Origin of the sequence: Trinickia violacea, assembly GCF_005280735.1 — a bacterium.
Taxonomy (GTDB): domain Bacteria; phylum Pseudomonadota; class Gammaproteobacteria; order Burkholderiales; family Burkholderiaceae; genus Trinickia_A; species Trinickia_A violacea.
This window is the reverse complement of sequence record NZ_CP040079.1, coordinates 57672-105350: the sequence shown is the minus strand read 5'-3', so window position 1 is coordinate 105350 and position 47679 is coordinate 57672. Positions and strand designations below refer to the sequence as shown.

42 protein-coding genes (1 of these 42 cut by a window edge) are annotated in these 47679 nt (G+C 61.2%); 3 read left to right on the top strand and 39 right to left on the bottom strand.

The features are described from left to right. Window positions 1–305: 305 nt before the first annotated feature. Complete coding sequence (locus FAZ95_RS39125; protein WP_137337899.1) at window positions 306–728, bottom strand: antirestriction protein; 423 nt, start codon at window positions 726–728, stop codon at window positions 306–308. A 226-nt stretch (window positions 729–954) separates the two neighbouring features. Between FAZ95_RS39125 and FAZ95_RS39120 the strand changes: the two genes are divergently transcribed. After that, window positions 955–2964: a ParB/RepB/Spo0J family partition protein gene (locus tag FAZ95_RS39120; protein ID WP_137337898.1), complete on the top strand. Its 2010-nt coding sequence runs from the start codon at window positions 955–957 to the stop codon at window positions 2962–2964. Between the two features lie 720 nt (window positions 2965–3684). Beyond that, window positions 3685–4332 (top strand): DNA methyltransferase, encoded by a 648-nt coding sequence (locus FAZ95_RS39115; protein ID WP_137337897.1) that lies wholly within the window; start codon window positions 3685–3687, stop codon window positions 4330–4332. Between the two features lie 72 nt (window positions 4333–4404). On the opposite strand, the gene FAZ95_RS39110 is transcribed toward FAZ95_RS39115, so the two are convergent. Further along, complete coding sequence (locus FAZ95_RS39110; protein WP_137337896.1) at window positions 4405–4650, bottom strand: hypothetical protein; 246 nt, start codon at window positions 4648–4650, stop codon at window positions 4405–4407. Between the two features lie 53 nt (window positions 4651–4703). Next, window positions 4704–5072, bottom strand: coding sequence for a conjugal transfer protein TraD (locus tag FAZ95_RS39105; protein ID WP_137337895.1), 369 nt, complete (start codon window positions 5070–5072; stop codon window positions 4704–4706). Between the two features lie 385 nt (window positions 5073–5457). Between FAZ95_RS39105 and FAZ95_RS39100 the strand changes: the two genes are divergently transcribed. Further along, on the top strand, window positions 5458–8352 hold the full coding sequence (locus FAZ95_RS39100; RefSeq protein WP_137337894.1) for an AAA family ATPase: 2895 nt from the start codon (window positions 5458–5460) through the stop codon (window positions 8350–8352). Between the two features lie 188 nt (window positions 8353–8540). On the opposite strand, the gene FAZ95_RS39095 is transcribed toward FAZ95_RS39100, so the two are convergent. The 36 genes from FAZ95_RS39095 to FAZ95_RS38915 form a co-directional block, all read right to left on the bottom strand. Beyond that, complete coding sequence (locus tag FAZ95_RS39095; RefSeq protein ID WP_137337893.1) at window positions 8541–10127, bottom strand: OmpA family protein; 1587 nt, start codon at window positions 10125–10127, stop codon at window positions 8541–8543. A gap of 486 nt (window positions 10128–10613) precedes the next feature. Next, the gene (locus FAZ95_RS39090; RefSeq protein WP_254700420.1) at window positions 10614–11561 is read right to left on the bottom strand and encodes a hypothetical protein; all 948 of its coding nucleotides are present in this window, start codon (window positions 11559–11561) and stop codon (window positions 10614–10616) included. A 394-nt stretch (window positions 11562–11955) separates the two neighbouring features. Continuing rightward, window positions 11956–12258: a hypothetical protein gene (locus tag FAZ95_RS39085; protein ID WP_137337891.1), complete on the bottom strand. Its 303-nt coding sequence runs from the start codon at window positions 12256–12258 to the stop codon at window positions 11956–11958. A 660-nt stretch (window positions 12259–12918) separates the two neighbouring features. Continuing rightward, a complete protein-coding gene (locus FAZ95_RS39080) occupies window positions 12919–13698 on the bottom strand; it encodes a RepA family replication protein (RefSeq protein ID WP_137337890.1) in 780 nt (259 codons plus the stop codon). 280 nt (window positions 13699–13978) lie between these two features. Then, window positions 13979–15229, bottom strand: coding sequence for a DUF1173 domain-containing protein (locus FAZ95_RS39075; RefSeq protein WP_137337889.1), 1251 nt, complete (start codon window positions 15227–15229; stop codon window positions 13979–13981). Continuing rightward, on the bottom strand, window positions 15222–16820 hold the full coding sequence (locus tag FAZ95_RS39070) for a type IV secretion system DNA-binding domain-containing protein (RefSeq protein WP_137337888.1): 1599 nt from the start codon (window positions 16818–16820) through the stop codon (window positions 15222–15224). Before FAZ95_RS39070 ends, FAZ95_RS39075 begins: the two co-directional genes overlap by 8 nt. Before the next feature lie 3 nt (window positions 16821–16823). After that, entirely contained in the window at window positions 16824–18449 is a 1626-nt protein-coding gene (locus FAZ95_RS39065; protein WP_137337887.1) for a coiled-coil domain-containing protein, read from the bottom strand. Window positions 18450–18573: 124 nt separating this feature from the next. Continuing rightward, window positions 18574–18762 carry a hypothetical protein gene (locus tag FAZ95_RS39815; protein ID WP_137337886.1) on the bottom strand — a complete coding sequence of 63 codons (189 nt, stop codon included), beginning with the start codon at window positions 18760–18762 and terminating at the stop codon, window positions 18574–18576. A gap of 20 nt (window positions 18763–18782) precedes the next feature. Then, window positions 18783–19097 carry a TrbM/KikA/MpfK family conjugal transfer protein gene (locus FAZ95_RS39055; RefSeq protein ID WP_254700419.1) on the bottom strand — a complete coding sequence of 105 codons (315 nt, stop codon included), beginning with the start codon at window positions 19095–19097 and terminating at the stop codon, window positions 18783–18785. Continuing rightward, the gene (locus FAZ95_RS39050; RefSeq protein ID WP_217497500.1) at window positions 19094–19642 is read right to left on the bottom strand and encodes a phosphohydrolase; all 549 of its coding nucleotides are present in this window, start codon (window positions 19640–19642) and stop codon (window positions 19094–19096) included. The genes FAZ95_RS39055 and FAZ95_RS39050 overlap by 4 nt, the downstream gene beginning before the upstream one ends. Window positions 19643–19665: 23 nt before the next feature. Continuing rightward, window positions 19666–19998, bottom strand: coding sequence for a hypothetical protein (locus FAZ95_RS39045; RefSeq protein WP_137337885.1), 333 nt, complete (start codon window positions 19996–19998; stop codon window positions 19666–19668). Next, entirely contained in the window at window positions 19995–20834 is an 840-nt protein-coding gene (locus FAZ95_RS39040) for a lytic transglycosylase domain-containing protein (protein WP_137337884.1), read from the bottom strand. Before FAZ95_RS39040 ends, FAZ95_RS39045 begins: the two co-directional genes overlap by 4 nt. Continuing rightward, the gene (virB11, locus tag FAZ95_RS39035) at window positions 20821–21831 is read right to left on the bottom strand and encodes a P-type DNA transfer ATPase VirB11 (protein WP_137337883.1); all 1011 of its coding nucleotides are present in this window, start codon (window positions 21829–21831) and stop codon (window positions 20821–20823) included. The genes FAZ95_RS39040 and virB11 overlap by 14 nt, the downstream gene beginning before the upstream one ends. Further along, window positions 21832–23058 (bottom strand): TraB/TrbI/VirB10 family type IV secretion system protein, encoded by a 1227-nt coding sequence (locus FAZ95_RS39030; protein ID WP_137337882.1) that lies wholly within the window; start codon window positions 23056–23058, stop codon window positions 21832–21834. Beyond that, complete coding sequence (locus FAZ95_RS39025) at window positions 23055–23846, bottom strand: TrbG/VirB9 family P-type conjugative transfer protein (protein WP_137337881.1); 792 nt, start codon at window positions 23844–23846, stop codon at window positions 23055–23057. The genes FAZ95_RS39030 and FAZ95_RS39025 overlap by 4 nt, the downstream gene beginning before the upstream one ends. Before the next feature lie 33 nt (window positions 23847–23879). Continuing rightward, complete coding sequence (locus tag FAZ95_RS39020) at window positions 23880–24593, bottom strand: VirB8 family type IV secretion system protein (RefSeq protein ID WP_254700418.1); 714 nt, start codon at window positions 24591–24593, stop codon at window positions 23880–23882. 5 nt (window positions 24594–24598) lie between these two features. Next, window positions 24599–25627 carry a type IV secretion system protein gene (locus FAZ95_RS39015; RefSeq protein ID WP_137337879.1) on the bottom strand — a complete coding sequence of 343 codons (1029 nt, stop codon included), beginning with the start codon at window positions 25625–25627 and terminating at the stop codon, window positions 24599–24601. Window positions 25628–25765: 138 nt separating this feature from the next. Next, window positions 25766–26458: a TrbJ/VirB5 family protein gene (locus tag FAZ95_RS39010; protein ID WP_137337878.1), complete on the bottom strand. Its 693-nt coding sequence runs from the start codon at window positions 26456–26458 to the stop codon at window positions 25766–25768. Beyond that, window positions 26455–28983 (bottom strand): VirB4 family type IV secretion/conjugal transfer ATPase, encoded by a 2529-nt coding sequence (locus FAZ95_RS39005; protein WP_137337877.1) that lies wholly within the window; start codon window positions 28981–28983, stop codon window positions 26455–26457. The genes FAZ95_RS39010 and FAZ95_RS39005 overlap by 4 nt, the downstream gene beginning before the upstream one ends. Further along, complete coding sequence (locus tag FAZ95_RS39000; protein ID WP_137337876.1) at window positions 28970–29254, bottom strand: VirB3 family type IV secretion system protein; 285 nt, start codon at window positions 29252–29254, stop codon at window positions 28970–28972. Before FAZ95_RS39000 ends, FAZ95_RS39005 begins: the two co-directional genes overlap by 14 nt. Window positions 29255–29263: 9 nt before the next feature. After that, complete coding sequence (locus tag FAZ95_RS38995) at window positions 29264–29488, bottom strand: hypothetical protein (protein WP_137337875.1); 225 nt, start codon at window positions 29486–29488, stop codon at window positions 29264–29266. Between the two features lie 31 nt (window positions 29489–29519). After that, the gene (locus FAZ95_RS38990) at window positions 29520–30161 is read right to left on the bottom strand and encodes a phospholipase D family nuclease (RefSeq protein WP_217497499.1); all 642 of its coding nucleotides are present in this window, start codon (window positions 30159–30161) and stop codon (window positions 29520–29522) included. 8 nt (window positions 30162–30169) lie between these two features. Further along, window positions 30170–30385: a hypothetical protein gene (locus tag FAZ95_RS38985; RefSeq protein WP_137337874.1), complete on the bottom strand. Its 216-nt coding sequence runs from the start codon at window positions 30383–30385 to the stop codon at window positions 30170–30172. A gap of 55 nt (window positions 30386–30440) precedes the next feature. After that, complete coding sequence (locus FAZ95_RS38980; RefSeq protein WP_137337873.1) at window positions 30441–31397, bottom strand: OmpA family protein; 957 nt, start codon at window positions 31395–31397, stop codon at window positions 30441–30443. Between the two features lie 21 nt (window positions 31398–31418). After that, the gene (locus FAZ95_RS38975; RefSeq protein ID WP_137337872.1) at window positions 31419–33701 is read right to left on the bottom strand and encodes a beta strand repeat-containing protein; all 2283 of its coding nucleotides are present in this window, start codon (window positions 33699–33701) and stop codon (window positions 31419–31421) included. 156 nt (window positions 33702–33857) lie between these two features. After that, window positions 33858–35117 (bottom strand): DUF3443 family protein, encoded by a 1260-nt coding sequence (locus tag FAZ95_RS38970; RefSeq protein ID WP_137337871.1) that lies wholly within the window; start codon window positions 35115–35117, stop codon window positions 33858–33860. 104 nt (window positions 35118–35221) lie between these two features. Beyond that, a complete protein-coding gene (locus FAZ95_RS38965) occupies window positions 35222–35473 on the bottom strand; it encodes a hypothetical protein (protein WP_137337870.1) in 252 nt (83 codons plus the stop codon). Window positions 35474–35676: 203 nt separating this feature from the next. Continuing rightward, window positions 35677–36531, bottom strand: coding sequence for a hypothetical protein (locus FAZ95_RS38960; RefSeq protein ID WP_254700417.1), 855 nt, complete (start codon window positions 36529–36531; stop codon window positions 35677–35679). Window positions 36532–36881: 350 nt separating this feature from the next. Then, the gene (locus tag FAZ95_RS38955) at window positions 36882–38285 is read right to left on the bottom strand and encodes an autoinducer binding domain-containing protein (protein ID WP_137337869.1); all 1404 of its coding nucleotides are present in this window, start codon (window positions 38283–38285) and stop codon (window positions 36882–36884) included. Window positions 38286–39338: 1053 nt separating this feature from the next. After that, window positions 39339–40967 (bottom strand): long-chain fatty acid--CoA ligase, encoded by a 1629-nt coding sequence (locus tag FAZ95_RS38950; protein ID WP_137337868.1) that lies wholly within the window; start codon window positions 40965–40967, stop codon window positions 39339–39341. 7 nt (window positions 40968–40974) lie between these two features. Beyond that, on the bottom strand, window positions 40975–41559 hold the full coding sequence (locus FAZ95_RS38945) for a PaaI family thioesterase (protein WP_254700416.1): 585 nt from the start codon (window positions 41557–41559) through the stop codon (window positions 40975–40977). Further along, window positions 41556–42707 carry a radical SAM family protein gene (locus tag FAZ95_RS38940; protein ID WP_137337867.1) on the bottom strand — a complete coding sequence of 384 codons (1152 nt, stop codon included), beginning with the start codon at window positions 42705–42707 and terminating at the stop codon, window positions 41556–41558. Before FAZ95_RS38940 ends, FAZ95_RS38945 begins: the two co-directional genes overlap by 4 nt. 1 nt (window position 42708) lies before the next feature. Beyond that, window positions 42709–43470: a Phenylacetic acid catabolic protein gene (locus tag FAZ95_RS38935; protein WP_254700415.1), complete on the bottom strand. Its 762-nt coding sequence runs from the start codon at window positions 43468–43470 to the stop codon at window positions 42709–42711. A gap of 233 nt (window positions 43471–43703) precedes the next feature. Then, window positions 43704–44987, bottom strand: coding sequence for an MFS transporter (locus FAZ95_RS38925; RefSeq protein WP_137337864.1), 1284 nt, complete (start codon window positions 44985–44987; stop codon window positions 43704–43706). 41 nt (window positions 44988–45028) lie between these two features. After that, the gene (locus FAZ95_RS38920; protein WP_175425907.1) at window positions 45029–47527 is read right to left on the bottom strand and encodes a lantibiotic dehydratase; all 2499 of its coding nucleotides are present in this window, start codon (window positions 47525–47527) and stop codon (window positions 45029–45031) included. Next, window positions 47524–47679 carry the final stretch of a hypothetical protein gene (locus tag FAZ95_RS38915; protein WP_137337862.1) on the bottom strand. It continues 690 nt past the right edge of the window, so 156 of the gene's 846 nt are visible here — the last part of the coding sequence; the start codon falls outside the window, past its right edge; its stop codon occupies window positions 47524–47526. Before FAZ95_RS38915 ends, FAZ95_RS38920 begins: the two co-directional genes overlap by 4 nt.

The following is a 47679-nucleotide window of genomic DNA, read 5'->3' as shown; positions in this document are numbered from 1 at the left end:
TTCCAATCCTCTTTGTTCAATGCGGGGGGGTGCCATGCTAGCCAGCCCCCACGGCTTACGCCGCGGGGGAGACACCGCAGCCTACGGCTGCTGGACGACCCCATCCGTGGTTTGCGAAGGCTCAGCCGTCGCGTCCCTGCGCTTCGCTCCGGGTCGCCGCTCTCCCCACGCCTCGCGGCGCGGGTCCCCGTGCGGCTCGCTCCGGGCGCGACGGCGCGCGCGACATGGCAGTGGCCCGCCTTGCTCCCCTTAGCTTGCAGGAAGGGGGTTCTCCCGGCTTGGCGACCGGGAGTCTCCGTATTCAGTTAATCAATTGCCCGGAATATCTGGGCCGCATCTTTATGCGTCAAGGCAAATTCCCGCAGTAAATGAAAACGCTCGATAATAGCATCGTCGCTTGTTAGTTCGGCAAGATGACAGAGCGCAAACAGCGTGACGACAATACCAAATGATTCGGCTGGCAGGTCACCAATAAAGCTGTTCAGATTCCACTCGACATGAAAATTGCCGTGATGATCAGGGGCCGCAAAGAATCCACCGTTCGATAGATCGAAGAACGTCCACGAACCCCCGTTATAGTCCACCGACAGGCGACGAGCCCAGTCAAACATCATGCCCTCGCCCTGCAGGAAGTATCGGCCCAGATGACGCGGGAAAAAACCTTCGCGCTGCCGGTCAGGAACCACTGAGGACGTTACTGCGACTGCGACTGCATTGACTTCATTCATCGGAGTTCTCCGGTAAGGGCCATCGCGAAATGCGAGGCATAGCGTTATTATAGGGCTTTAAGACCTTAAATAGAGAGAGCGGACGATTGATTTTGTATACCGCGCTTGAGTTTCGATAAAAATATTTTCGGCGGTCTATTTAAATTAAACATCATTAGGTCCAAAAGACCGATTATAATGTCGTCATGCCTCGCATTTCGCGATGGCCCTTACCGGAGACGATCCGATGAAAACCCAAGTCATTCACGCACAATCCGATACCCAATTCGCTGACAGCGCTTTGCCGGAAATTACCCTCGGCGGTAACGCGCCGATCGAATACGTTCCGCTGTCGCGGCTGTGCCTGTCTCCTCACAACGTACGTACGAAGGCCCCGACCGGTATCGAAGGGCTGGCCGAGAACATCGCCGCTGCTGGCCTCATGCAAAACCTCGTCGTGCATCCCATGAAGGACAAGCGCGGCAAAACGCCGGAGCTCGGCGTATGTGCCGGTCAGCGGCGCTTGCGCGCGCTCGAAATGCTTCGCGAGCAGGGCCGCATCGACGCGGATTACGCCGTGCCGGTCAAGATCGTCAGTGATGCCGAGGCCGTCGCCGTGTCGCTGATCGAGAACCAACAGCGCGAGCCGATGCATCCGGCCGACGCGAGCGTCGCATTCCGGCTCCTTTCCGAGGAAGGGCGCAGCGTCGAGGCGATTGCCGTGCTCTTTGCCATCGCGCCGCTGGCCGTGCGTCGTGCCCTTAAGCTGGCGAGCGTGTCACCGAAACTGCTTGCCGTGTATCGCGAGGACGGCATGACCTATGAACAGGTCGCTGCGCTGTCGCTGACCGACGATCACGCCGTGCAGGAGCGGCTCTGGTTCGACGCGCCACAGCCCTTTATGCGCAACCCGTCGAATCTGCGCGAGGCGATCACGCAAACCGAGATCGACGCGAAGGCCAGCCCGCTCGTCGCGTTCGTGACGCTCGACGCCTACGAGATGGCGGGCGGTGAGGTGCGCCGGGACCTGTTTAGCGATGCGCAGAACGCGGGCTATGTGGCCGATACCGAACTACTGTACCGACTCGTTGCCGAGCGCCTGACGGGCATCGCCCGGGAGGTGAGCGCGGAGGGATGGGCATGGGTCGAAACACGCACGAAGCGCGATTACGACGAAATAGCGCGCTATGGTCGCCTCTTCCCCGAGCGCCGAGAATTCACGAAGAAGGAAAAAACCGAACACCGGAGGCTGAAAAAAGCGCAGGAAGAGGCCGACCACGCGCTTAATGCTTACTACGACGGCGATGAGCCCGAGGACGACACGCGTCGCGATCAACTCGAAGAGTCTGCCGCCCACGCGGAGCAAGCCGTCGAAGATTTCGAGGCGCGGCTGCTGTCGTGGAGCGACGAACAGAAGGCGCACGCGGGTGCGTTCATCATGGTTGGCCACGGCGGGCAATTGCTGATCGAGCGCGGACTTGTCCGGCGCGAGGACCGCGCCGCAATGAAGCGCGACCGGATACCCGGTGCCGATGAAATCGCAGGCGGGCACCCGGAGAAGCCGCTGCACGGCAAGGACCTGTGTGCGCGCCTCACGGCCCACCGCACCGCCGCCGTGCAGGTTGAACTCGCGCGCAATCCTCACGTGGCCGTGGCGCTGCTGCTCGCGCGCATTGTCCCGCTCGTGTTTCGTGACCTGTACCTCTACAGCCAGCAACACGCTCTGATCCTCAACGCGACCTGCTCGCATGACAAGCTCGCGAAGGTGGACGACATGGCGGCCAGCCCCGCATGGCTTGAAATCAGCGCCGAGCGGGCGAAATGGGCGGCGATGTTGCCTGCGCGGGAGGGGCAGTTGCTGGCCTGGCTGCTGGAGGCAGGCGACGATATCGTGAGCAACCTGTTCGCGTTTTGCGTCGCGTCCCTGGTGGACGGCGTGAGCATTACCGACACGCCGCATGCGGTCAACACGGTGGCGGACGTGCTGGGCCTCGACATGACGCAGTACTGGAACCCGACACGTGCAAGCTATCTGAACCACGTGTCGAAATCGCGGATTGTCGAAGTGGTGTCCGCAGCCGTATCGCCGGAAGCCGCCGCGCCGCTGGAGAAACTGAAAAAGGACGCGGCGGCGGAAACGGCTGAGCGCTTGCTTGCCGGGTCCCGCTGGTTGCCCGAGGTGTTGACCAACCGTGAGCAGCCTCAGACGTGGAATAACGTCGAAGACGAGGACGACGAAACCGAAGAACCCGCGTAATCCTTTGCGGACTTTGCGGTTTGTGCCGCAGCCGTCCGGGTAAAAGCCCGGGCGGCTTTCGGCTCTCTGTGCGCGTCCGTGTTTGTGAGCGTCGCAGAGCCACCGCGTCTTCTCGGTGAAGTCGTCGCGGTGTAGCGCGTCGATCAGAATGTCCGTTTTAGCGTCTCACTGACGCGAGGTGCGCAGCGCTTCCATAAAAAAACCGCCGGATTCGATCCGGCGGCATAAGAGAAAACACCGCAATCACACAACCACCGGAGGAGGAGGTTGCTTATCTACGATAGCTTCCTTTGAGAAGCGTGATTGCTAACAATTGTCACGTGGTGGTATCCAGATCGAGAGGGCCGCATGCGGCCCTCTCTCTTGAACAACAGCGGCGCAATACCGCCCTTTCCTCGAGCCGCGTCGTTCTTTTCACCACCACCTTTTCAAGGCGCCATCGTTCTAACGCGGTTGTTGCTACCCGTCGCTAACGATCGCCGGGCGTGTTCCGGTGGCCGGTTCGCCCACGCGTGCGCAGCAAGTGTCGCGCGCCGGGTCGAACCTTCAAGGGCTTTCGCGGCATAAACGACTGGCTCTCCCTCACCGGGAGGCCCGTCATTTATTCCACGGTCCCTTGACCTCCGAAACCCGCCCGGCGCTCGCCAGCGCCGGGTAGCAACAACGCGGTGCCTCAATCGCTCGCGTGCTGCCCATCAATCCAAACCTGATGGAGCACCTATGTCCTATCTCTTTAATGGCGACTGCCTTGACATTCTTCCGCAGATTCCCGATGACATCGTCGACTTCGTGCTGACCGACCCGCCGTATCTCGTTAACTATCGCGACCGCAGCGGTCGCAGCATTGCCAACGATGCGAACGCGGATTGGCTGGTGCCGGCGTTCGCGGAAATCTACCGCGTGTTGCGTGACGACGCGTTGTGCGTGAGCTTCTACGGCTGGAACCGTGTTGACCTTTTCTTTGACGCCTGGAAGCGTGCGGGTTTTCGCGTTGTCGGCCACCTGGTGTTCGCAAAGTCGTACGCGTCGAAAGCGCGCTTCGTCAAATACCAGCACGAATCGGCCTACCTGTTAGCGAAGGGCTCGCCGCGTCTGCCGGAACAACCTCTGCCGGATGTGGTGCGATGGACGTACAGCGGTAACCGGCATCATCCGACCGAAAAGTCGGTGGACTGCCTGATGCCGCTGATTGAAACTTTCACGCAGCCGCATCAGATCGTGCTCGATCCGTTTGCCGGTTCCGGTTCGACGTGCGTAGCCGCCGACCAGCTTGACCGTCGATATATTGGTATCGAGCTGGATCCCGCGTGGTACTCGGCGGCGTATGCGCGTCTGAGCCACGATGCCCCGGTTACGCATCTCGATTGATGAAAGCTTTCGGGCCCGGGTTGCCACCCGGCCCGTCATTCCGCGTCCAAGCCAGAGTGTCCCGACGCGCTCTCAGTGCGAGACGAGTGGCGCTTCAAGCGCCCAGCTCGCGGTCTGCCACAGCACGCCGTGATGGCGGATTGTCATCGTTGCCCGCGCCGCTTCGAACGCGCCGGACACCGTGACTACGATCTCCCAGCCGTGGAAGTGCTCGACGCAAAAACCAGATACAAGCGCGCCCTGCACCGCTTCCGACACGAGTGCTTCGAGCATCTTGAACTCGCCGCGATCCGGCATCGGCACGGTGGTTTTCGCCACGCCAAGTTTCGTCTGCCTTTGTTGGTCAAGCTGCATTTTTGCTGCCTCCGAATTTACGCGGGTTCGCCCGCCGTAGCCAATTGCCGCTCTTTCTCGCGCTGGGCGATAAAGGTGTCGCCGCGCTTCTTGAGCTGGGCCTCGACGCTCGCGTCGGACTTCATTTCGTCAAGCACCCATAACAGCGCACCGGTCAATACACCACGATCCACGGGGAAATTGGCCATCGAGACGATGCCGCCCAATTCGATCAATTCGCGCGTGCGTGCCTTGCGTACTTGATCGCGGCGCTCGGCCATCATACGCGCAACCTCGGCTTTGGCTTCCTCGGCTTTCTGGTTCACTTTTTCCAACCGCACGAGCGCGTCGAGCTGCTTGATCTCCTGCTTGGTCGGCTGCTCGATGGTCGCGAGTTCGAGCAGCATTTTTTGCGCTTCGGTCGGCGTCTTCAATCCTTGGATGAACGCAATCCGGTTAGCGAGCCAGTCATTCTTTTCCACTGTCGGTCTCCCAATTTTTCAGCTATCGCGGGTGACGGTACGTCACCGAAAAAGGCGAATCGAGATCATCCCTGGTACGGATCGTATGTCGAAGAAGAAACTCGACCAGCGCCCTTAGAACCGGCAACGGCCGCGTCGGTATCCCCCTCTTGCCAAGCCAATTCCGAACTACAAAAAACCAAAAACGCTAGCATGGGCGAAAACGCTTGCTTGGCAGGATCGTTCTTTTTAAAAGAACGCGCGCTTCACGGTATCCATGCTAGCATGGATACCGAACTAAAAAGCGACCGACACCAATAAACCGCGCACCGTGGCCACGTATCACCTCTCCGTGAAGTATGGCAAGAAGGGCCAAGCTGGCGAGCACAGTCGCTATGTCGGCCGTGAAGGGCATTACGCCTACATCGCACGGGAGGGGCAGTTCGAGGAGCGCGATGACCTTTCGCTGACCGAAAGCGGCAACATGCCAGAGTGGGCGCGCCATGATCCGACTGTGTTCTGGGACGCCGCTGACCAGTACGAGGGGGCCAATCGCAAGACCTATGTCGAGCTCGAGGTGTCGCTGCCGCGTGAGCTCAACGATGCGCAGCGTGTCGAGCTCGTGCGAGAGTTCGTTCAAAACGTGCTGGGCGACCGGCACGCCTATACGTGGGCGATCCACAACCCGCCGGCGAGCGACGGGCTTGAGCAGCCGCACGTGCACCTCATGTTCACCGAGCGCCAGAATGACGGGATCGCCCGCGACCCGAAGCAGTTCTTCAAGCGCTACAACCGGGAGCATCCAGAGAAAGGCGGCGCAGAGAAGGATCCTTACTTCCGACACCCGAAGTTCGTCCGCGAGATCAGAGAGGAATGGGCGATCACGGCGAATCACTTTATGTCGCGTCACGGCATCGAGGCGCGGATTGATCATCGCAGCTATATGGCACAGGGCATCGATCTCGAGCCCTCTCGCAAAGTGGGCATTGCGACGTATGCGGCCGAGCGGGTCGCGATGGCCGAAGTGCTCTCCGAAAACCGCGCTCGAGCCTATCGCAATGGCGAGCGCCTTCTCATCAATCCGGCGATCGCCGTGCATGCGCTGACCGCGACGCAGTCGGTGTTTTCGCGGCGCGACGTCGAGCAATTCGTGTTTCGCAACACCGACGGCGAGGAGCAGTTCCGGCAGGTGTACGCGCGGGTCATGAACTCGAAGGAGATGCTCGCGCTCAAGGACCTGTCGCGCGAGGGCGAGTGGTTCACGTCGGCCGAACTGCGGGCGATCGAAGGTCGGCTCGTCGAGCGGGCTCGAGTCATGAGCCACGGTTCCGCTGGACCGGCGGGCGGGCGTGCTATTCGGGAAAAGCTGCGCGCCAGCCGCGACTTTAACGACGGACAGGATCAGGCATTTGTCGCGTTGACGAGCGACGCCCAGCTCGTGACCGTGAACGGTGCGGCCGGCACCGGCAAAAGCTATGTGCTGGCCGCTGCACGCGAAGCGTTCGAAGCCGACGGCGTGCGGGTGATCGGCGCCGCGCTGCAAGGCAAGACGGCTGACGACATGGAACGCGACGCCGGCATCCACAGTCGCACGTTGCACAGCTTGATCAGCGCTCTCGAAAAGGGCGCCGTTCAACTCGATAGCCGCACGGTGGTTTTTGTCGACGAAGCCGGGATGGTCGGCTCGCGTCAGCTCGAGAAACTGCTCGACTTTGCTCAGTCCGCGGGAGCGCGCGTCCGGCTTGTCGGCGACGCTTGGCAACTGCACGCGGTCGACGCCGGCGACGCATTCCGTGCGGTCTCACGCGAGGCCGCGGCGGCCGGTCAGCTCGCCAGTTTGACCGAGATCGTGCGCCAGGCCGAGGCGTGGCAGCGCGACGCCTCGGCGGCTCTCGCGCAACACAGGATTCGCGAAGCCGTGGAGGCCTACGCGGCCCATGAGCGCATCCACCTGCACGCCAACCGCAGCCAGGCGCAGGAGTGGCTGCTCGCGCAATGGCACGTCGATCACCTGGTTCGCCCGGACGACAAGCAGATCCTGCTCGCGCACACGAATGCCGCCCGACAGGCACTCAATGAGCAAGCCAGACGGTTTCTGCGCGCGAGCGGCGAGCTTGGTGCCGACGATCATTGGGTGCAGGCGGGCGAACGGCGCATTGCCGTCGCGCGGGGCGAGCGCATCATGTTCGGGCAGAACGACTATGTGATGGGCGTGAAAAACGGCACGCTGGCCACGGTCGAGCAGATCGGTCTGCCGGCAGCGGGAGCGACGCATCCTGGTGCCGTGCTGCATGTGCGCCTGAACGACGGGCGGCAGTTGCGCGTCGATACGGCGCAGTATCCATATCTCGACTACGGTTACGCGCTCACGGTCCACAAGAGTCAGGGGGTAACCGTCAATCGCGCTTACGTGCTGGCCACGCCTGGGATGCCAGCCGAGCTCGCCTACGTCGCGATGACTCGCCACAAACAAGCGCTGCTTGTCGCTGGCGGCCGCGACGATTTTGCGGACCAAGACGCACTGGTGCGAGGCCTCTCGCGCGGCGAAAACAAGAGTTTCAGCGGCGAGCATGTGGCACGTGACCGGGAGAAAGAACATGGCGCGCGGCATACGATCGCGGTGCGTCGCGCGACGCAATTCTCGAATGCGCCACGGCCACAGCCAAAAGAAAGGTCGCTTACCCAGGCGGTCACCCAGTACGTCGACGCATGGATCAAGGATCGCGAATCACGGCGGGTCGTGAAGCAGTATCCCGAAGACCGCGAACGCATGAAGACAACGACCGGTCGCGACGTTGGGCAGTCGCCGCAGATCGTTCATCTGGCTGGCGACAAGGCTATGCTGCAGCGGCGCCGGCGGGAACTCAATCGGCTCGATACGGGCATTGGTCGTGAACTTCGCGACGCGATGCGGGAACGTCTGCGTGACGACCGCGCATGGAAGGCACTGGTGCAGCTCAGCGGTCCGGAGCGCGCGCACATGTTGATTGCGGAAGTCGATGAAGCCCGCACGAAAGGCCGCGCGATTGATCCGCGCGTGTTCGAGCGGCCAGGCCGCGACGCTCCACAGACTGATTTCCGCACGCTCAGCCCCAGTGAAAAGCTTGAACGCCGTGAGCAGCATCGAAGACAACGCTTCGAGCGCGCGGGCGTTCCACTGCCTGAAAGCGGGAAAGCGCATCGCCTTGACAGAAGCCGTGGCGGCCGAGGTCTTGGTAACGATTGACAAGCATGGGACCGACGTCCCCGGCGATCTAATATGACTCGGTCGCGTAGGCGGTAATTCCCGCTGCAACAAGTATCCATTCTCACGTTGTTCGGTCCAGTAGCAACGTGAGCATTAAGGCCCGCAATACAAAGTTCCAGCCGGATTATCCATCTGCCGCTTCCGCAGTCAGGATTCACATGCATGTGTTACTTAACGATTGAGCCTGCCTGCCCTTTAGTCGTCTGAGACTCAACCGAATACGTGACTTTGACCTCTACCCGACGGTTGGGTGCATTGCACTGTTCGATCTCGTATCGAGTTCCCGCAGAATCGGTAGGACACTTTGCCTTGGGTTCACGACTACCGGCACCTTCAGATATGACTGTTAACTTAGGAATCTTGATCAATTGCTTTAGCGCCTCAGCAACCGCATTCGCTCGAAGTTCAGAGAGCCGTTGATTATCCCCGATATTCCCTGTCGCCTGACCGGTAATTTTCCTGGAGTCACTATGGCCACGAACTACAATCCGCTCAGGGTTGCCAGCAGCTAGAATGGCAGTCGCAACAGTCTGGAGCTGCCCCTTGGCGGCTGGCGTCAACTCGTATTCCCCTGTCTCGAACAGCATATCATTTGGGAGATCAAAACAGGGGTTCAGCGGTGGGCGGGTCTTGATGATGCGAAGCGAACTGGTATCGAATCGCAGCAAAGCCTGTTTAAGCACCTGCGGATCGGGACCGAGTAGGCCGCCGTTCAACGGTGCGAAAACTGAAAATGAGACCAGCGATGTAGTGCCGATACCGGTCCACAATACATCGGCACCGTGCACAATCAATCGCGCATCGGTAGTCCTATGACAATCCACGAGCGGTCGGCCGATGACGTCCGCGACCCTAACGAGTGCTCCGAGTTCAGATTCTGGAACCTCGATACTGACGTTCAGAATCCGGATTCCCAATCGTTCGAAGACCATGTAGACGAGCGGCATGGGCCAGCCCAGGGCCACTACGACGACCAGCGGAACGGTAAGCACCAGGATCCAACGAAGCAACATCGGTGACTGCGGTGGCATGCCACTTTGGGCAGTTGCGTTGAACGAGTCTGACGGCGCGCTGACCAATATTAGGCAAATAAATCCGGCTAGCAAAAAGGTGTAGGCAAGCTGTATCGCCTGCCTGGCCCCGGCTGTCGATGGAAGTGAAAGAATGGTTAGGAGCGTTACGGCGAAAACGATTGCCGATGCGCAGAAGAACCATGCGCCGCGAAACGCACGCAAGTTTGTGTTCTTGCTGTTAGCAAAACGGGTCGCTCGTTTGCGAAAGGCGCGAACTGGCGCGTAGATCCAGCATCTACGCTTTGGCTCCCCACTGCGCTTCTGGTCCTTTACGCGTGAACGCAAATTCGGCCACTTCGAAGCTGGAATGTGGTCGCGGAAGCGACACTGCCTGAAGGCCCAACCGAGCGTTTGAACAATCCATACCCATGCTAAGGTACCGTAAAGCAGAAATGCGACATACAGAAAGCCAAACGCGAGCGCCACAAACACGAAGAACACGACCTCACCCGGGGTCAATCCAGTTGGAAAGAAACCGATCCTGAACAGGTAGCAAAACGTGACTGTGGTGCCGGCGGTAATGGCCACCTTATATGCAAGCGATGCCAAGTTGTTTAAGTTCTCTATCCGCTTGCCATGCGATTCGATCCGGTCTGCAGGTTCATTCGGAGATGAGGGAACGGGCTCAGTTGACGACGACGGATTGGGGGTTGCATTTTCTTTATCAGTCGTTGGGCTCATGCTTTTTTTTAAACGATCTTGTCATGCTTTTGTTGACGACCATCTGACTTGTGAAGTCATTCTATCGGATGTGCTGTTCGGCTCCGAAGGGCAGGAAACGGGTCGATCAGATCATTCCCGCTCACACGGGCGCGCCGGTTGCGCCGCCAATCAAATCCCGGCTATCACCGGCTATGTCGGTTCCGCACTGAAGTGCCCGATCCGAAGAAACCGGACCTGCCGGGTCCCTCGGCAGGAGGACGTGTTAACACCCCTCAAGATACTCGCTAGCCTGGCGCGCGCGAGCAGTTTCCTTCGAGAGGGCTTCATGATCGATCAACTGCTGGAGCAGGCGCGCAGACAAACCGGTGTTGAAGCTGCCGTTATTCGACTGCCGACTAACGATGGGATGCATCCGAGTTGGCGGCCAACGTCGAAACCCATATACCTGGTGGCCAACGCTCTACGTCATCAGCTCCCGGCGCCTAAATGGTATTGATGCCGCGCCTATCCATCAACATCGTAGCGCTTTCGCTTTAACGGGTCGAAAGTGAGGCGCAGCCTTGCGCAGCTTGGACACCACGCGCCGCAATTGGCGACCGTATTCGGCGCCGACCGCCAGACGTGTCCACGACTGCATTCCCAAGTTAGCTTGATCTTGTTACCAAGGTATTCTTCGCTTAGGCACCGGCCGCCCCGCCCCTGCGCGATCTGTTGCATCCGCTCGATCGTGGGCATACGCCGCCGATTCGCACAGAGCCTGCACCATGTGCCGGCAAGTACAAGGTGGCCGTAGGTCGTCCATTCGTGTCCGTTTGCGCAGCGGAACCGGTACTTCGAGGCACGACCTATATAGACGTCGTCCAAACACTGTCCATCGTGCGCGGCAGCTACAGCCTTCAGGCGTGCAAGCCCGTCGGGGCAGCGACTCGCGTCGCCGTTGCGTCGGGCAAAGCACATGCGACACCAGCCCCCGTTTGTCACCTTGCCTCCGGTGGCTCGCCATCGATGCCGGTTGGCGCACTCCCACAGGTAGCGCGCCTTCATCCCCTGATACGTATCTGCCAGGCATTTCCCGCCTTGTGCTGCCGCCACTGCATACAGACGTTCGAGCCCATCCGGAAAGCCCTGCCGCATCGACGACTGCAGCGCAACGCATGTCGGGCAGCCGGTGCCCTCAACGATTTTCCGGGCCTCGGTTGCCCACTCGTGCCCCAGCCTGCAAGTAAGGCGATGCCGAACCGTGAGCCCCAAAAACTCCGGCTCCAGATTGACAAAGCCCTGTTGCTCGATCGTACTGAGGAAACGTCGCTGAACTCCGTCCCGCACGCATTCCAGACAGGTGGCCGTGCCGCGCAGCATGATCGTTGCTTTGCGGCCGAACTCGTGACCGTGCATACAACGGAACAAATACTCGTGGCGCGACCCTTGCCAATGCGGCGAGAGCAGCGTCATGCCTCGTCCGGCCGCCTCATCAGCGAGACGCTTGAATGCCTCGTCCGCTGACAGTCGCTTCCGTCTGATGGGGGCGTCGTGTTCCATGAAATTCAGAACTGCACGGTCATCTGAAAGCCCAGCGGGACACGTGCTGAACCCGGCGAGCTTGCCGATTGGCGTGCCTGCGAACACGTTGTTAACGAGCATCGCGCAGCGAGTCGGAGCACCAGGCGGTACATAGACATCCTCATGTTGCTTGGATATAGACCTTGATATGAGGAATTTTCTTTGAAGGGCAGAATAGAGACTGTCAACGAATGTCACGGCGCAGCACGCGAACCTCATAGTGCTGATGGCACCTCTACTCACCAACACCTTCTGACAGCTGCTTTTGTGGTAATTTCACGCGGATTCAGCAAAGCACGTCGGCCAAATGCGGCTCGCGAGCAACCATCGCCAGATGGACGTTGATGCGCCGTTCAGCCGCGGCGCATCCGTGAAGGATCGCCTCGAATTCGTTGTCAAACGGCTTGCCGCCAGCGTCGAGCGAAAACGAATCCAGCCGCAGCACAGAGTCAAGTTTTCGAATGCGTACCATGCACCGGTAACCCACGGCATCGTAGGGTTGCAGATGGTGAGCGGATTTCGTAAGCCGTTGCGCCTGGAGACCAATCTCGAAGCCGCGATAGCGATAGAACCGCTTAGGTTCCAACATTCCATCCTCTCTTCACTTCACCAACCTGCGACTTACGTTACGCCGCACCCACGGTCTGAAAGTGAACATTTGTCAAGTTGTGGTGGGCTAAGATCCTGCTCCTATAGGCGTCATCCTGCAGACCATTCGGCGTTGGTGCTTCGTTGACGCGTGACGGCGAAGGCGCTCACAAGCGCGCGTTGATTTTCGGGTGCGGCTTTGACGCGCCCGAAAATCTTTTATCGCGCACTCGCGGGTGCGGTGGCCGAAGGCCGCCGTAGCCGCTTAGTGCCCGCCGCAGTAGGCCTGCGTGCCCCACGACCGGGGACGTCCAGCGCCCAAGGGGCGCGATGACTCCCCCGGCGCCGCAGGCGCAGGGGGCTGGAGTTCCAACTCTCCGACTTATCCACAGGGCTAGTCTTCTTGAAAAAGACGCTGAAAGAAAGCCTGACAGATAAGCCGCGGGTCACATGACAAATAAGGATAACGAGATAATGGCTTTTAAGCCGCAATTTCGTCGCTGAAGGTCGCCTTCGATGGTCATCGACCGCTGAAATACGCGGAGTACGTCAGCCAAGCGGTGAGCGCGGGTCTTTTTAGGGAATCGAGACAAATACGGACAAGCGCGAACGTTGCGCATTCAGGCGAAGCTCGCAAAACGTGGGGACTTTGGTAGCCGCGCTATTCGCGAGGCGTGAACCCTGCTGCGTCGGGCGGGTCCGCCGACGTCTTGTCGTGCTGCCCTGCGCTACGCGCCGAGACACCCGCCAGCGTGCGCGCGAGCTCGAGCTTCCAGCGCGCTTGGTCACGCCGGGTCGGCCGCGCCTGCTTATGATATTCGGCATGCTTCTGCTGCTGGCGCTGGTGCGAGCGACGACGCTCGCGATCATATGCTTCACCCAGGCCGAGCACATCGAAAAACAAACGCGAGACGGTGCGCACGGCCGGCAAGTTCAGCGTCGAACCATTTTCGCGCCGTCGGAACTGGCGGGTGACCGTGACCAGGCCCGCACGCCGCAGGTCGGACATGGCCCGGTAGACGCGACGGAGCGTGAGGCCTGTGCGATCGGCGATTCGCTTCATCGTCAGGTGATAAACGAAGCCGTTTGCTGTCGGAATGCCGACCTTTAAGGTGACGACGTCGAGGTGATGGATGAGGCAAAGCATGACCGCAAGCACGGCGCAACGCCGTTCACTGCGCATCTGTCGATTGCTATTGATCTGCGCGAGTGTGCGGAAGAGTTCGGTCGGTCGCTCGTAAAAGCCGAGCACGCGGTCGGCCAGGTCCTGGAGAATGAGCGGCAGCCGCTTGCCGCTGCCGCTCGACTTGATCAGCTCGGCGAATGTGTCCAGCCATGTCGCAAAACCGTCAACACGCGGCAACCCAGCCGGGCCCGCACTAGATCGCGACGGCGCCGGTCCGGCCGAGGACATGCGCGGGCCCGCCTCGCGTGCGTGCATCGACGCCGCGTGCCCGTTGCCGTGGCCGAACGGATCCAGAGTCAAGCGCGGCCTCAGACCGTCGAGCGCGGATCGTGGGCCTGAGAGGGTATGCCGTCTTGCGGCGCGAGATTTTTGTGGTTGTCGTTCATTTCGATTCCGTTTTGTAGGAGTTATTGACAGCTTAGGAAAACGAAGCTATAAAGAAATCTTCGATTCCCGGTCTGTTGGCACTGGCAGGTGCTATTCAAGGCCTTTCATCACCGCCCTCGCCGTTTCTCGCGCGAGGGCTTTTTTTTGCCTACCATGCGGAGGTCTCCACCGGCGCCGGCAGCGTGCGGCCCGCGCTCGAGACCGACGACGTCGGAGGCAACGCGGGCATCGTGTCTGTCGTACGCCAGACCCAGGACGTCATCGCGCTCTCGTTGACGAGTTGCTGCAGCGCTGCGTCGTACTCCGGCTCAGTGTCGGGCGGCAAGACGTACAGCGCGACTGGCTGTGGCCGCACGTCCGAGAGCACGGCGCAAGCGAGCGGCTTTTTGCTGGACAGGTTGTAGCGAAGGCCCTTTACGAAGCGTCGGTCGCCATTCGTCAGGTCGTCGATCAGCGCCTTGTCGAGCGTGTGCTCGAATGGGATCCAGTTGCGCGTCGTGACCATCACTGTCATCGCCTCGATATTCGCGACGCCCGCCGCGGACAGACCGAAGGTCGCCAGAAACACCAAGTGGCTGTCCTCGATGCTGTCCCACAATGCGAGCTCGCGCACGAAAGCCTTTTGCAGCTTCGTGTGCAGCTCCTCATTGAGCATGAACGGGAAATCCGACAGGTGCTTGGCGACGAGCTTGAAGCCGTAGCGCGAAGTCGTGATTTCCTTCGCTTCAGCCACGACCATCATCAGCTTGCGCACGCGCGACTGCACTGTGAGATGCCCGAGGCGGGCAATGCGACGCTGCGTAAGCGCGCTCGCCTCATCGAGCGTGAATGGCTCTGGTACGTACAGCAGGTCGGCTAGCGATGTGTTCTTCGTCACCTTGCCGTGCGCGGCGTTCGTTAGCGCGCGGCGCACCACAGCCCAGCTACGCTTGCCCGCCATCGCGGGCACCCAACGGTTCAGGCCCGCTTCCTCCCACAGGTAGTGCAGCGTGCCGCGCAACGTGAGCTTTGCGCCGTCACTGCGGACCGTGTCGGGCGATTTTGATTGCTGTGTCTCGGGCGGCGCCTTGCCGCCCGTCTTCGACAGGCTGAAATCCAACCGTAACGTGGTGGTGCCGTCTTCGACGTTCTCCCGTATTGCCTCACCTTTGACTTCTCCCAACCCGGACAGCTCAGCAGGGGGCTCATAGGACGCACAGTCAGGTGAGTGCTGGTGCCCGGTGTCGGGCATGCGCTTGATCAGATACCGGTCGGCGAGGCGCGCCACATACATCGGCACGCCCTGTGGCACGCAAAGGCACAGGGGCCGATTCGGGCCGTGGTGCGCGCCGCGCAGATAGTCCTGCAGATCGCCGGCATCGTGCGCGACGATCACATCATCAAAGCGGAATTCAGACACGTGCGCCTCCTCTTGTTGGCCAGAACGGCTGCCGTGCGGTGTCCACCGCGCCGATAAATGGCGCGTGCCGCACGGGATAATCGCGGACCTTGAAACGGAGTTTTGAGAGCGGCCAGTCCTGGCCATACTTGAGATACCCCTGCAGATTGCGCAGGTTGGCGATTTCGGTCGGCATCACGATCGCTTCCGACTCGTGCCTCCGCTCGCGGTGGTTGATCTTCCAATTGCCCTGCACACCCAGCGGATGCCGCTCGACCTCGTGCTGGCCCAGCATCTCGGAAACGTAGCGCGTGGTCGCCGCATTTGCGCCACCGAGCACCAGGTAGTTTCGGAAGCACGCGAGCGCAACCTTGGCCGCCATCTCGCCGAGCTGCTGGTCGAGCTGGACGCGGTCCTGCAGGCCTCCCACCACGCACAGGCCGTGCTTGCGCCCCTTCGAGACGGCTGGCTCGAAGCTGTAGAGGCGGCCGAGCGACGCGAGCTCGTCCATGAACACCCACAGTCGCCGGTCGAAGGAGGGTGCCTCCGATAGGATCATTGCGAACACCAGGTCGATCCATACCGGAATGAGCGGCGCGAGCGCAGTGCGCTGGTCTTCCCGCCAGGTGATCCAGATGTTTCCGCCGTCCTTGTCGGCAATCCACTTGCGGATGGAAAAGTCCCCTTCCGGGATCTGCCGCAGCGGACGGATGTACTTGTTCAACGTGAAGATGACGCTGGCGGTAGCCCTATCCGCGTCCTGGGCAAAGAAGCCGACCGAATCGGTTGTCTCGAGGTACCTCTGCAGGATCAACCGCTGCTCGCGCACCAGCAGGTCGACGAGCGTGTGCATGTCCTGCATATCGTCGCGATCGAGTTCCTTCATGGTGTCGGCGAGCACCATACGCCCATAACCCGCCCACTCCTCGGCGCTTTCCGTCATCTGCGGTGGGATGGCCGACTGCGCGACGCGATCAAAGTCAAACCCGTCGCGCGCCTCGTTAAAGAGCGACCAGCCCACGCAGCGGCGGTCGTATGGGTTGAGGATCACGTCACCGGGCAGATAGAAGCGCGACACCAGCGAGCCGTTTGGGTCGACGACGACCATGCGGTCATCACGTGCAAGTGCCGAGGCGACCAGGCCGTTGATAGCCTGGCTCTTGCCAGAACCGATGGTGCCGAACACCAGCAGGTTCTGCGTCTCGAGATCGGTCGGCATCTCGAGGCGGCATACGGCGACTGGCGGGCGCGGCGCATCGCCCTGCTTGGCCGCCCGCTTGCGGTATTTGCGGTTGTACGCCTGGATTCGACTGTTGAGCTGGTGCCAGTTCTCCATCCGCACACCGCGAATGAAGCGGTCGTATCGATAGCCCTCGAACCCATTGAACAGATACTCTTGGCACAACCAGGCGAGCCCCCACGCGAGGAGCGCGCCCGGGAAAATGCCCCACAGCATCAAGGGCTCGTGCGCAGCGGCCGCTGCACCGTGCACGAAGCCTGCCGGGAACGGCAGCGGAGGAAAGCCGGCCATGGCGAACGAGAGCATGAGGCCTGCCAGCAGCCCGACCATGATGGCCAGGCCCTTCAGCAAGCGAATCTCATGTTTCTGCATGTGTCACGCTCCCAGAGCGCGGCCGGCGCGCTCCTTTCCCCGGTTCATCGCCTCCTTCGCGCGTTCGCTGACCGGCTCCGTGCCATCGCGCGAAAAGCCCGCGCGCTCACGGACATTGCCCATGAACTGCGCACGGCGCTCCTGTTTCTCTTCAGGACTGAGCTCCGAGAACCGCCGGCGTGACGTCGATTCCATGCGCTCGGCAAGCTGCGTCGCCGGTACGCGCTCCACGTCACGATCTGCCGTCTTCTCAGCGGGAGCACCCGACGCCGCGCTTGCGTCACGCCCACGTGCGCGGCCCGACTTGACCTTGAAGCCATCGATGGCGCCGCGACCGTCTGCCGGAGCCTGTTCGTTTGCCTTTCCGTCGGCAAACAAATCGGCAGTTAAACCCGCGTCACGGCTGCGGTTGCGGCCGAGCGATTGGGTCGGTGTGGATTGCGCGCTGCTCTGGCCGTCGGCCGGCGTCTGCGCGGCCAGTTCCGTCTTCCCTCCCCCCAGTTGCGCCTGCTTCGTCGGTTCAGACGTGCCTTCCACTGCAGGCTGACGTTGCGGCGCGTTGAGTTCGATCACGTTCGACGGCGCGTCTGGCCCGCGTGCAAAGAATGCGTCGCGCGCTTGATTGATTGGGTTCCGGTCTTCGACGGAAGCCGCCACACGTTCTTTTTCTTCGCGCAGTTGCTCGAATGTGCTCTTTGCGACCTCGGCACTGGCGCCCGTGCGGCGCACGTATTCGTCGACCACCGCAGCGAAGCGCTGCGGATCGCGCAGCGTCTCCAGTGAGGTATCGATCGCGTCGCGGATCTTGCTCGTCGCCGGCGGTTCGACGGCCCTTGCGCTCGCTGCTTCCGTCGACACGGCTTTCGCCGCGGCAGTCTCGACGGACTGCTCTGGCTTTGCCGTCTCCGCCTGCTTCGCGACCTCAGGTTGCATTTGCGTTTCGGCCTGCCTGGCCTGTTCCCCCTGAAGGCGCTTTTGCTCCTCGAGCGCTGCAACCTTACGCTCGACCGCGGCACGCAGAGTCAGCTCTTGCGCATCGAGCTTGACCTCCGCGAGCTCGAGCGCGCGTTCGCGTTCGGCCAGGGACTTCGACCAGCCGTCCAGGGTCTTGGGATAGTTTCGCGTCTTGCCGTCGTCATCCTTCCACGCCTGGGCTTTCGCGAACATTGTGGCCAGCTCTTCTCGGGTCCACTCGCGCGTCGACCGGATCTCTCTGTTTGCGTGGAGGATCTCGCGCGTCTTGGCCGCATCGATCATCGACAGCCGGTTCAGGCCATCGATTAACGACGCCCGGTCCGCGATGCGTTCGGCGCGCATCTGCTGCTCGACGTCTTTCTCGGCAAGCGCGCGCTCGAGCGCACCGCGCATCGCCGCTGTGTCGATGAGCTCGTTATCCTTCAGGCCGAACCGCTGCTTAACGTCTTTGGCGAGTGCGTCGCTGCGCTTCTCTTCCTCGCGCAGCTTGCGGTCCGCGTCGAGCGCGCCAAGCACGGCCTGCGGATCGCGCATCATCCACTCCTGCCGGAACGCGAGGTTTTGCTGCCGTGCCTGCAGGCTCGCCTGTCGCGCGGCCAGTTGCTGCTCGCGTTCGGCGAGGTCGTTTTGCCGATCCTTGTCGGCAAAGCGCAATACCGTATCTTCAAACATCGAAACCTCCATCAGTTGACAGCACAGTCAAGGCAAGGTCGCTTGATCGCGAAAGCGACATCGCCGTCCATCGAAACGGTTGGTTTTAACGAGGACCCGAACGTGTTCACGCATCGCAGTCACTGTCGACATATCGCTGCAGCTCGCGCAGCTGGATCGCGGCGGCCGATTTGCCGTGACGAACGGCAACGCCCCGGATCAGCGCGTTGCCTGGCTCGAAATCCCCCGCACGGGCACACCGCACCGCGTGCAGGAAAGCGCGCCGGCACCGGTCGCGTTCAGCGACGTCATGCACTGGCGACGGTGCGCGCTCCACTACAATCCCCAGCTCGTGCCGTACCGGTCGTTGACGGCATGTTTCGTCTGGTCGTCCCCGTCCTGGCACTGGTTGAGAAAAGCCATGCGCGCATTCGAAGTCGGCCCGAGGTCCATGTGGCCGTGGTGATACCGCACGATCGAGAAATACTGTGACTCGTATTCGCTGCAGTTTTCGCCGCCACTGCTACCCAGCAATTCGCCCGCGAGACACAGCACTGCGCCGCAAGCCGACGGATCTGACTCATCGGCATGCGCGGGCGAAAAAGCCAGCGCGGTCATGAGCGCGGCGGCTCCGAGAAGTGAAGTTTTCAAGGTGTGAGCTCCTGTGGCTGTGCGCTGTCGGTCCGTACCCTTGAGTAGTACGCAAACAAGCGCAAGAAAACGTCTTCCGCCTCATCGGCGGTCAGCGGAACGATCGGCTCGTCGAGCGCGATCGGCAGCGGATCCTGCTTCGCGGTTGTATGAGCCGCTTGGGTGAGATCACGCAGCTCGGTCGCGAGCAACACACTGTCGGCAAGCTTCACCGCTGGTGGTAGGACCCGTGGCAACGCGAAGTGCGTCGCAATCGCAGTCCACCACGTCTCCTCGAGCGCGACGAGCTCGGGCAATACGCGCTTTAATGGCGAAATCGCGTCGCCTAGATAGGCTTCCGTCGCGTCGTGCAGCAGGCCACCGAGGCGGTGCGGCATCGGCAACTGCCCCGCCACCCGGATCGAGTGGTCAGCGACGCTGTAGAACACGCGTGTGTGACCCGCAAAGCGGCACTGGTTCGCAAGCGCGTGGGCGATGTCGCGAATGTCGATCTGCTCGGGGTGCGGATCGAGCACATCGATCCGGCGACCGGTGAACGTGATCATGTGGGTGGCGTAGCGGTTACACATCATCGAACTCCCCTCACGACCGAACGCCGTGCGCGACGACGTTCCAGCGCCCATCGCCCCAATGCATCGAGCGTGTACAACACGAGCCACAATGGCGAGACCAGCCACGCGATACCAAACGCGATCACGATCAGCGGTGGAATGATCAGTACCGGCATTTTGCGGATCATCTTTCCGGTCAAGTACAGCGACAGCGGGAACATCACGGACCAGAACTGCAGCCCAAGCGCGTGCTGCTCGCGCCAGCAGTGCCACGCGAAGACGATCGCCACAAGCGAATACGCAGCGAGAAGCAGGACGGTGCCCAACCGGGGTGGAGGATCAGTTCTCAATTGCTATCTCCGTCGCGTTCGGTGTTTGAGATCGCATCAGGGAGCGCGTGGTAACCCGTGCTACGCGCGGTCGACGTGTCGTCTTCCCCCCACGTCGTGAACCAGTTGTCGTGTTTTTTGGCGTCGGCTGTTTTGTGAGGGGGCGCTGAGCGCGTATTGGTTGCCGCTGCGGCTGGTGCGCCGGAGACATCCGGCACCACGGGAATCGCCTGCGATTCGCTAGCTGCGCCGCGCACTTGCGATACCGGCGCTGACGCAGCGACCTTGAGCGCATACGCTCGGCCTCGAGACAGATCGCCGCTGTAATAGCAGGAAAGCGCCGCGTGCACCGCGGTGTCGCCGGCAAGACCCGCACCTTGCGCACGGCCGTAGCACTCCGCAAGAATCGCCGCGCCAGTCTTGAGATTCGTGCACGGATCGAAGATCGTCTGCAGCGTCTGTCCGAAGCGCTCGAGGTTGTGAACATTCACCTGCACGATTCCGAGGCTGTAATTCCAGCCGCCCTCATTGAGCGCACGGATGGTTGCGAGCGCTTCATCGAGCGTCGACGGCTGACGGGTCAGGTGGCCACCGACGACGCCGATCGCGAACCGGTTGCCACTGCTCTCCACCGTCGCGACGCGGCCGAGCAAATCGGGATGAACGCCTGGCGCGCAGGTCATCGCCAATCGCGCGAACGGCGTTTCTGCTGAGCCCGAGGCCGCCGACGTAGCGACGGGCGTCGAAGCGGGTGCCGAAGCGGACGACTGTTGCGGCCAGGCCGGGGGCGCGGTTACGACCCCACAGAACAGGAGCGCTACGATCACCGCTGTCGGGGTACATTCAATGCGCGACATAGTCGATCCTGCTAATGCCGCGCAGGCCATCGTCGTAGCGGTGCATCTGCACCACGACGTCGATCAGTCCGCGCGCGTATTCGATGATTTCCGCCTTGCCCATCGTGGAGCCGTAGCGCATCACCATCTGCGCGAGCCGGTCCCACATGTGATTCGGGCTTTTCGCGTGCAGCGTGGTCATGAAGCCGTCGTGCCCCGAATTCAGCATCTCGAGTGCGACATACGCTTCTGCGCCGCGCAGCTCGCCCGGGATGATGCGATCCGGCGACATGCGCAGCGACGCCTCCATCAGGTCGACGGGCGTCACCTTAGAGACGCCCTGGTTGCCGCGCGAATACAGCAGATGCACGGCGTTGGGCTGCGCGAGCTTGATCTCGCGCGCGTCCTCAATCGTCACGATGCGCTCATCGCCGTTCATGAGTTTCAAGAGCATCTTGATGAACTCGGTCTTGCCCGTGTTCGTCGCCGCGCTCACGATGATGTTGAGCTTCGCGCGTATCGCAACACGCAGGAAGGTAGGCCAGTTCCGATCGCGATATAACCGGGCCAGCTGCTCGCGCACATCTTCGGTGTCCGGTAGCGGCTCGTTGACGTAGCGAAATGCGCCGCTCTTTTCGTAATACTCCATGTCAAGGTCCAGCACGCTGGGCTTGCGCATGGTGATCGAGATCGTTTCGGGCGGCACCGCGGGCGGCAGCACGATCTGGACGCGGAAATCACGGTTCTCCTGCCCGGTGAGCTCGGACGGGATGGACGCCGCAAGCAGCGGCCTCGCCATATCGATAGACTGGTCCGAGACGTGCGCGACCTGCTCGGCAATGTCGCGCAGGGTTTTCAGCGTCAGGTCCGGCAGCTCGACGCGCTCCATGAAGCGCGCGCCTTGCCGTCCCGCCCAGGCTACGCCAGGACCGTTAATGGCGATTTCCGTCACCGCGTCATCTGCGAACAGATCACGCAGCGAGGCGGTGCGGTTCAGAAAGGCCGGCAGAATCGACATCTACTGGTCCTCCTCCCCGGCCGGCTTGCAGAAGTCCGAGAAATCGAGCTCGTGCTCGACCTGGATGCGCACGCGGCTGCCCTGCGGGTTGGTCAGCGTCGGCGGGATGTTCGCGTACGCGCCGAGCAGCTCCTGCGACGAATTCGCAAGCGACGACTGCACGTTGTCGCGATACGTCGACAGCGAATTCGCGCCGTTATAGCCCGCTGCGCCCGCGGTCGACGCGCCGGCACCGAGCAGCGACAGCACGACGCTCATGCCCAGGATCTGCCCGATGTGGTTGTTGACGTCGCCATCAAGCCCTGCCGAACCCAGCTGGTCGGCTACCGGAGAATCGAGCCGGACCTTGACCCCATCCGGCCGATAGGCCGTGGCGGTCGCAATGAAGGTGCGATCCTGTCCCTTGCGCACGTTCGAATTCGGTTGGCCCACGATGCGCGTGCCCCATGGCATGAGCGGAATGCGGCCCTCCTCGCCATAGGTGTCTTGGTCGAGCATGATCGTGACGGAACCGGGCAAGTCCGAAACGATGCGCGGCACGAGGTGACCCTCGAGGATCCGGCCTGGCTCAATCTTGCATTGCCGGTTCGTGATGAGCGTTGCGCGCTCGGCCGAGTCGTCCTCGTCTTGCACTGCATGCGCAAACATCGAATTGGTGTCGTTCGGTCCGCGCCCATGGCGGGCAGTATCTTTCCCATCGCCTTGCGCACCCGAAGCGGCGAGCCCCGCGTCAGCGCCGGTGGCGCTTGAATCGCCTGCCTGTGCCTGCTCGGCGAACAGGGCGGAATGCAGGCGGGCGTGCTGCATCTCTTCTTCCCGTTTGCGCTTCGCTTCGGCTTCCATGAGACGGCGCTGTTCTTCGGCGCGCTGCTCGGCCAGCAGTTGTGGGTCCACGGCGCTCGCCGGTGCCGGCGCTGACGCGGCAAGTGCCGAGGCCGGCTTGTCAGGCGTATCCGCGAGCTTGCCGGATTTCGGTGCGTCTTCGGCAATGCGGGGCTGGTCGTCGTGATATCCATTGGTTGGCGCGGCCGGCTGCTGCCGCATCATGAAAACACCGGCCATGCACAGCGCAAGCACACCCGCGGCGCCTGCGTAGAAGCCCGCCTTGCGTCGCGCGTGCGACGGGTCGGCGGCAAGCGACGTGCGGCGCAGCGCATCGGCTGCGGCACGCCGCTCCTGCGTCGGATTCCCCGCCTCGCTGTTTGGGTCCTCGGGCCGGTCGCTCATCGCTGAACCCTCCCGTTATCGTTCGACAGGCCGGACATCGCACCCGCGTGCGACGTGCGAGCGACACACAACACGTTCGGGCCATCGCGCAGCGTGAAACGGTCCGCCATTTGCTCGACCACGAGGTACGGGCCCTCGCGGCGCGTATTGGCGAGCGCCTCGGTGCCGTCGGACTGCACCACGTAAATCATCGGTTTGGGTTTGTTGCCCACTGTGAGGAAGTACGTGAACTGGCCGTCATCGAAGACACGCTGCAGGCCAAAGCTGCGTTCGTCACCAGACACTTGGTAATCGCGGTTGACCACCCGAGGCTGCATGTCGCCGCCGGCGGCATAACCTGAGCCATTCCCATCGCCAGAACCGACATCACCTAGATCCCCATTGTCCGGGTAAATGAAGCGCACCACGTACACTGCGCCGGCCGCGCTCCTCGAGCTCGTCAGGTGGAAGTAGTAGACGTGCGCGCTCGTGGTCACCGTCAGGTTCGTCTGTGCGTCCGCCTCCACAGGCTTAAGCACGAGGTGATTGCGGAATTTGCCGACTTCAAACCCGATCGTGTCGCCCAGCGCCGAATTGAGAATGCGTTCGTTCGCGCCAAACTCGATCGTCGTCGTGTAGCCGTAGGTCGACGTCACCTCGTAGACCTGATTCGGGTCGTAGCGCACCTCGCGCACTCGCCTATCGGTCTCGAGCGCCCGCGGTACCTTTGCGGCGTGCGCGAGGCCCGAACCCAAGACGGCCGTCACTGCGACAATGGCCACGGCAATTCGTCGAACTCGATGTTTCATGTTTGCTCCTCTAATCGGTCGCAGTTAGCGGTCTCAGTTAGCCGTGCCAACGCCAGCAACGGTTGCCGGACCCGGTTCGGTGTTCTTCTCGAATGCCGTCGTTACAAAGCCGTTGCCGTTGACGTATCGGTCCTCCGGCGTGAGCGCCTGGCGCACGAAGTCGTAGTGCATGAGCACATGCCAGTACGTCCGAGGCGCGTTCGTAGCGCCATCGTCAACAAAGGTCGTGAGCGTCGCTTCGGCTTTCTTTGCATCGCGATCGAGAATCCGGATGCGGACGTTGCTCACTCGCCGCACCGCGTTGTCGGGCATGCTGTAGTACGGGTTCTCGCGGTTCTTCGCGTCCATCTCGTGGTTGAACTGCGCAGCGACATCGGCGGACGAATGCAGCTGCACATACGTGATGTGCTCATCCCTGAAGTGCCGATCGAGCGTGAAGCGTTCGGTCAGATACCGCGCGAGCTCGCTTTCGATGATCGCGTCTTTGGTGAGCAGCACCGCAGGCGTGCCCACTTCGCTCTTTGACACGTGACCGCTTTCGATCGTCAACACGACAGGTGGCACGTAACCTTCGTTGGCCTTCTCGAGCACGCCGGAGCCGACACCCAGCAGGGCCACCGGCCAGGCCGCCACCGCGAGCAACCACGCGCGGTTACGCGACACACGGATCGATTCGTACGACTCCGCGCGCAGGCCCGTGCTTGTCGTTGCGGCATCACGTGCTGCCTTTGTCTTTTTTCCAAACATTGCGCTTACCATCTCGATCCCTCGCCTGGTTGCCCTGCGCCCGACGGCGCGTGTTGCATCGCCTCCATCGCCCCACTGTTCGTGCTGCTATTGGGCGAGCCGCCCGGTCCATTGGCAGGCGCCGGAGGAGGATCCGGCTTAGGAGGATCCGGCTTAACGGGAGCCAGGAACTTCTGCAGCATCTGCGACACCGCAAAGCCCGCGGCCATCTCCGCGACACCCCCGGCGGCCGCGCCGCTCGAGGCGAGCGCGGAGGCGAGCGGCTTGACGCCGAGCCAAACAAAGAGGATCAGGAAGCCCACCATGACGATCGCGGCCATCGCGTCGGCCGTGTGCTGCGCGAAAGACGGCACCACGGTGGAGTCCATCAGGTTCACTGCGACCTGGAACGAGAACACCACCGTCACGCCAAGCAGGATCCCGACGAGCGCGAACTTGAACATCGCGGAGAACCAGTTCATCGCGTAGCCGCGTGTGGCACTCCAGAAGAGCAGTGGAAAGAAGAGCGGTCCGAGCACCGCCGTGATGCCCAGGCCCATCACCGAGGCGACATTGAGCACCAGCACCGCAAGCGCGAGGAGGCAGTCGAGCAGCGTGAGGATCACGCCGAGCAACACGATGCCGAGGTTCCACGCCGACTGATTCATCATGGAGTCCGCTAGCACACCAACCTTCCCGCACACCGTCTGCACGTACTGGAGCGTGGTCTTACCGCCCATGAAGGCCCTCACGGTGTCGTCGCGCAACTCGGAAAACGCGTAGAAAACCTTGCCGCCCAGTCCTCCCCAGTTCAGGCCGCTGAAGACGACCAGAATCGTCAACACCATGCGCAGCAACGGCCAGATATCGGCCGGGTCGCGTCCGGAATGCACGCGGATCACCTTGACGGCGACCCAGATCATCGCCGCCACCAGTGCGATCGGCATCACCTTCGCCGCGAGCAGCGGATAGTCCTTCGCGACCAGTGTCGCCATGCCCGCTGTCATCGCGTCATAGATCTTCTGGATGAAGTCGAAGACCGCGTTGTTGCTCATGTCCGGCTCCTCAGCCTGTCGTTTCCATCTGCCCAATGCGATGGAAGTCGCACGCGCAGGGCGATTTATCGATCGCGCCGGAATGGGCACAGCCTGTGAGCAGGCAGGCGAGCACAACGGCTATCTTGAAGGCTCGTTTCATTGCGTGGTCCCCTGCGTCTGGTTGAAGAACCGCGCGCGCACCGCATCGGCCTGGTTGCTGCTGTTCAGCTGGGCCGCCTGAAGGCGAGCGCCGAGCGCCTGCAGCTTCGTCTGCGCCGCCTGGGCCATGCCGAGCTCGGCGGTCATCCGGTTCTGCAGGTCGGCCGCATCCTTCACGTTTGCGGTCGTATCGACCTGCTGCGCGAGCTGCTCGAAGTTGTTCAAGTGCGTTTGCGCCTCGTTGTAAAGCGCCTCGCTCATCGTCAGGCCCGCACGCGTCGAATCGGTGTTGAGCTGGTACGTCGCGCCTTGCGATGCGTCGGAGAACGATGACGGCGACAGCGAATTCATCACCTTCTCGTAGGGGGCCTGCAGGCTGGCATACGCGCCGCTCTGCTGCTGCGCGACGACGGCCTGCCAGCTGCCGGGCACGACCGACGATGAGGTAATCGCGCTCGTCAGTCCCTGCGCGCCACGCGCGTAGGAGCCAGTGATCGCGCTGTATTGCTGCTTCATCTGATCGATTTGCTGCGCGAGTTGCCCGATCTGCGCCAGCTGCTGGGTCAGGCTGACCTGCAGCTGGGCTTGCTCGGTGGCGTTGCCCACCGGCACGCCCTGAGCGAATGCGATCTGCACGGCGCCGCACAGCAGTGCGGCCGCGATGTGACATTGCACGCCTTGTCGTTTCATGATTTGCCTCCATTGACGTTGTGCGTGCGCTCGGCGAGCGCGCGCTGCATGTAGACGGGAACCCAGACTTCGGGGTCAGTGGAGTCGAGCTCCTCACGGACGCGGTACATGAGCTCGACCGCCTTGTCGTTCGACGAGAGCACCGCGATCAGCTCGGGCACGTCGGACAGGTCGAATGACGCGCGCACACTCACCCCGGTGCCCTTCTTGATCAGCACCTTGAAGTCAAGTGGCGAGGTGTCGCGGATAAAACGGAACTCACTATCCGTGCAATCGAGGTTCTCGACGTAATCCCGCCGGTCAGCCTTGTCGTTCGCGAAATAGAAACTCGTGACGGCCTGATTCCTGACCGCGGCGACGTGGCGATAGAGCGCCGACGGCTCCGGCGTAATGAAGCCCGTCACACAGTTGCGCCGGCGGAACGTCTCGCGATACGTCTCGATCTTGGTCTGCCAGAACGGATTCCTGATCAGCATCTGGGCTTCGTCCCAGATGATCATGGCCGGGTCGCCATCGAGCGACTGCTCGATGCGATGCGTAAGGTAGTTCAGCAGCACCGGCAGCTCGGGACGCGCCTCCTTGTCCTTCATCAGCTCGCGCATCTCATAGCGGTAGTGACGGTGCTGCGTGATGTCGAGCGCGTCTTCCTCGTTGTCGAACACCGCGGCGTTCGCGCCGTCGCTGTGCCAGATCGCGAGCGCCTTATAGAGAGGCGAATTGCGGGTGCCGAACCGCCAGGCGAGGTTGCACAGCCGCCGATCCTCGAAGGCCGTGTTCTCAAAGTTGTCGGTGACCGCCGCGTCAATGCGCTCGATGTCGTCAACCGTCAGCTCGTAGCCGTAGCAGGTCGCCATCATCTGCAGCAGCTCGCGCAGCATCAGCCGGTTCTGTTCGGTGTCGGGCATCCGGCAGGGATTGCCCAGCGAGCGCGTGAGGCTTAACACCACGTCGACGCCGCCCATCGCTTCCATGAACACCGTCCCGCCGTTCTCCCGATCGAACCAGTGCACGCGTGGCTCGACCTTGTCAGCCAGGGCCACCAACAGCGCCACAAAGAAGGTCTTACCGACGCCCGTCTTCGCGGCCGCATTAAAGTGCCCTGGCACCATCCCCGGGCGCTCCTCGTGCACATTCAGGTGATAGCCGGTCCGCCCTTCGGTTGGCAGGACCATCAGGCAATCGCCCCACAGGTTGCCGCTGCGCCGTCCTTGCGGAAAACTGTGCATCGAGGCGAAGCACGCAAAGTGGATGGTCTCGATCTTGCCGATTCGGCCGTTGTGGCGTTTGGCGGCGCCCGGGATTTGCGACCAGAACGCTCGCTCCATGCCCGCCGTCTCGACAACGGGCTTGATGCCCCACGCCTTGAAGCACTCGCCCACCTTGCCGACGCTGTCATCGAGCTTGGTCAGCGCCTCGCTCGCTGCTTTGCCGGTGTCACCCGTCACCGGCACGTGGACCAGCACGCTCATATGGTGCGTCCCGAGCACGGCCGACCCTGCCGCCTGACGGCGGCGCATGGCCGTCACCTGCGCGGACATGTCGACTGTCGTCCGGTCGTGCGACAGGCGCGCTTCGCTTGTGGAGGCGGCCGCACTTGCGTCGAGCCGGTCGATTGGAAAGAACTTCTGAGTGACGATCAGCTCGGCGGGCAGCTTCTGAAACGCGTCGGCCATCCCCGCCATCGCACCGTCCGGCCAGCGCGACATCGCCAGCATCTGGCCAATGCGGTGGTGATTGATTCCCCGCGCCTCGAACACCTGCCGGCCCAGCAGCGGATTGCGCCCAAAATGCACGTAGGCCGTAGCGAGCGCTTGCGCGAGGTTCCACGAGTTGGCGAGGACCGGGCCGTCCTCGAGCGTGGTGAGATAACGCAGGAAGCGCGCGAGCTCGCAACACTCGCCAATGTCTTCCGTGACACGCCCCAGGCGTCGCGGCGCATAATGCGCGAGCGACTTGAAGAGGGAGTCGACCTTCTCGGTCAGATCGCGCGCCTGGCGTTCCTCGGACTCGAGCTTGCCGTTCGCCCCATCCAGCGAAAACAGGTTGAACACGCGCTCGATGCGGCCCACGACACCGCTGTAATGGCGGTAGCGAACGACCGCGAGGTAGATCTCGTGCTGGTATAGCGGATTCGCCGCGAGACGCGCCTTCAGCCGCTCGTTGACGTACCGGGCGAACCAGTTGCGGTACGTGCCCGACGGCCAGCGGCGCGACTCCAACCGCACGTCGTAGACGTAGATGCCGATGTTGCTGTCGGCGATGGCATCGAATGCCGTTTGACGCTGGATCTTATAGGCTCGGATCGCGTCCTCGTCGAGCATCTCCGCGTACAGGCCCTCGAGGCGCACGATCTGAACGAGACTGCCGTCCAGTGTCCGCAGCGTATGGTCGTTGTAGTACGCGTTCAGCCCAAATGGCAGCTCGACTGATACACCCGGATCGGCCGCATCGTCGAGCTCGGAGGGACTGCGCCGCTCGAGCGGTGCGCCATCGAAGTGATGATCAAAGAACTCAGCGAGGGACATAGGTTCGTGCGCCTCCCCAGTTGCGGATGCTGCGCGCGCTGATTGCACGCGCAGCGCTATGGAAAAGCACCGACACCCGATACATGTCCTTCGCCGTGGCAAGGTACGAGGCGACGATCAGCAGCGGAATCGCGAACACCACCGGCCACCACTTCAGGAACATGAAGGCAATCGCCGGCAGCGCGATCGAGCCGAGGAAAAGCTCGGCAAGGCACCCGCAGATCATCCACGGCTGAACCATGCCTTTGGCGATTTCATGGACGTCCCGCATGGCAGCCCCTCAGATCTGTGCCTGGGCTATCGATGCCGCGTAGCGCACGAGGCTCGGCACCATGAAGAACACGAAGCATGCAACCGCCGCAATAACGGCACCCTTCATCGGCACCCAGCCCTTCGCGACCATGATCACCAGGATGCCAAGCACGATCATGAAGATGTAGGGGCCGTAGCTCACAAAGATGGCTTGCGCGAGCGTTTGCAGTAAGGTCGTAATGGTCGACAACATGGAACGTTCTCCCGTATAGAGGGGTTAAGCTTCAATAGGTGGAGCGGTACGGCACACCCTGCTCCCACCGGCTTTGCCAGTGGGCGAGGTACTGCGCAGCCAGCGCCGGGTCGTGCCAGATGACCAGGGCGTTTTCGCTGTTGTACGAGGCAGCTGCTCTGCTGTAGTTGAACGAGCCCGTCTCCACCGTTTCGCCGTCTACCACCACGTATTTGTCGTGGTGGATCGGGTACACGCCGATCGTGCGAGTCGGAATGCCGGCGTTGACGAGCAGGTTGAGCGCTGCGCGCGCCTTGCCGGAACGATCTTCGACAAGGTTGTTTTTCTCGTCGACCAGCACCGCGACATCGATGCCGTTGCGTTTCGCCGCGACAAGCGCGCGCACCACCTCGGCCGACGTGAACGAGTAGGCCGCGACGCGGACCGATTTGTGCGCGCTTGCGATCGCCCGTAGCACCAATTGCTCGGCACTGCCCTCCGGTGAAAAGCCCACCTCGACTTGCGGCGCAGCTGACGCGGCAGCCTGATGTGAGTCGACAAGGCTGTTCAGCAGGCCTGCCAACTGCGCGTGAGCGGGGATGGCCCCCGCTGACATCGCCAGTGCCAGTACAGCCGCCCTCGCCCAGTGGCAAGCGGTGAATGCCGATGCGAGTTGATCAAGTCTCTTTCGCATGGCGTCTCCTATCGATTGCCGGGCTGAGGCGGCGCAAAGTGAATGAACCCTTTGCATGGCTCGCCATGTAACGGCTGGTTGAAGAACACGCGTGTGTGAAGCGACTCCTGGGTATGAAACGCGTGCGGGTTGCGCTGCTGGACGGTCGAAATCACACGATCGAGCTCATCCGGTGTCAGCGAGGCATTGAGTAGTGCTATTCGTTCTTGATCTTTGAGGAACATAGTCTGAATTTCCCTGTGCGTCGGGTCCGGACTCTCGCCCGGACCGCTTTCCCTATCAGTCCTGCCCCGCATTTGCATGCGCGGCCGTACCCGACACTCTGACCTCGACACGCCGGTTCGGAGCCAAGCAGGCAATAACCCTTGCGGATCGCGCCCCCGGACAACTGACCACGGGCGAGGCCGCGCCAGCACCGCGGGCTTCAATGCGCGAGGCCTGCACGCCGTCAGCCTTCAGGGCGTCGGCGACCGTCTGTGCCCGCCGGCGGGACAGCTCGAGGTTGTGCGCGGTGGACCCGAGCCGGTCGGTGTAGCCCGTCACCGTGATCACATCAGCCTTGCCTGCGTCAGCGATCGATTTCGCCAGTGCGTCGATAGCCGCCCGGCCTTGCGGCTTGAGCATGGCGCTATCGAAACCGAACGTCGCGTCGGCGGAGAGCTCGATAGCTTTTGGCGGAGCGGCAGGCACCGCTTGTGCGACCGGCGCGGCAGGTGCAGAGCACTGCGCAAGCTCGGCGTCGACGGTTTCTGACAGACGCTTGGCCCGTTCGATCTGCGCCCAGCCATGCACCCACCGCGTGCCGTGCGTCTCGTCCTGTTCCTTCCAGACTTCATCGGTCAGGGCCGACAGGCGCCCCGCCGACTCGCCCTTGCAGGTCGAGGCCGACGCACGCTCATTGACCGCCTCGATCTCGCGAATCGCCTTGACCCAGTTTTCGCGGGTGGGCCAATGCTTCTCGCCATAGATCGGCGCGAACGGCACGCTGCCGTCGATGAAATGACGGGCGTTCTGGAGGGCCTTGGGGGCGGCGTCGTTGTACGTGTGCGAGACGAGCACCTGCCCGTCCTGGCGGGCCGCGATCTCCAGCCAGCCTTCGGCCTGGCCGCGTTGGTAAGGGTCGGCGATTGCCTGTGCAGCCGGCATCAACGCGTCGGCCTGGCTGCGCACGCTGGCGAACGCGGGGCTCGCGAGGAGCCCCGCAAGCGCGAGCGCGCATGCGAGGTTTGCTTTCATCGTTTCGGCTCCTGGTATCAATCAGAAGCCGAACGTGGCGCCAACCGACGCGCCAACGCTGCCGCCAGAACCCGTCGAGCGCGTCACATGCGCGTTCACCAGCAGCCGGTCCGAGGGCCACCAGTTCGCGCCAAGGGCAAGCGCCGTCTGGCCGCCGTACGTGCCTGCGGCAGCCGACACCTGGAACACACCTTCTGCACGCGCGTTCGGAATCAGCGAGGTCGCCGCCATTGCCGCAGCCCCCAGCGCGTTCAACTGACGGCTCACGATGCCGATCTGCTGATTCGTGTAGGCATTCGCGGCCTGTACGCCCTGGCCCACCTGGCCTACGGTCGCGGCGTCGTTCGGGGCCGTGCCAGGTGCGACGCCGGTGATCGTGCGATCGCCGTTGACCCCCGACACGTCGATGAGCGTGGATGTGTCATTCGCTCCGACCGTGATCGTCTGGCCGTTGGTCTGCACGAGGCCCGAGTGGCCCTGAACGAGGTTCGTGACCGAACCATCGAGCCCTGAAAGCGCGGCACCGACGTTGTTGTAGGTGCTGCCCTGGATCGTGTACGACGGCGCGCTGATGGTGCCGGTGCCGCTGTTGTACGTTGCACCACCACCCAGTGCAGAAGCTGTCGACGTGCCGAGATTGCCCACCACGCCCCCCAGGGCGTTGACAGCCTTGTTGGTCGCGTAGAGCTGACTGCCGTTCACCGCATCCGTGCTCGAAGCGGACAGCTGGCCGGCTGCGACGTTGATGACCTGCCGCTCCGCGCCCGATGCGCCCACGCTCACCACGCCGTTGGCTGTCGACGCGACGCCCGCAAAGCCGTACGTCGTGCCGTTAAGCGTCATGCCGGACACCGCCACCGCTGCATGGTCTGCCGAGCCGTTGCCGACCACAACACTGTTGTCTTGCGTCGTGGTGACGTTGTTGCCGACAACGAACGTGTTGTTGTTCGCGATGGTGTTGTTGTTGCCGACCGCATACGAGCCGCTGCCACTGACCGTGTTCGGATCGCCGATCGCCCCCGAGTTGTTGCCGGTCACCACGTTGCCGGTGCCGATGCTGATCGACTCCGTACCCTGGGCCTGCGCCCCGTTGCCCATCGCGATCGCGCTGGAACCGGATGCGACAGCCGATGGGCCGATCGCGACCGTATCGGTACCACTCGCGACGGAGCCCGCGCCAGTCGAGTTGGCCTTGAAGTACTTCGTGGCCTGGTCGGTGTAGGCATTCGCCTGATTCAGGGTGTTGGCCGTTGCTGCGTCGAGCTGTCCGATGTTGGCCGCATCGGTCGGAGCCACACCATTGGCGACGCCCGACAGAACGCGTGCGCCATTGGCGCCGGCGATGTTCACGTCCGTCGACGGGTCGGACGCGCCAACCGTGATCGTCTGGCCGTTGGTCTGCACGAGGCCGGCCGTGCCGTTCAGGAGGTTGTTGATGTTGCTGGTGTTGTTGGTCACCGCACCGTTGAGCGCACCCAGGGCGGAACCCACATCGTAATAGGTGCCGCCCTGCACCGAATACGTCGGCGCGGTAACAGCGCCATTGCTGCTGACTGACGCTCCGCCTCCCAGCGCGGAGGCCAGGCCGTTGGTGCTCGTGACCGCGTTGTTTGCGGTCGTCTGCGCAGCAGACACGTTCTGATTCGTGCTATAGAGCTGGCTGCCGTTGACCGCGTCGGTGCTCGATGCCGAGAGGTTGCCAGGCGAGACGTTGGTCACTGTGACAGTGCCGGATGCACCACCTTGCAGGGTCACGCTGTTCAGCTTGTTGCCGGAGGAGTCCGTATCGTATTGGACCGCATTCGACGCTCCAGTGGCCTGGGGAATACTGGCGATTGCAGACTGTACATAGCCTTCGGTAGCGAGTGTGTTGCTCGCATTGGCTCCGCCGTTCTGGCAGGTGTTGTTTTGCCCGGACCCCGAGATGGTTTGAGGAAGCGAAATGACGCTGGTTGAGCCTTCCGCTGCGAGCGTCGTCCAGCCTGGAGACACCTGCCCCGGAGACAGTTGGTTCACCCAGCCAGCGGACGAATAAGCACCGGCATTCGCATCCCCTGTGCCGTTGGGGGTGCCATTCGCGTTGCTGGCGATATTGCCGGTGGCATTACCGATCCCGCTGTAAGGGTTCACCAAGATATCGGCGCCGGTCAAAAACGTGTCGTAGCTGCCGCTTGAGCCGTTGCCAGGCAGACAAAACGTGCTGGCGTGAGCGGTCGTTACCGCGCCGAGCGCGAGCAGCACTGCCGCGCAGATTTTTTTCGTGCCGTGCGGGCGAGCGAGATCATCTACAATTCGTGTAGCCATGAGTGGTTTTCCTCTATTAGCCTAGTGGTCACTTGTGGTCAGGCTGGGGCGGGTGTTGGTGCACCCGTTCCAGCCGCCTCTGAATCCGTCAGACAGTCTTCAATCCATAGACCTCCTCGCTGAATTGGTTTCCTTGCGCCTCGTTAGCTTTGGCAGCTACATCGCTACGAATGGGCCGGCACCGAGCGACGTATTGGCGCCTGTCAACGCAAAAGCGATGGTTCGCCCGTAGAAGAACGGCAAGCCCAAAATGACGCGCGTGGTGCTGTTAGACACCGATGCAACGTACGTCGCCGATCCTGCCGCTTGGGTCGAAGCATCAATGACCGGGAAAGTCTCCGATAGTGTTGAACCTCCGTTGACTCCTTGAAGTGCAACGCCGATCGTTTGCGGAGACGCCGGGCAAAATTCCTTACCGCTTGAGCAGATTGGAATTCCGGCATCTGCGAATGTAATAAAGCCGGTGCCGCTATCGATCAGGCTCTGCGGGTAAGCGACACCGTTGATCGTGGCAGCGAGCGTTCCAACCTGAGATGAAACCGGCAGCACCGTCATCCCTGATGGCGAATTGTTGGTCTGCGTACCGATCCCGAAGACAATTGCTCCCGAGACAGTCGACGCACCTAACGTTGGGATAGCAGGCAACTCAAAAATCACGCCGTTGTTGTCGGTCGTGAACCCAGCGATTGGATTTGAGACCTGGCTCGCCAAGGGGAGCTTCGAATGGCCGCAGGTCGCCTCCCCGGCCGGACACGCGTAATACTCAGCCGATGTGCTCGCGCAGGTAGTACCGCAATCCTGGGAGTTGTATCCGATGCCGATGGTCCCATTACCCGGCAAATGAGGAAGCGCGGAACAATCCGACGGCGCAGACGGAATACCGGCGTCAGCGACAACCTGGATCGGCAAGTTATGGGCAGTTTCTCCACCAAGTGAAACATCGGCGAGTCGAACTGCGCCCCAAACCGCACTCGTTATAAAGGCCTGACATTCCGCCGCTTGATAGCCACCGGCATTCGTCACCCCAGGTAATGTCAAGTTGCTCAGTGCGGACGCGTTAATACGGATGCCGACAGAGCCGGTATCTACCGTCATGTTGTCTACGGTGACGCAGCTTGTCGCGCTTCCCGGTGCGCAGATCGTCACGCTAGCCATCGCAACATTCTGGTATCCGCCGCTTGCTTGGTTGATAGATACCTGCAAGACGTTGGCCCCAGTCGGGATGATCCCGGCCACGTTTGGAAGACTATTCGAGCTGGAAGTCGTGTTGCCGCTGCTGCTCGACGATGTGGTGGCGGGTGCAGATGAACTCCCTCCCCCGCCACCACCGCCACACGCAGAAAGCGCCACACAACAACCCATAGTCGTGACGGCCACAATATAACGCTGGATCTCGATTTTGCACTTTTTAAACATTTCGTTATCCTTATTTATTCATCGAAACGGACGATGTCTTTCGAGACCACCACGCCATGAATTCGGTCTAGATCAGCTCCTGCAATACCGATCTAGACCGCCCATCAAGTGCTGCCGTCAAGTTGCAACTCGATCGACTTGAGCTGCAATTCATGTCTCTGTAGGTATTCAACCATTCGGTCAATGCTCGCCCAAGCTCGTGGCTGCTTCCGCTGCGTATAGAGGGTGTGCAGACCCTCTTTCCACGTGAGCTCGATGATCAGCACGTACCCCTCAGGTGTTTTCACGACAGCCGCCCTACGGATCGCGTTGTTCTTCGCGTACTCCCGAAATTCAGCCTCAGTGATCTTGCTCAAACGCCCCTCCCAAATTGACAACTTTGGGATCTTAGAACGAGATATTCTGATGCGGCCGTTTTCTGTTGGCGAATGGTCGATCTTCATACATCAACATATCAAAATGCTTATTTTGATGATTCGATGGAATGTATTTTGATGATCGGCGTCTGTCAAGCTAATTTTCGCGGGAGAACATTGATTCTTTTCGCGGTGCCGCGACATCAGCTGTGGCAGGACAGCACCACGAGTCCATTGATGTCCCCGGTATTTGGGAGCCTCGCTCCATACGCAATAGCCACGAGCGGTTTGGTACTGTCGCTACCCATCGTGCGCACCAGGAAGCTCAAGCCGCCTCCAAATTGCCCACCACCTGTCGGTACTGTTGCCGCTGTAATCGGCGCCTGTTTATCCGCGCCGATCGTCACCGTCTCTGAAAAGTTTGTCAGGGTCAGCGTCGTGAGGTCCAGAGTCGCGGAGGCCGACACCAGCGTTCCGGGAGCTACGCTGCCCGTCACCGATGTCGGCGACGTAGCCATAAGGTTCGAACAGGCCAGGGAGCCGGTTCCGGGAGACAGCGTGAGCGACGTGCCTACTGCGTAGTGCGCGCCCTGATTAGCCGTGTAGTTTCCGCCGCTCGAATCCGAGCCGTGATTCCACCGGCCGATTGCGACGTACCCGCCCGCACCGTTGAGGTCCGAGATCGTGCTTCCCGGGGTGAGCGATATCGAGAGCGCGCTGGTGCCGATGGTCGTGAAGGCGCCACCATAGCTGGATTGCTGCACCTCACTCCGGAGGGGCTCGCTGGCTGCTGAAATCGTGCTGCCCGATCCCGTCACACCGGTCGACGACAGGGTGGCGGGCGCGAATACGACCGCGACATTCGGTCCAGAAACCATTGGAGCCGACCCGGCGAAAGTCCACTCAGCGTTGTTTTGTGCGGGCGCTTGAGGTGGATTGGCTTGTGGTGGATTCGTTGCAGTCTGCGAAGAGCCTGCGGAGTTACCGCCACCACCGCAAGCAGCGAGCGCCACTGCGAGCAGTGCAACCGCGATAGCCTTGAATTTTTTAGCAAACATCTATGTACTCCTAAACACGATTCTGAAAATTAGACTCCACTTAGACCCAGACCTAGATTTGGGCCAACGTCATATCAGGTCCCTTCCTACCTGTAGAACATCTTCAACTCTCACTCGCCGGCTCTTGTGCAACGCTGACGCGACAGCAATGTCGTTTCGAGATAGCCAGAGGTTGATCTCCTGTTCCACCAGAGGTCGCGTGACCGACATCTGTAACCTCGACTGTCGATTCAGCGACTTGCTTATGCGCAGTGAGAGCCCATCAACTAGTCGGCACTCTACCAACAGGCGCGCGGACAAATCACACTCTTGATTTGTCCGCGCGCTTTATGGTAGGCGGTGCGTTTTGCTCAATGGTAGGTAGGGGATGGATCGTCCAACGATCCCGGGGTGGTCGATTCGTCCGGGGCAGATGTTAAATTGATGGAGGAATCTGTCCACGGCGGTAGTCCTGCCTTCACGCAAAGATCTTCAAGAACCAAGGTTGTCGTTTGGTCCACCTCAACGCGCGCGATGGCGTAGTCGTCCGCGTTAATGGTACCGTTTATACTCCTAACGAACTCCTCCGCCGCAAGAGATGTCTCAAAGCCTACCGCGTCTCGGTGCGGCACTGGATTGACCTTTGACCAAAATGGCATTCCCCACTCCGAACCAAGGTAGACACCCCATCGTGGGTGATGAACAACGTGAACCACCTTCTTACCGATAAAAGGAGGGATTAATCCTGCTCGAACAGCCAACCTAGCCGCCTCGGATATGTTTCTGCAGTTCATTTTTGCGTTTATAGATCTATAAACACTTTTGTAGAGATCTCGCTTGCTCATATTAAGAGCGCAAGCAATATCATCTGCCGTGCCGCCCTCATGATAAAGTTGAAGCGCCTTGAGTTCATCTTGATTCAGGCCGTAGAGCTTTCTAACCATCACCAACTCGCGTCGAACTAGCCATTGAAAGATCTCTGTGGCTATCGCTCGAAACAACAGGGACGACCTAAGCAATGGCGTTTCACCTCCATCTTTCGGCAATCTCGCATTTGCAACGCGCAGTACGCCGTACACAAGGGGATTGGCACCATGCACGGGACACGCAAGCCAACTGCACAGGCCGTTAGCACGTCCCAACTCGCCCATCCGGCGCCAGCTCCCGCTCAAATTTTCCAACAGCCCAAGATGGGAGCTAACAATTGGCTCGTTCTTCAGCTTGGCATGGATCAGAAACGGGTCTGTCGCGTACCATTTGTTGGTGATGTAAATTTGCGCAATTTCGGGTGGCACATTGGAGAGATTTTTGTGGAAAATAGGCTCACGACTGTTTTCATCTAGCCTCACCATCGTAAAATAAAAATATTCTCCCTCTAGAATTCTTACGATTTTCGCCACTCGCCTCACCAAGTCCGCTTGCGTGTCGGCTGACGTAAGTCTGCCAATTTCTTCCGAGATATCAACTACGGAAACTGAGGGTTCACTAGTCACAGCGTCACCTCTCAAACGCAGGACACATTTTTTCATTAGAATATTTAACGCTTCTTCGTTATCCTTATAAAATTCATCAGATCGAAAAAATCTCTCAACATCCTCCCGATTATCAGGAACAAATGTCGATTCAACGACCAGTTCGCTATTCCCATCAACTGGAACGGATGAACGTCTTTCAATCTCCGTCGAGGCGGCTTGACCAGAGATGGCCCAAGAGATCGTTTCATTTTTCGTCTTTACTGCCTGTACTTCTACCGTCGTTTTCTGCGAGCTATCCATCACGCCCCCGTGTTGTGCCTATTAGTTCGTTACGTATGTTCGGGAACGTCAGGACTGCGTTTTTATTGGGCGTGGCGCTTAATTAAAAAGCGCGAACTGTCTTCTTTTTAACGTCGACGTAGCTTCTGTACGTAGGGAATTAGAAAGCTCAATATATCCTTGGGCGTCAACTGTGATTGCGAACAAATGTCAAGCGTGTCTTGGAAAGGGCTTTCGCGCAAATATTTAAGAATTGCTATCCGGTTTGCTTGCCAATGATAATGACGGACCGGTGAGGATGTAAGCAAGGCCCAACCCGTGCGGCACGGCTTCTAGCGTCGGAGCAAAACTCCAAAGCCATTGATTCATATTGTGATAGTTCGCTATATGAAATGCTATGACTCGACCCCCTCGATAGCGTAAATCGAAAACAGCCCATAGGCCGAGCTGATCGAGGACAGCCCTTCAAACCGCGGGAAGTAAAGCAACGGATGAACTGGGGATGAGACGCGTAGAGGAGGTCGTGGTCGCGATAGGGGGCGCCGTTTTGGATAAGCGCGCGAGGACGAGCATGGTCGATGTAGGCACCTGATCGCATACCGCAAGGACACCTCTGGCTTGCACCCTACTCTCGTCGTAGCCACACTACGCGCTTTCTCGCGCGTCTCCAAAGCCAGACGACAAAAGCGACGCTCGCGATTAGGATGCTCGCATTCTGAAGCGCTGCAACGAAATGGCTTTTCTCAAATTGGGAGAGGAAACCGCTGAGATTGCCTAAAGCTATGCAAACGAAAACTAGCGCGAGGAACTGTTCGCTGCCGTTCATGCCTGTTTTGCGTGTTGCCCCGCAACCAACACAGACGCGTGCTCCCGGATTGATGACAGTTCGGCAGTGACCGCAGAGTTCCGACATGTATTCCTCTCTATAAACCAGGCCACGAAAGAAGAAAGGCGCACAGGACGGTGAGCGTCACGCACGACCGCAGCAGATTGACGATACCTGCTGCGGTTAGCTACCCGAACCTTCTTGGATCGGGAATGTCGTGGAGCGCTCGAATTGATAACGAATCAAGCCTACGTAAGCCTTGAACGAAGCTCTGCAGCGCGCGTGCGAAGTACCGATTTTTGAATTTTCCCGGTTGATGTCTTCGGGATCTCATCGACGAACTCCACCGCATCGGGTAGCCACCAGCGCGTGAAGTGCGTCGACAAATGGCTGATTAGATCATCCGCCATCGCATGGTGGCCGGCTCGCAGTTGCACGAACGCGAGCGGGCGTTCCTGCCACCTGGGATCGGGCATCGCCACGACGGCTGCCTCTTTCACAGCCTCATGCCCCATCAGAGCGTTCTCCAGCGCCACTGAGCTAATCCATTCCCCGCCAGACTTGATCAGGTCCTTGAGCCTGTCGGTGATCTGGATATAGCCCTCCGCGTCGATGTGCGCCGCATCTCCCGTGCGTAGCCAGCCGTCGTCGCTCCATGAATCTGGCAAGACGTCGCCGTAATATCCCGCTGCCACCCATGGTCCGCGTACTTGCAGTTCCCCGACACTCTCGCCATCCCAGCGGGCCGTTCCCTGCTCGGTCATGATCCGCGCCTCGACAAACGGCAGTGGCAAACCTTGTTTCATCCGATAACGCAGCGCCTGATCGGCATCGGCGCTGCCCGCTTGCGCCAGATGCGGCTTGAGCGTCGAGAATGCCCCGACCGGCGACAGCTCTGTCATTCCCCACGCATGCGTGGCGCGGATGCTCAACCGGTCCAGAGCGACCATCATCGATTCCGGGCAGGCCGAGCCGGCAACCACTAAATGTAGCGCCGGCGAAAGCTGCGCGCGTAATTCAGGCGACGCCTGCAGTTTGTCGATCAGGCCGTGCCATAGCGACGGCACACCTGCGGACAGTATCACCTGCTCGTCCGCCAGCAACTTGAACAGGCTCTCGGCGTCGAGGTGTGGGCCGGGCAGCACCAGCCGGACGCCTGTGAGCAACGCTGCGAATGGTAGGCACCAGCCGTTGACATGGAACATCGGCACCACGAGTGCGAGAGTCTTCCGCATGGACAGATCGAAGACGTCGGGCAGTGAGATGCAAAAGGTATGGAGAACCAACGCGCGATGACTATAGACGACGCCTTTAGGTCGCCCTGTCGTCCCCGACGTGTAGCACACGCTGACCGGCGCGTTCTCATCAATCGGCTCGCCGTTCGCGAATGGATTGCTCACGGCAATAAGGTGCTCGTAGTCCGAGAACGCATCCGGAGCCGACACACCACCGAGTGGCACAACAATTACGCGTTCGAAGCTCGTCCGCGCACGAATCCGCTCGTACAGCGGCATGAGGTCGTCATCGACGATCAGAAAGCGCGCGCCCGCGTGATTCGCTATATAAACGATGTCATCCGGTGCGAGGCGCAGGTTCAGCGTATTGAGAACGCCGCCCGCTGCCGGCACTGCAAAATACGTCTCGAGATGCGCGTAGTGATTCCACATCAACGTTGCGACCCGGTCGCCCGGCTGCAGCCCTAGCTCGCGCAATGCGCCCGCGAGCCGTGCAACTCTGCTGGCCAGATCAGCTACGCAGTACCGGTGTGTGCTGCAGTCCGGCATGTACGAGACGATCTCGGTGCCGCCGTACACCTTCGCCGCATGAGCCAGAATGCCGCCAATGGTGAGCGGAAAATCCATCATCGTGTGTCGCATCACCAGCTCACTCCTCGGTCATCTGAAACGATGGCGTCCGCTCGACTTCAGCCGCCGATGTCGCCGCTGCAGCCGCGTCAACGCCGACCGGCGCATGCCAGTTCTCTCGCCCGTCGCCGCCGCCATCATGCGCTGCAATACGGGTCACACCAACCATGCCCGTCGCCATCACCGCACAGCGCCGGTTCTCCTCTAGGAGTTGAGCCTCAAGAAACACAACGCCCGACGCGCGGCGCATCGCACGACACTCGACGACCGGCATCTTGCAGCGCACCGGCTTCATGAATTGAATCGAGAGCTGGACGGTGCCGCAGGTTCGTCCGCGAAAGTGCAGGATGCCTGCAATCGACATCGCGCAATCCATCATGCCTGCGATCATCGCGCCGTTCAGCCGTTCGGTGCCGAGCCCACCCTCATGCGCTGGCGTGCGACGCTCAAGCACGAGCCGCACGGCCTGATCATCGACGAGATCGAGCCGCACGCCCAGGTGATTAAGGATCGCCATCTGCGATAGGCGCGCCTGCCAATCCGCGCGTTGCGCGGCCGACATCGGAATGGCGAGCGCCGCGCCCCGCTCGCGCCTCGCACTCACGCCGGTGTTCCTTCAATAGCAGGCTCCGTGGGCGCCTGTACATCGGCGGGCCGTGCCGTCGGATGATACGGCGACCAGATAAACTGACGCCAGTAGCTCTCAGCCACCTCGACCCACATCCGCAGCGTGTCGAGGCTTTCCAGCGAACTCGCGAGGCTAACCATCAGCCAGCTGTAGACCGCCTGACTGTCGCGGCAATCGTCGCAATGTCCCGACGTGCAACAGCGCTCCAGTGTCTGCAGGTCCGCCTTCCACGTGTTGAAGAAGGGCAGCGTCGGGTTGCCGTTCTCCATGCGCTGCGCGTTGTCTGGGTGATCCTGGCTCACGCTCGGGCACGTGTCGTAACCAAACGTGCCGCACCAGGCCTTGCCCGTCACCATCGCCCGGATGTGAGCCGGATGATTCAGCACGACCTCCGGATACGCCGCCTGCACACGCAGCATCTCGGCGAGCAGCCGCTGCTCGTTGAGCATCTTGAGCGGGTGGCCCGTGTTGTACTTGCTATAGAAATTGAAGCTGACCACGTTGCCGTTGTCACGAATGCGCCTGACGGTCGGCTCGATGTGCGCGATGCCGTCCTCAGAGACCGCATACACGAACGTTGCACGCGGATCCTGCCTGTAATTTTCAAGCGCGGTGTCGAACAGCCCGGTAAACGGCGTGCCGCTCGGTTTGATCGCGCGCAGTTCGTCGTCGAGCGGGCCACCGCCGAACAGTGAGATGAACACCGTCACATTGCGAAACGGCTCGACGTTTGGGAATGGCTTCAGCCCATTGGTCGAGATCGAAACGAAGCGCATTGCGTCCACGAACGCCTCGATGCGTTCGGGAAACATCGTAGGCTCTCCGCCTATCAAGAGCGCCGTATTAACGCGCCGCTTGCGCTGCGCGCTCGCGAATTCGCGCCACGCTTCGATGTCCTTGTTCTCCTTTGCCGACTTATCGTGCCCGAACTCGAAAAACCAGCAGCCTTTGCAGCGGATATTGCAAGCATTGGTGAGGTGGTATTCGCACGCGCGCACGAGCGCCGAAAAGCCGCGTACGTCGTGGAACCGTTGCGCGAGCGCCAAGTCTTCTGCGAGTAATGCGGGCAGCCGCTCTGCGATCAGCGTCTTGCGATGCGCGTGCATTTCCTTCTGCAGGTTCATGTCAGTTCACCTCGGCCGGCATCGTTGCCATTTCAGGCACCGACAGCTTGAGTGCGGCGAGCTTGGGCAGCGTCTTGCGCATAAAAGCCTGGCGTAGCTCGCCATTGGTCGTCTTGCGCAAGCCCCATTTCACGTACTGCTGCGAGCGGCGTGAATCGTCGCGCCCGAAAAGCGCGAGCACATGTGGCCAGAGCCGGTCAAGTGCGGCCTGGGCGTCGATGCGCCCTTCCGGCGAGCGGCAGGCGTCGCGCACGATCCGGAAGCCGTGTGCAACATGCACGTGCTCATCCTTGATTATCTGCTTGACGAAGATCTCGCTGAACGGCACGTAGCTGCAGGTCTCGAACTCGAGCAGGTGCTCGAGCACTACCGCTTCGCCCAGAAACGAAAAGATGCCACGCTCCATCCAGTTGCGCACGCCACGGACCAATTCGTTCGCATAGTACGGCCGCTCCTGGTAGTGCTGCGCGAGCATGCTGCTGGTGTCAACGCCGACGTCGGCCAGCACCGCCGCGCTTAGCTGATAGTGCTGCACTTCTTCCATAGCGCGCTCGCAGCAGACGAGCTTTTCGTAGGCGTTCGGCGCCAGGTTGTAGAACACCTGTGTGTAGTCGTCGGCGCCCGTCAACTCGCCCTCCGTATGCACGAGCATCAGGTGCGTGACGAGCTCCTGATATTCCTTTGGCATATTGCGGAAGTCTTCCGGCGTCTTCACTACGCCTTCTCCGAGCATGGGCTCGATGTTTGCAGATTGCGTATCCATTTGCGTTGTCGTCATGGCGGGTCAAATATCGAGGGATGTTCCGGACAGCGCACTGCATAGTGCGCGTCCATCGGCGCAGCGGCGGCGTCTGTCTACGCCGTAATGCCGGGAACATCCTAATCAGCGACCATCGCCGCGACGAGGATGAAATTGCCCGGCCGGTCGATTCTTGCGTTTGATTTAATTAATCGACCGGCCAGTACTGCCTAAACGAGGCCAAAGCGTTCAATCACTTACGTCGCAGCGACGCGCTCGCGTATCCAGGGCCTGAACGCGAACCAGAGCAGTAAGCCCGGACATTGCAGCGCGAGATTGATACCGAGCGCCCATTGATACGCTTGCACCGGATATGCGCCATGCTGCGCTGGCCAATGCGCTATTACGCCGCCTAAGCCGGCCTGGATCACAAAAGCAAGCAGGAATACCAGCAAATTGAATGAAGTGCTGACGCGCCCTGTCAGATGCGTCGGCACGCTCTGCGCGATGATGGCGTAGTTCATTGTCGTTGCCGTGCCAAAGAACGTGAATCCGCACGCGAGCAGCAGCGGGCTCGTGCCGTGCCCCCAGATCATCAACGTCTGGAATATGAGAAAAACCGCAATGCCGCCGCCACACACCGTAATAGGCTTGACGCCAAACCGCTTCAGCAAATCGGTCAGCCAGCCGAAGAACAGCGACCCGGCGACCATCGTCACGGTGCCCGCGAGCAGCACATTGGCCGTGTGCCCGCTGTCCAACTGGCCGACGTCGCGAAGCCACGCACCCATCCATAGGCCTTGTACCGCCATGTAGGTCGCGTGCGCGAAAATCGAATAGAGCGCAAGCCGCCAGAATGAGCCACTGCGGAAAAGCTGCCCGACATCGCGCCACATGTCCTTGAGGCGCGCCGTTTGCGAAACCGAGGGTTGCTCTGGCACGACGAAGTAGATCAGCGCGCTAACGGCGACCGTACAGGCCCCGAGAACGATGAAAGCCTGCCGCCAGTCGATATGCCGCAGCGCGGCATGCATCGGCGATGTCGATGCCATGGCGCCGAAGCCGCCTACCGCGAGCAGCATCGACGTGGACAGCGACAAGCGTTCGCGCGGCAGCCATTGCGAGCTGGCCTTGATCGCAGCCATCAGCGAACCTGCGACGCCGAAGCCGATCAGCCCACGCCCGATCGCAAGTTCGGCGAGGTTATGGGCGTGCGCGAACACCATTGCACCGGCCGCCGCAACGAGCATCAACGGTGCTTGCCCGCGGCGGCAACCGTAGCGGTCAAGCGCCACGCCGATCGGCAACTGCGCCAGCGCGAAGGCGAGCAGGTAGGCGCTCGTCAGCCAGCCAAGCGCGTTCGCATTGAGGCCAAGCTCGCTCGCCAAGTTCGGGTAGACGACCGCGTTGACGTTGCGGTAGAGATACGACAAAAAATGCGCGAGTGCGAACGGCAGCAGGACGAAGACGACGACGGACGAAAGCGACCGGCCGTGCTCCCCGTGCACCGCGATAGCAGAAGATTCAGCCACGTTTTTCATGAGGTTTCCGTTGGTGTTCTCATTTCTCGTCTCGGACTGGTTCAGGCAGGGCCCTCGCATACCTCGGCGCCATGCATCGGCGGATCGGGTTGCGTATCCGGGCCGCCCAGATGCACGTGTGACGTGCGAAACTCGCAGCAGTAGCGGCCTTTCTCGTCGGTGAGCCAGAGATCGCGAGGCGCGGGCTGCATTTCGGAGAACAGCAGCGGCTCCCCCTTCTTGGCCCATTTCGCTAGCAGATCGATCGCGAACGGATTGGAGAAGTCCACATAGATCGGCTTGGGCTCGCTCGCGCACTTCACGAACACGTAGCTCGGCAAACCACGCCTAGACGCCCAGCTTCGCCAGGCAAGATAGTGGCCTGCATGCTCGAACGGATCGTCGGCCGCCTGCGGAAAGCCGTCGTCGAAGCGCCACGCGCGGCGCTTCAGTAGCACGCGGCCGAACGTCAACCGCCGCGTTTCGCTTTGCGCGAGCACTTCACCCGCCAGAGCAAAGCCAAGTCGATGCAGATCGGTGGGCATCACCGTAAGCAGATCCTGCTCCGCCCCGCTCGCGCGGTCCCGGCACGTTAGGATCCCGTCACGCAGGTGGAGCTCGAGCGCTCCCGCACGGAGGCGTCGCGCGCGAGCCACGTGGCCGCCACCGCCTGGCAGCACCACCTGGGCAAGCGCATCGACGTCAAGCCAGTCGATATGCGAGCGCTGGTAGCTCTTCGGCGAATCCGCCGCGACGATTGTCGAGGGCGATAGCAGCGCTTCTACCTCTTCGCGAATGGCCGTCGCATATGGACAGAACGGCTGCGCAACCGGCTGCGACACTGTGTGCACACCTGGGTGCACTTCGCCGACGACGATCCGGAAGTCGCCGCGCCGCACCGCTTCGAGGCTCGGCGAGGCCACCATAAAATCGGGTGAATGGACGCACGCGGCCGGCAACATAAAGTGTTTCGCGCGGGGCTCATGCCGATCCAGTTCCGCCATCAGGATTGCAAAATCGGCAACGGTCAGCGTAACCTCATCCTGCCGTACATGCCTCACCGACACCTGCGCCCAGCCGTCCTGCAGCATCGAGCGAACGGCCTCCATGATCGATTCACCAGTATCATCGGCCGACTTCCATGACGAGAGAAACGTCAGCAGGTCCACCGCGGCACCTTTGTGCGAGAGCAATTGCCAATGCGCCAAACAGCGCTCGTGCAGACGAACCGCCAGCGCGCGCATCAGCCATTCGTATAGCCGCATCAATGGCTCCAGGCCATCCTTGATAGCCCGCTCCAAGTCACCACCGAACTCCACATGCAGATTGCGTGCGCAATCCTCGTAGACCGGAAAGCGCCCGACGTACATCTGCCCCTGCACGCGCGATAAGTCCACACCGACGCCAGACAACAGTTCGCGCATTGCCTCGAGCGCAGCCATGCGCGCCTCAAGATCGCCGCGCTCGAAGTCGATGCGCAATGCTTCCAATCGCTCGCAGATACCGACCCATACCGCAGTCGCGCTGGCCGGCGCATCGAGCGCAAGCAGCGCGCCTTGAAGGCGTTCGATTGGCTCCACGCTCCCGGGCGGAATATCGAAGCTGGCCTGAATCACGTGCTTGGCACGCATCAGGTCGAGCATCGCGCGGCTCTTGCTTGGTACAAATCCACCTGCCTCAAGCATCTCCAACACGGCGCGCGCGGACAGCGGCTGCGCAGCGCGCTTGACGATCTCGATCAGCCGCACGCCGAGCGAATTCAGCGTCACCGTCTTGCCGACCGGCACGTGTAGATCTGCGCCCCGCAAGTCGCATCCCGGGTTCAGCTCAAGCGGCAGGGCGTCGCACAACGCTTCGTCCGCACATACCGCGTCCGCAAGCCGCATCACAACCCAGTGCTCAAAGAATGTCTTGCGTGAGGTAAGCCACGGACCGGGGACCGTGTGCATATCGAGGTTCGGGGCAGCATCGCCCGCGAACCTCCCCCACGCGATCGGGCCGAAGAAGCTTGAAGTATCGTTCTTCGCGCACAGCCGCTGCAGATAGTTCCATGCCAAGCGATAGCGCTGCCGCGCACGACTGTCGATGCGCGCGGCGCCGCCATGCTCGAGCAACGCATCGACGCGCAGCATCGACTCCGGATTGGATAGGTATAGCGCTTCGCGCGCCTGGGGCGAGCGAATGAAGTCAATAATGCGCTGCCGGCAATCCGGCAGTTCGCGCTCGTACGCTTCACACAGCGCCGCTTCGCATTCGGCAAGCCTTGCGAGGTGAGCGTCGCGTGCCTCGAGCAGGGGCGCCGCAGCATCGCGAATCACTGCGGCGAGCTCCGCCATTTCGAGTGGGGCTCGCGCCGTGAAGCGCCGCTCCAGCTTAGCGACCGATTCCGGCGCGGCCTTGCGCGCCATTTCGACCAAACAGCTCTCGCACTGGCCGAGCGCTGCCTGCCACTGTCCGAAACGCACGACGTCGTCCTCGCGCTCTGTGAGCATGCCCAGCCCATCGAGAGCCTCGAAAGAAAATCCCGCCGATCGGACCCAGAAGAAGGCCGACCAGGTCATGACGCCTCGCCTCCCGTGCTGATGCGAATCGCATGGTACCGCGCAAGCATTGCAAGACATTCGTCGTCTTGACTCGTATGCATCGCGTGTCCCCGCGCGCGCAACACGTCGGGTAGCACTGCGCGCGAGCGGGCCTCGTCAAGCGCGTCGTA

Bases quoted from the DNA above. Each gene is read 5' to 3' on its own strand.
- FAZ95_RS38980 (WP_137337873.1), bottom strand. From the start codon at position 31,397: ATGAAAGCAAACCTCGCATGCGCGCTCGCGCTTGCGGGGCTCCTCGCG.
- FAZ95_RS39000 (WP_137337876.1), bottom strand. From the start codon at position 29,254: ATGCGGGACGTCCATGAAATCGCCAAAGGCATGGTTCAGCCGTGGATG.
- FAZ95_RS39010 (WP_137337878.1), bottom strand. From the start codon at position 26,458: ATGAAACGACAAGGCGTGCAATGTCACATCGCGGCCGCACTGCTGTGC.
- FAZ95_RS39020 (WP_254700418.1), bottom strand. From the start codon at position 24,593: ATGTTTGGAAAAAAGACAAAGGCAGCACGTGATGCCGCAACGACAAGC.
- FAZ95_RS39080 (WP_137337890.1), bottom strand. From the start codon at position 13,698: ATGCACGCACGCGAGGCGGGCCCGCGCATGTCCTCGGCCGGACCGGCG.
- FAZ95_RS38925 (WP_137337864.1), bottom strand. From the start codon at position 44,987: ATGAAAAACGTGGCTGAATCTTCTGCTATCGCGGTGCACGGGGAGCAC.
- FAZ95_RS38960 (WP_254700417.1), bottom strand. From the start codon at position 36,531: ATGTTTGCTAAAAAATTCAAGGCTATCGCGGTTGCACTGCTCGCAGTG.
- FAZ95_RS38990 (WP_217497499.1), bottom strand. From the start codon at position 30,161: ATGCGAAAGAGACTTGATCAACTCGCATCGGCATTCACCGCTTGCCAC.
- FAZ95_RS39115 (WP_137337897.1), top strand. From the start codon at position 3,685: ATGTCCTATCTCTTTAATGGCGACTGCCTTGACATTCTTCCGCAGATT.
- FAZ95_RS39030 (WP_137337882.1), bottom strand. From the start codon at position 23,058: ATGAGCGACCGGCCCGAGGACCCAAACAGCGAGGCGGGGAATCCGACG.
- FAZ95_RS38920 (WP_175425907.1), bottom strand. From the start codon at position 47,527: ATGACCTGGTCGGCCTTCTTCTGGGTCCGATCGGCGGGATTTTCTTTC.
- FAZ95_RS39015 (WP_137337879.1), bottom strand. From the start codon at position 25,627: ATGAGCAACAACGCGGTCTTCGACTTCATCCAGAAGATCTATGACGCG.
- FAZ95_RS38970 (WP_137337871.1), bottom strand. From the start codon at position 35,117: ATGTTTAAAAAGTGCAAAATCGAGATCCAGCGTTATATTGTGGCCGTC.
- FAZ95_RS38935 (WP_254700415.1), bottom strand. From the start codon at position 43,470: ATGGATACGCAATCTGCAAACATCGAGCCCATGCTCGGAGAAGGCGTA.
- FAZ95_RS38975 (WP_137337872.1), bottom strand. From the start codon at position 33,701: ATGGCTACACGAATTGTAGATGATCTCGCTCGCCCGCACGGCACGAAA.
- FAZ95_RS39125 (WP_137337899.1), bottom strand. From the start codon at position 728: ATGAATGAAGTCAATGCAGTCGCAGTCGCAGTAACGTCCTCAGTGGTT.
- FAZ95_RS39005 (WP_137337877.1), bottom strand. From the start codon at position 28,983: ATGTCCCTCGCTGAGTTCTTTGATCATCACTTCGATGGCGCACCGCTC.
- FAZ95_RS39085 (WP_137337891.1), bottom strand. From the start codon at position 12,258: ATGTTGGAACCTAAGCGGTTCTATCGCTATCGCGGCTTCGAGATTGGT.
- FAZ95_RS39105 (WP_137337895.1), bottom strand. From the start codon at position 5,072: ATGCTGCTCGAACTCGCGACCATCGAGCAGCCGACCAAGCAGGAGATC.
- FAZ95_RS38985 (WP_137337874.1), bottom strand. From the start codon at position 30,385: ATGTTCCTCAAAGATCAAGAACGAATAGCACTACTCAATGCCTCGCTG.
- virB11 (WP_137337883.1), bottom strand. From the start codon at position 21,831: ATGTCGATTCTGCCGGCCTTTCTGAACCGCACCGCCTCGCTGCGTGAT.
- FAZ95_RS39120 (WP_137337898.1), top strand. From the start codon at position 955: ATGAAAACCCAAGTCATTCACGCACAATCCGATACCCAATTCGCTGAC.
- FAZ95_RS39095 (WP_137337893.1), bottom strand. From the start codon at position 10,127: ATGAGCCCAACGACTGATAAAGAAAATGCAACCCCCAATCCGTCGTCG.
- FAZ95_RS38995 (WP_137337875.1), bottom strand. From the start codon at position 29,488: ATGTTGTCGACCATTACGACCTTACTGCAAACGCTCGCGCAAGCCATC.
- FAZ95_RS39025 (WP_137337881.1), bottom strand. From the start codon at position 23,846: ATGAAACATCGAGTTCGACGAATTGCCGTGGCCATTGTCGCAGTGACG.
- FAZ95_RS38950 (WP_137337868.1), bottom strand. From the start codon at position 40,967: ATGCGACACACGATGATGGATTTTCCGCTCACCATTGGCGGCATTCTG.
- FAZ95_RS39070 (WP_137337888.1), bottom strand. From the start codon at position 16,820: ATGCAGAAACATGAGATTCGCTTGCTGAAGGGCCTGGCCATCATGGTC.
- FAZ95_RS39040 (WP_137337884.1), bottom strand. From the start codon at position 20,834: ATGTCGCGCATTGAATGTACCCCGACAGCGGTGATCGTAGCGCTCCTG.
- FAZ95_RS38940 (WP_137337867.1), bottom strand. From the start codon at position 42,707: ATGAACCTGCAGAAGGAAATGCACGCGCATCGCAAGACGCTGATCGCA.
- FAZ95_RS38955 (WP_137337869.1), bottom strand. From the start codon at position 38,285: ATGGATAGCTCGCAGAAAACGACGGTAGAAGTACAGGCAGTAAAGACG.
- FAZ95_RS39050 (WP_217497500.1), bottom strand. From the start codon at position 19,642: ATGATCACGTTCACCGGTCGCCGGATCGATGTGCTCGATCCGCACCCC.
- FAZ95_RS39090 (WP_254700420.1), bottom strand. From the start codon at position 11,561: ATGACGCTGCTCTCGCCGCATTGGCAAGGGTCGCGCCACGAGTATTTG.